Annotated in this window: 35 protein-coding genes, 1 tRNA gene and 1 rRNA gene (1 of these 37 cut by a window edge); 22 read left to right on the top strand and 15 right to left on the bottom strand. The window is 54.9% G+C overall.

Annotated features, from left to right (window positions below):
* The 4 genes from D5066_RS16060 to aaeX all read right to left on the bottom strand — a co-directional run.
* Positions 1 to 867 carry the 5' portion of an NAD-dependent succinate-semialdehyde dehydrogenase gene (locus tag D5066_RS16060; protein ID WP_119916498.1) on the bottom strand. 588 nt of this gene lie to the left of the window's left edge, so 867 of the gene's 1,455 nt are visible here — the first part of the coding sequence; its start codon is at positions 865 to 867; the stop codon falls past the left edge of the window.
* An 89-nt stretch (positions 868 to 956) separates the two neighbouring features.
* The gene (gene aaeB / locus D5066_RS16065) at positions 957 to 2,924 is read right to left on the bottom strand and encodes a p-hydroxybenzoic acid efflux pump subunit AaeB (protein WP_119916499.1); all 1,968 of its coding nucleotides are present in this window, start codon (positions 2,922 to 2,924) and stop codon (positions 957 to 959) included.
* A 5-nt stretch (positions 2,925 to 2,929) separates the two neighbouring features.
* The gene (gene aaeA, locus D5066_RS16070; RefSeq protein ID WP_119916521.1) at positions 2,930 to 3,862 is read right to left on the bottom strand and encodes a p-hydroxybenzoic acid efflux pump subunit AaeA; all 933 of its coding nucleotides are present in this window, start codon (positions 3,860 to 3,862) and stop codon (positions 2,930 to 2,932) included.
* A gap of 7 nt (positions 3,863 to 3,869) precedes the next feature.
* Positions 3,870 to 4,073 carry a p-hydroxybenzoic acid efflux pump operon protein AaeX gene (gene aaeX / locus D5066_RS16075; protein ID WP_003860416.1) on the bottom strand — a complete coding sequence of 68 codons (204 nt, stop codon included), beginning with the start codon at positions 4,071 to 4,073 and terminating at the stop codon, positions 3,870 to 3,872.
* A gap of 179 nt (positions 4,074 to 4,252) precedes the next feature.
* Between aaeX and aaeR the strand changes: the two genes are divergently transcribed.
* Positions 4,253 to 5,179 (top strand): HTH-type transcriptional activator AaeR, encoded by a 927-nt coding sequence (aaeR, locus tag D5066_RS16080; RefSeq protein ID WP_080328349.1) that lies wholly within the window; start codon positions 4,253 to 4,255, stop codon positions 5,177 to 5,179.
* Positions 5,180 to 5,239: 60 nt separating this feature from the next.
* Here aaeR and tldD read toward each other — a convergent pair whose 3' ends face one another.
* The 8 genes from tldD to csrD all read right to left on the bottom strand — a co-directional run bounded on the left by tldD (position 5,240) and on the right by csrD (position 17,504).
* Positions 5,240 to 6,685: a metalloprotease TldD gene (tldD, locus tag D5066_RS16085; protein WP_080328350.1), complete on the bottom strand. Its 1,446-nt coding sequence runs from the start codon at positions 6,683 to 6,685 to the stop codon at positions 5,240 to 5,242.
* 84 nt (positions 6,686 to 6,769) lie between these two features.
* On the bottom strand, positions 6,770 to 10,567 hold the full coding sequence (yhdP, locus tag D5066_RS16090; protein ID WP_119916500.1) for an AsmA2 domain-containing protein YhdP: 3,798 nt from the start codon (positions 10,565 to 10,567) through the stop codon (positions 6,770 to 6,772).
* A gap of 42 nt (positions 10,568 to 10,609) precedes the next feature.
* Complete coding sequence (rng, locus tag D5066_RS16095) at positions 10,610 to 12,079, bottom strand: ribonuclease G (RefSeq protein WP_008502847.1); 1,470 nt, start codon at positions 12,077 to 12,079, stop codon at positions 10,610 to 10,612.
* The gene (locus D5066_RS16100; RefSeq protein ID WP_119916501.1) at positions 12,069 to 12,662 is read right to left on the bottom strand and encodes a Maf family protein; all 594 of its coding nucleotides are present in this window, start codon (positions 12,660 to 12,662) and stop codon (positions 12,069 to 12,071) included. The genes rng and D5066_RS16100 overlap by 11 nt, the downstream gene beginning before the upstream one ends.
* 9 nt (positions 12,663 to 12,671) lie before the next feature.
* Entirely contained in the window at positions 12,672 to 13,160 is a 489-nt protein-coding gene (gene mreD / locus D5066_RS16105; RefSeq protein ID WP_014071997.1) for a rod shape-determining protein MreD, read from the bottom strand.
* Positions 13,160 to 14,176 carry a rod shape-determining protein MreC gene (gene mreC / locus D5066_RS16110; RefSeq protein ID WP_032650442.1) on the bottom strand — a complete coding sequence of 339 codons (1,017 nt, stop codon included), beginning with the start codon at positions 14,174 to 14,176 and terminating at the stop codon, positions 13,160 to 13,162. The genes mreD and mreC overlap by 1 nt, the downstream gene beginning before the upstream one ends.
* A gap of 61 nt (positions 14,177 to 14,237) precedes the next feature.
* Positions 14,238 to 15,281 (bottom strand): rod shape-determining protein MreB, encoded by a 1,044-nt coding sequence (gene mreB / locus D5066_RS16115; protein WP_000913396.1) that lies wholly within the window; start codon positions 15,279 to 15,281, stop codon positions 14,238 to 14,240.
* A gap of 282 nt (positions 15,282 to 15,563) precedes the next feature.
* Complete coding sequence (gene csrD / locus D5066_RS16120) at positions 15,564 to 17,504, bottom strand: RNase E specificity factor CsrD (protein ID WP_119916502.1); 1,941 nt, start codon at positions 17,502 to 17,504, stop codon at positions 15,564 to 15,566.
* A gap of 183 nt (positions 17,505 to 17,687) precedes the next feature.
* Between csrD and acuI the strand changes: the two genes are divergently transcribed.
* The 14 genes from acuI to D5066_RS16190 all read left to right on the top strand — a co-directional run bounded on the left by acuI (position 17,688) and on the right by D5066_RS16190 (position 30,618).
* Complete coding sequence (gene acuI, locus D5066_RS16125) at positions 17,688 to 18,662, top strand: acrylyl-CoA reductase (NADPH) (protein ID WP_119916503.1); 975 nt, start codon at positions 17,688 to 17,690, stop codon at positions 18,660 to 18,662.
* A 77-nt stretch (positions 18,663 to 18,739) separates the two neighbouring features.
* Complete coding sequence (msrP, locus tag D5066_RS16130) at positions 18,740 to 19,741, top strand: protein-methionine-sulfoxide reductase catalytic subunit MsrP (RefSeq protein WP_119916504.1); 1,002 nt, start codon at positions 18,740 to 18,742, stop codon at positions 19,739 to 19,741.
* Positions 19,742 to 20,341, top strand: a complete 600-nt coding sequence (msrQ, locus tag D5066_RS16135; RefSeq protein WP_119916505.1) for a protein-methionine-sulfoxide reductase heme-binding subunit MsrQ — start codon at positions 19,742 to 19,744, stop codon at positions 20,339 to 20,341.
* A gap of 234 nt (positions 20,342 to 20,575) precedes the next feature.
* Positions 20,576 to 21,028 carry a type II 3-dehydroquinate dehydratase gene (gene aroQ, locus D5066_RS16140; RefSeq protein ID WP_119916506.1) on the top strand — a complete coding sequence of 151 codons (453 nt, stop codon included), beginning with the start codon at positions 20,576 to 20,578 and terminating at the stop codon, positions 21,026 to 21,028.
* A 21-nt stretch (positions 21,029 to 21,049) separates the two neighbouring features.
* Positions 21,050 to 21,514, top strand: a complete 465-nt coding sequence (gene accB, locus D5066_RS16145) for an acetyl-CoA carboxylase biotin carboxyl carrier protein (RefSeq protein ID WP_008502856.1) — start codon at positions 21,050 to 21,052, stop codon at positions 21,512 to 21,514.
* Between the two features lie 10 nt (positions 21,515 to 21,524).
* Positions 21,525 to 22,874, top strand: coding sequence for an acetyl-CoA carboxylase biotin carboxylase subunit (gene accC / locus D5066_RS16150; RefSeq protein WP_003860388.1), 1,350 nt, complete (start codon positions 21,525 to 21,527; stop codon positions 22,872 to 22,874).
* A 108-nt stretch (positions 22,875 to 22,982) separates the two neighbouring features.
* Positions 22,983 to 23,225, top strand: coding sequence for a YhdT family protein (locus D5066_RS16155; protein ID WP_006178860.1), 243 nt, complete (start codon positions 22,983 to 22,985; stop codon positions 23,223 to 23,225).
* Complete coding sequence (gene panF, locus D5066_RS16160; RefSeq protein WP_119916507.1) at positions 23,215 to 24,666, top strand: sodium/pantothenate symporter; 1,452 nt, start codon at positions 23,215 to 23,217, stop codon at positions 24,664 to 24,666. Before D5066_RS16155 ends, panF begins: the two co-directional genes overlap by 11 nt.
* 11 nt (positions 24,667 to 24,677) lie before the next feature.
* Entirely contained in the window at positions 24,678 to 25,559 is an 882-nt protein-coding gene (gene prmA, locus D5066_RS16165) for a 50S ribosomal protein L11 methyltransferase (protein ID WP_080328361.1), read from the top strand.
* A 138-nt stretch (positions 25,560 to 25,697) separates the two neighbouring features.
* Positions 25,698 to 26,438 (top strand): carbonic anhydrase, encoded by a 741-nt coding sequence (locus D5066_RS16170; RefSeq protein WP_080328362.1) that lies wholly within the window; start codon positions 25,698 to 25,700, stop codon positions 26,436 to 26,438.
* Positions 26,439 to 26,768: 330 nt separating this feature from the next.
* Positions 26,769 to 27,734, top strand: a complete 966-nt coding sequence (dusB, locus tag D5066_RS16175; RefSeq protein WP_008502861.1) for a tRNA dihydrouridine synthase DusB — start codon at positions 26,769 to 26,771, stop codon at positions 27,732 to 27,734.
* 23 nt (positions 27,735 to 27,757) lie between these two features.
* Positions 27,758 to 28,054: a DNA-binding transcriptional regulator Fis gene (gene fis, locus D5066_RS16180; RefSeq protein ID WP_000462905.1), complete on the top strand. Its 297-nt coding sequence runs from the start codon at positions 27,758 to 27,760 to the stop codon at positions 28,052 to 28,054.
* 179 nt (positions 28,055 to 28,233) lie between these two features.
* Complete coding sequence (locus D5066_RS16185) at positions 28,234 to 28,398, top strand: DUF2556 family protein (RefSeq protein WP_014885446.1); 165 nt, start codon at positions 28,234 to 28,236, stop codon at positions 28,396 to 28,398.
* Positions 28,399 to 28,536: 138 nt separating this feature from the next.
* On the top strand, positions 28,537 to 30,618 hold the full coding sequence (locus D5066_RS16190; protein ID WP_119916508.1) for a putative bifunctional diguanylate cyclase/phosphodiesterase: 2,082 nt from the start codon (positions 28,537 to 28,539) through the stop codon (positions 30,616 to 30,618).
* Here D5066_RS16190 and envR read toward each other — a convergent pair.
* Entirely contained in the window at positions 30,534 to 31,250 is a 717-nt protein-coding gene (gene envR, locus D5066_RS16195; RefSeq protein ID WP_119916509.1) for an acrEF/envCD operon transcriptional regulator, read from the bottom strand. The two genes, D5066_RS16190 and envR, sit on opposite strands and share 85 nt — an antisense overlap.
* A gap of 383 nt (positions 31,251 to 31,633) precedes the next feature.
* Between envR and D5066_RS16200 the strand changes: the two genes are divergently transcribed.
* The 7 genes from D5066_RS16200 to D5066_RS16230 all read left to right on the top strand — a co-directional run bounded on the left by D5066_RS16200 (position 31,634) and on the right by D5066_RS16230 (position 41,029).
* Positions 31,634 to 32,773, top strand: coding sequence for an efflux RND transporter periplasmic adaptor subunit (locus D5066_RS16200; protein WP_119916510.1), 1,140 nt, complete (start codon positions 31,634 to 31,636; stop codon positions 32,771 to 32,773).
* A gap of 11 nt (positions 32,774 to 32,784) precedes the next feature.
* Positions 32,785 to 35,898: an efflux RND transporter permease subunit gene (locus D5066_RS16205; RefSeq protein ID WP_080328366.1), complete on the top strand. Its 3,114-nt coding sequence runs from the start codon at positions 32,785 to 32,787 to the stop codon at positions 35,896 to 35,898.
* A 303-nt stretch (positions 35,899 to 36,201) separates the two neighbouring features.
* Positions 36,202 to 36,423, top strand: coding sequence for a lipoprotein (locus D5066_RS16210; RefSeq protein ID WP_008502867.1), 222 nt, complete (start codon positions 36,202 to 36,204; stop codon positions 36,421 to 36,423).
* Positions 36,424 to 36,876: 453 nt separating this feature from the next.
* Entirely contained in the window at positions 36,877 to 37,902 is a 1,026-nt protein-coding gene (locus tag D5066_RS16215) for an amino acid ABC transporter substrate-binding protein (protein WP_119916511.1), read from the top strand.
* 66 nt (positions 37,903 to 37,968) lie between these two features.
* Positions 37,969 to 39,150, top strand: coding sequence for an amino acid ABC transporter permease (locus D5066_RS16220; RefSeq protein WP_119916512.1), 1,182 nt, complete (start codon positions 37,969 to 37,971; stop codon positions 39,148 to 39,150).
* A 9-nt stretch (positions 39,151 to 39,159) separates the two neighbouring features.
* On the top strand, positions 39,160 to 40,263 hold the full coding sequence (locus D5066_RS16225) for an amino acid ABC transporter permease (RefSeq protein ID WP_119916513.1): 1,104 nt from the start codon (positions 39,160 to 39,162) through the stop codon (positions 40,261 to 40,263).
* Between the two features lie 7 nt (positions 40,264 to 40,270).
* A complete protein-coding gene (locus D5066_RS16230) occupies positions 40,271 to 41,029 on the top strand; it encodes an amino acid ABC transporter ATP-binding protein (RefSeq protein ID WP_119916514.1) in 759 nt (252 codons plus the stop codon).
* Between the two features lie 106 nt (positions 41,030 to 41,135).
* Here D5066_RS16230 and rrf read toward each other — a convergent pair.
* Together rrf and D5066_RS16240 are read right to left on the bottom strand one after the other, a co-directional pair.
* Positions 41,136 to 41,251, bottom strand: a 5S ribosomal RNA gene (rrf, locus tag D5066_RS16235).
* A gap of 43 nt (positions 41,252 to 41,294) precedes the next feature.
* Positions 41,295 to 41,370: transfer RNA gene (locus D5066_RS16240), tRNA-Thr, on the bottom strand.
* Between the last annotated feature and the right edge of the window lie 9 nt (positions 41,371 to 41,379).

The raw sequence follows: 41,379 nt of genomic DNA on the forward strand, positions 1-41,379 counted from the left end.
GACCTGCCCCGCATTGCGGAATTTATTGGCGATCGCGCCTTTTACCGCAGCCTCGATGTCCGCATCCTCAAAGACGATATACGGGGCATTTCCCCCCAGCTCCATCGAGACTTTTTTCATGGTTTCTGCGGCGTTGCGCACCAGCGTTTTGCCGACGGAGGTCGAGCCGGTAAAGGAGATTTTACGCACGTCGTGGCTGGCCATGATCGCATCGCTGATTTCATGGGTATTTCCGGCCACCGCGTTGAGCACGCCATCCGGCACGCCCGCCTGTTTTGCCAGCGTCAGCAGCGCAAAGGCGCTGAGCGGCGTGTTGTTGGCCGGTTTGATCACCCCGGTGCACCCGGCTGCCAGCGCCGGACCTAATTTACGGGTGAGCATCGCCATCGGGAAGTTCCACGGCGTGATGGCCGCGACGACGCCGATGGGTTCACGGGTCGCCAGAATGCGCGAGCCAGGCTTGATCGGCGGAATAATTTCACCGTTCGCGCGCTTGGCCTCTTCGGCAAACCACTGGATAAAGCTGGCAGCGTACTCCACTTCCCCTTCCGCTTCTTTCAGGGGCTTACCCTGCTCGGTGGTCATTAACCGCCCGAGCCAGCTTTTATTCTCAATAATCAGTTCGTACCAGCGGTACAGAATGGCCGAACGCTCTTTTGCGGTTTTGGCACGCCATGCCGGGAAGGCTTTGGTGGCCGCTGCGATAGCTTCTTCGGTTTGCGCTTTACCCGCTTTCGCAACTTTAGCGATGACCTCACCGGTCGCGGGGTTCAGCACATCAAACGTTGTGTCCAGCGTTTTCCAGATGCCATTGACCAGATAACCGGTCTGAAAAAGGGTGTTGTCCTGAAGCGCCTGAGTCGTCATGTGTCCTCCCTTCCTGAATGTAAGTACGTGCTGGAATAAGTATAGCCACAAAAAAACCGGCGCTTTTGGCGTCGGTTTTTTTACGTCGGTCAGTTATCCGTGAGGGCATTCTGATAGCGATGCAGCATAAACACCAGCCGCCCTACCGGCTCGGTCACCTGAGGCGGAGCCTCCCAGTGCTTGAGTTTTTCCTGATAGATATCGAGCTCTTCAAGCAGTTGAGTAAAGTAACGACGGCGTTTGTCATCACTGCTGGCGGAAAGCACATGGTCGGCGGTGCGACGCAGCTGGCGGTGGAAAGCCGACAAATCGTCGTTAATCGGTACCGGCGCGTTACGCAGACGCTGGTGCGCAATAATCATGGTTAACGCCAGGCGGAACTTCGCAATGTCGCCCGGGAACTTGTTCAGCAGTAAAAACAGCTGCTGGTAGAGCGCGGGCAGGTGGTTCTCTTTACGGCGCGCGGTATTGGTGGTCATCGACGATACGGCCGCCGACACGAACTGGTTCAACAATACGCGGCCCGTTCTTGCCTGCGAGTTATCCCGTACCAGCAGAATCACCATCATTGCCAGGAAGCAGCCCACCAGCTGACCCAGCGCGCTGTCGAGGAACTGGCTGAAATGGAAGGTCATCGGGTTATCCAGCACGATGATGTTGATCGTACTCGCCAGCGCCCCCAGCGATCCCAGGCGGCGCTTTTGCACTTCAATGCCGATAAAGAACGCCATCACCGCCAGGCTGATACAGAGCAGCAGCATGCTCTGTTGCGTCGAGGGGATGATGACCAGGAAATAGAGCGCACCTATCGGCAGAGCGGCAATGGTGCCGTAGAGGAAATCAATGGCGACCATGCGCGGGTTAGGCAGACGCATCGCCAGTGCGGTCACGACGGCAATCATCACCATCGCGCCGCTGCCGGACGTCCAGCCCGTCCACAGCCAGAACAGCGTGCCGAGCATGCAGGCAAGCGTCGTACGCCAGAAGTTGACCATCGCGTGATGACGCTCGGCAGATTCCGCCTTGATCACCACTTCCCCCTGTAGCACCTCTTCTTCCGCCGCGCTGATTTTGGTGTTGCCGATCACGCCGCGCTTAAGCAGCAGATAACGCGTTGCGGCCCCGACCCAGGTGTAGATCGTCACCGGGGTATCGCGTTCCCCGGTCCAGGCAATCACCCTACGCATTCGCTTAAGCTGCTTATGCACGTCCTGCACCGTCTCTACCGGCTCGGCAAACAGCTCGCGGAATGTATCAGTGACCGCTTCCGGGCGGGTGTTCTGGATAAGATAGGTTTCACACGCCTGGGTAATCAGCGTTAAGGAGACAGTATTCAGCGCCTTAAGACGACGATTCGCCCGGGCCCAGCGCGATGACTCCATATTAAGGTTGCTGCGCATCCCTTCCAGCGCCTGCGTACGGCGAACCAGCCCGCTCCAGGCTTTGTCCACCTCTTCGCTGTCGCCGTGTTTAATGCAGAGCTGCATCAGCTGGTACTGGGCAACCATCAGCGCATCAAGCTCAAGGTCGACTTCCTGCTTGATGGAGCGCGGGGAGAAAAGCAGGTCAGCAACAATCGCGCAGACAATACCAATCACAATCTCGCTGCAGCGCTCCACGGCAAACTGCGGCGCGAGAAGCGGTTCGCTTTGGATGGTGATAACAATAATCAGCGCGGTATAGCCCGCCAGCCCCCAGGCGTAGGAGTTCTCCACTTTCACCAGAGACGAAATCCAGGTGCAGAAGCCCGCCCAGATACAGCACACCATCAGCATCAGCAGCGGCGTGCGGATCATCAGAATAATAATGGTCAGCGCCGCAAAACAGCCGATAAAGGTCCCGATGATACGCAGCATCCCGCGATAGCGGATCGCGCCAGAATAGGGTTCTCCACCCGCGGCGAAGGCAGGGCCCGCCGCGACAATCGCGGCGGTGAGCACCGCCCAGCGAGGCGTTTCCAGCTGGAAGTGAAAGCCGACGAACAGCGCCAGCACAATGGCACACGCCAGCTTAACGGCGAAGCGAATGTGCTGGCTGGCGATGGTAAAGATACCCATGGCGATTAACCAAACTCGCGCAGGCGATGGGCAATCTTACGGAAGAGGGAGTCCTGGCTGGCATCCCGATCTTTTTCACCGGTAATCACCACCGTCGCAGTGGTCCCCGCTGGCCACTGGTTGCCCTGCTGTTCATCCAGATGAATACGCACCGGCACGCGCTGGGCCAGACGCACCCACTCGAGGTTGGAATCCACCGTCGCCATCCCTTTGGCATCGTTAGAGCTGCTGGAGTTGGTCACCCCTGCGGCGACGCTGTCGACGGTGCCTTTAAAGACACGGTTACTGCCGAGCGGCGTGATTTCTGCGCGATACCCAGGACGCACGCCCTCCAGCTTGGTCTCTTCCATATAGGCGAGCACATAGAATGAATTCTGTTTAACCAGCGCCACGGCGGTTGAGCCACGGGTGATAAACTCCCCGGCGTAGACGTTGAGGTTGGTCACCCAGCCATCGGATGGCGCGCGGATCACGGTACGCTCCAGGTCGAGCTTTGCCAGATCGCGCGTCGCCTGGGCTTTCGCCAGCTGGTGAAGTACGGTTTGCAGCACGTTGTTGGACTGGTCAATCTCTTCGCGGGACATCGCCTGAATGCCCAGCTGGTTACGACGGCCCGCCTCACGGCGTTTCTCCGCGGCCAGCGCCTGGTAATAGGCCACGTCCGCTTCCGCCTCCTCCAGCGCCTTCTGGTAACGAGGCTGATCGATGGTGAACAGCACCTGATCTTTCTTCACCAGTTGGTTATCGTGAACGTTAACCGCCGTGATAAGACCGGCCACGTCGGGTGCGATAGCAACCACGTCGGCGCTAAAACGCGCGTCACGCGTCCACGGTGATTCGGTGTAATAGACCCAGGCGCGGAAAATAGCGATGAAGGCGAGGATAACCAGCGCCATCGTAATGGCAGTGCGGGAGATTTTTCTTGTTAGCGTTTTCACATCAACCTCAGACAAACATGCGCGATATCAGGTAAAACAGGCAGCAATACAGCGCGGTATTGAACAATGCAGGGTGCCAGACGAAATCGTAGATCCCGGTCGGGACCAGCACCTTGCGCACCAGCCAGAAGATCGCCAGTGATAAAAGAAGCTCGAAAAATATCGGTGGGAACGACAGACCGAACACCACGATAACGGGAAACAGACTCATGTTGACCTTGATAAGAGAGAGTGCAGGCTTCAGAATTTTTAAGCGCACGCCATCGCGGGAGAGCAAGAAACGCCGGGCGAGAATGGCGCAGCCGTTATGTAATTAATAATATATTAACGTAACTGTTATGCTGTTATCTATCATATGTGATCTAAATCACTTTTAAGCCAGAGTGAACAATGGAACGTTTAAAACGCATGTCCGTCTTTGCCAAAGTGGTTGAACTCGGCTCATTTACCGCCGCGGCGCGCCAGCTTCAGATGAGCGTCTCTTCCATCAGCCAGACGGTATCCAAACTGGAAGATGAACTGCAGGTTAAGCTGCTCAACCGCAGCACCCGCAGCATTGGGCTGACGGAAGCCGGTAAAATTTACTATCAGGGCTGTCGCCGCATGCTGCATGAAGTGCAGGATGTCCACGAACAGCTTTATGCGTTCAACAACACGCCTATCGGCACGCTGCGCATAGGGTGTTCTTCAACTATGGCACAAAATGTTCTCGCTGCCATGACGGCGGAAATGCTGAAGGAGTATCCGGGCTTGACGGTGAATCTGGTGACGGGGATACCTGCGCCGGATCTGATCGCAGACGGGCTGGACGTGGTGATCCGCGTCGGCGCGTTGCAGGACTCCAGCCTGTTCTCGCGTCGGCTGGGCAGCATGCCGATGGTGGTCTGCGCCTCGAAGAGCTATCTGGCGCAGTACGGTGTGCCGGAGAAACCTGCCGATCTCGCTAACCACTCGTGGCTGGAGTACAGCGTCCGCCCCGATAATGAATTTGAGCTGATTGCCCCGGAAGGGATCTCTACCAAACTGCTGCCAGAAGGCCGCTTCGTCACCAACGATCCGATGACCATTTCGCGCTGGCTGGTGGCCGGCGCCGGGATCGCCTACGTGCCGCTGATGTGGGTGATCAATGAGATCAACAGCGGCGTGCTGGAGATCCTCTTCCCGCGCTACCAGTCCGATCCGCGTCCAGTCTATGCCCTGTATACCGAAAAGGACAAGCTGCCGCTGAAGGTGCAGGTCTGTATTAACTATCTGACGGACTATTTTGTGGAAGTGGCGGAGCTGTTTCAGGGGATGCGGGGGAGAAGGAAAGAGTAGGCTTTCACCTCACCCTAACCCTCTCCCCAACGGGGAGAGGGCCGGGATGAGGGGGGAAAATTACGCCGTGCCGCCCACCGTCAGGTTATCAACCTTCAGCGTTGGCTGACCCACGCCAACCGGCAGACTCTGGCCTTCTTTACCGCAAACACCCACGCCGTTATCCAGCTTCAGATCGTTACCGACCATGGAAATCTGCTGCATGGCCTCAATGCCGGAGCCAATCAGGGTTGCGCCCTTCACCGCTTTGGTCACCTTGCCCTTCTCAATCAAGTACGCTTCTGAGGTGGAGAAGACAAATTTACCGGAGGTGATGTCCACCTGGCCGCCGCCAAAGTTTGGCGCAAAGATACCGTAATCCACGGATTCGATAATCTCCTGCGGCGTGGATTTGCCCGGCAGCATATAGGTGTTGGTCATGCGCGGCATCGGCAGGTGCGCGTAGGATTCACGACGGCCATTGCCCGTTGGCGCAACGCCCATCAGACGCGCGTTGAGTTTGTCCTGCATGTAGCCTTTCAGCACGCCGTTTTCGATCAGCACGTTGTACTGGCCTGGCGTACCTTCATCGTCGATAGAAATCGAGCCGCGGCGGTCAGGCATGGTGCCATCATCCACTACGGTGCACAGCTCAGAGGAGACGAGCTGCCCGATCTGACCGCTGAATACGGACGTTCCGCGACGGTTGAAATCACCCTCCAGACCGTGGCCCACCGCCTCGTGCAGCAGCACGCCAGGCCAGCCTGCGCCCAGCACCACCGGGAATGTCCCGGCCGGGGCCGCGACGGCATTCAAATTCACCAGCGCCATGCGCACGGCTTCTTTAGCCCACGCGTCAGCGCGCGCTTCGCCGTCAACGTCGCCCAGGAACCAGTCATAGCCGAAACGACCGCCGCCGCCGCTTGAGCCGCGCTCGCGTTTGCCGTTGTCGTCAACCTGCACGCTGATGGAAAGTCGTACCAGCGGTCGGACGTCGGCAGCAAGAGTGCCGTCCGTTGCCGCCACCAGAATCAGTTCATACACGCCGCTCAGGCTGGCGGAAACTTCCTGCACGCGTTTGTCGGCGGCGCGCGCCACTTTGTCCACGCGACGCAGAATGTCCAGCTTCTCTTCGCGGCTCATGCTCTGCAGCGGGTCGATGCTGGTATAAAGCGCGGAGTGCTGCACTTCGCCCAGTGTTTTTACGCGGCCGTCGCCGGCATCGCGCACAATGGTACGCGCGGCCTGCGCGCTCTGCTCAAGCGCGGCAAGGCTAATCTGGTCTGCATAGGCAAAACCGGTTTTTTCGCCGCTGATGGCGCGCACGCCAACGCCCTGGTCGATGTTATATGAGCCATCTTTGATGATGCTGTCTTCTAAAACCCAGGATTCGTGATAGCTCGACTGGAAATAGAGATCGCCGTAGTCGAGACGGCGTTCGGTCAGTTGACCAAGAATGGAGAACAGGTCCTGATGGCTCAGGCCGTTCGCTGCGAGCAAATGTTCACTTACCAGGTTCAGACTCATCGTATTGCTACTCGTTCGTTGCCGCCCGTGGCGGTATAAAGATCGTATTTATTGAGAGTGAGGCAATTACCTGCCCACGTCAAATCATTGCTGAGCATCTTTGCGCGGCTGGCGCAGCACCTCGTTAATCTGCGGTTTATCCACCGGACCGGTAATGCGGTAGCGCAGAATGGAGACCTTACTCCACAGCGGCCCCAGCACTTTACTGGCGGCAAATACCGCCGCACCGACAATCGGGTTCACCACAAAGGCCGCCGCCACACCCACGCTCGCGGAAATTTCCGGCGCCACCACGGCTTCCATATCCAGCTCACGACGCACGAGGTTGACCGAGCCTTTCATGGCGATGTCCGCTTCCAGGCCGTCCACCAGCGTGTCGTCCGTATGCATAACCCCATCCTTGATCCACGCCGTACTGCGGATGGAATCATAGTAGAAACCTTCGCTGAAGGTGTCGCTGAAATCGAAGCGCAGCTTGCGAAGCAGCGCATCAAAACTCAACAGGCGCAGGATCTGCCCGGCACGCCCCGTGCTGACGTCGGCGATTTCACCTTTGCCAAAGTGGGTTTTCAGAATGCCGTTCAGGGATGCTTCGTCCGGCGTCCACGGCGCGGCACGCCAGTGAAGATCGTAATTAATGTTAAACGAGGAGCCGCGCAGCGGCGTGCTGATGCCAAAGAAGTTGGCCGCCGCATCCAGCTTGTTGCCTTTAATGTCGCCCTTCAGGGATGTGCGCTGCTCGCCCGGGTTATTTACCCATTCCCCGCCCGCCGTCATGCGGCCAAATCCGGTATCGATCAATCCGCCGGAGAGCTTGAGCGTATTCCCCTGGATGGCAAAATCACCGTCGATGCGGCCATACTTTTGCCCCCACAGCCAGCACTCCGCGCAGCGCAGCTGGAGATCGGGCCAGCCGCTAAAATCGACGCGGGAAGTGTTACTCAGCGGCGAGGCATTCGCCGGTTTATCTTTACTCGCGGCGGCCGGGTTGTAGTAGAGATAGCGGATCGCTGCCTGCCACGGCGCGTGATTGCGCATGGTCAGCGAGCCGTTGATCTCCCTGCCCTGGGCCTCCACTTTTGAGCCGTTAGCGGTTGGCTGGGAGACAATGCTCAGGTTATTCCACTGTTGCCCGCCCAGCATCAGCGACGGCGTGCGTACGGTAATGGTCTGCGGGAACTGGGCGGCCTCATCAACGTTTTGCCCAACGCCTTTCTGGAACAACGCCAGCCACTCCGCACCGTCCATCGGCGGGAGATTCAGCTCAACGCCCGCATGCTCAGGCAACGGCGGCGTGGTTTTACTGTCCGTCGTCCAGATAGCTTTGTCGAGGGTAAGCTTGCGGTTAAGCAGCCAGCGGCTGTTGAAGTGGTTCGTCCCGCCCGCGCTTCCGGTCAGCGCGAAGCTGTTGAGGTTGCCATCGACGTTCAGCTTCACCGGCAGTGCCTGGCCGGCCTGTTTATCCAGCGGTGCGGGCAGCTGGCTTTGAAGATTTTTCAGGTCGCCCGTGATGTCGACCTTATACTGCGCACCCGCGTGGTACGGCAGGTCTATTGCCACTTTCCCCTGCCAGGCGACCGCGCCGTCCACTGAGGACGCGACAGGCTTCGGCAGGACGTCCATGCGCGCTGGCTGCCAGTTGCCGTCCAGATTAACGGCCACCTGATAAGCCTTTTGCCCCTCGGTTGTCGAGAAGTCGATGTTCACGGGCTGATTAAACCAGCTGGCCGTCAGCGGCTCACTTTTCAAATTCCCATTCACAAAGCTGAACTGTCCGCTGAGGTTTTTCAGGGTGCTATCAAGCGGTTTAACGTACAGGCTGTTGTTCTTCAGACGGACATCACCTTTGGCGGTGGTCATTTCACCGTCCAGCGGGATATCTAGATGTAAGCGAGCATTCACATCGCCATCAAGCTGGAGTTGCTGAAGCGTTGCTGCCAGCGACTCTTTCAGCGGCGTATCCTCAAAGTACGGCCCCACCGCGTTGCCCGGGCCGTTGATATCAGCATCAATCAGCAGCTTCTCTTTGGAGTAGTCCGGGATGTTGGCCGTCAGGTTGCTGGCCGTCACGCCGCCCAGCGCAACGTTGTCTGCCTTCATCCACAACCCGTCGTTGAGGAAGTTAAGCTCGATATCCAGGTTTTTCAGCGCGGGCCAGCCCGGCTGGAACGCGAAGGTGGCGTCGTGCAGCGGCACCAGCACCTGGAACTGGCCTTCATTATGTTTGTACGGGAAAAGATGCGGGTTACCGCCGTAGACCAGCGTGGCGTTATCCGCCTGACCGCCCTGAATCGCGCCGCTCAGATAGTCGACCAGCGCTTTCCCCATCAGGTTTTCCGGGAAATAGCGCCAGGCCTGCGAGCCGTCATCGGTACTGATCCCGGCCAGAATACCCAACCACGGCTCGTCACCCTGCGGTTGCAGATAGCGGAAGTCTCCCCGCGCGCGTACCGCTTTGGCTTTGACGTCGATATGGCGACCATCAAGCTGGAAGCCCTTATCGTTACGGAGCCAGTTAAGCACTGCGCTGCCCTGTTCAATTTCCAGCGGCGCGCGGAAGACCGTCTCGTAAGGCATTTTAGCATCGTGCATATCGACCGTCAGCCTGCCGTTCTCCACGCTGCCTTCCAGCTTGCCGCTAAAATGCTCCGCGCCCGGCAGCATCTTCCACTGCCTCCAGGCAAGATCTTTCCATGTTGCCAGGAAACGCGTTTTTTCCGTCGCCTGCAGCGGGATATCCAGCGCAAGAGAATCAATCTTTCCGCTCGGCTGTGTCGCCAGCCAGATCTCGCCCAGGTCCGGAGAGAGCTTTGCCGCCATGGAGCGCAGGCCTTCAATGGCCGCCAGATCCAGGTTGCTGGCGCGAATGCGCAGCTCGTCGCTGCGTTTACTGGCTGCGCCACCCACGTCCTGCTCCGGCATCCAGGCCAGCGTCAGCGCACCGCGCGGCCACGGCTTGCCGTCCATCGTGATGCGCGTATCCGGGATGGCGAACTGCCAGCCCTCTTTCTCCTGCGTCACGTGCGCGGTGAGGTTATCGACGGAAAGCTGATGCTGCTGTTTTTCGCCCTTCCAGCTTGCGCCCCCCTGCTTCAGCCAGATATCGCCGCTGGCAAATTTCCCTTTCGTCAGGGTCATCCAGCCCTCGAGGCTGAAACGAGCGGTTTCCAGCTGCATGTTTTGCTGCAGCCAGTCGCCGAGCCAGGGTTTCACATCCACATCGTCGGCCTGCAGCCAGACTTTTCCGTTGTTTAACAGGCCGTCATCATCCCGCAGATCCATGCGCACCTGCATGACGCCGTGCTGGCCGTTCAGGCTGGAAAGATTGACCTGCCCCTCGGCGCGGTGTCGATCCTTGCCGTTAAGCCAGGTCAGCTGTGGGATGGCCAGTTCAGCGCGCTGGCCGGAAAGGGTAATAAAGCTCACTTCGCTGTCGCGCAGATCGAAATGATCGAACTGGCGGAGGAAGAGATCGCTAAAGCGGTTGGCTTCCAGGCCCTGATTGTTATCACCGCCCGTCAGCGGCGTATTGGTCAGAAACTGAAGTTGATAAAAGGTGAGATCGCGAAACTGCCAGCGCAGATGCAGCAGGCTTTGCCAGACGTCCAGCGCCAGGGTTACGCGTTTGATTTTGAGATGACCGCCATCTTTCAGGCTGGCGTTGATGTCACGGACATCGAGCGTCGGGCCAAAGTTCTGCCAGCTGGCGCTAACCTGGCTTACGTCCACCGGCACGCCGGTGGTGGATTCGATTTTCGCCAACAGCTGCGGACGCCAGCTGTCCAGATGCGGCAAAACGAGGCGTAGCCCGCTCACGAGCAACGCGACAATCACGACCAGCGTTGCCCCTGCAAGCAATAAAATCCCCGGCAATCGCCTCACGCATCTCTCCTTGTCAGCTTTCGTCACGCAGCGTACTGCGTCTTACATCATCACAACGTCGAACTGCTCCTGGTTATAGAGCGGTTCAATTTGTACTTTTACCTGTTTGCCGACAAAGATTTCCACTTCCGCCAGCGCGTGCGATTCTTCGCCTTTCAGCGCTTCAGCCACCGCAGGGGAAGCATAGACCAGAAAACGATCGGAGTCGTAGGCATGATGAACACGCACGATTTCACGCATAATTTCGTAGCAGACGGTCTCAACCGTCTTTACCGTTCCGCGTCCATGGCAGGTTGGGCATTCATTACACAGCACATGCTCAACGCTTTCACGGGTACGCTTGCGCGTCATTTCCACCAGGCCCAGCTGTGAGAAACCGTTGATGCTGGTTTTCACGCGATCTTTACTTAGCGCCTGCTCCAGCGAGTGCAGCACGCGGCGGCGATGGTCTTCATTGCTCATATCGATGAAGTCGATGATGATAATGCCGCCGAGGTTGCGCAGACGAAGCTGGCGCGCAATCGCCTGCGTGGCTTCGATGTTGGTATTGAAGATGGTGTCATCCAGATTGCGATGGCCGACAAACGCGCCGGTGTTGATATCGACGGTGGTCATCGCTTCGGTCTGATCGATGATCAGATACCCGCCAGACTTCAGCTCAACCTTACGCTCCAGGGCTCGCTGGATCTCGTTTTCGACATCATAGAGATCGAAGATCGGCTGACGCCCGGTGTAATGCTCCAGCAGGCCAGGCATTTCCGGGATGTACTCGGCGGTAAACTCCAGCAGCGCTTCATACGTCAGACGAGAGTCCACGCGAATACGGTCGAGCTGCGCATCGGCAAAATCACGCAACACGCGCTGCGCCAGCGCCAGCTCCCCATACAACTGGTAGCGGGTCTGGTTGCGTTTTTTACGCTCCATCACTTTGGTCCAGACGCGCTTCAGGTATGCCGCATCTGACGCCAGGTCTTCTTCGCTGATCCCTTCCGCGGCGGTACGGATAATAAATCCGCCCTGTTCATCGCAGTAAGCGCTGACCACTTTCTTCAGACGCTCGCGCTCGCTTTCGCTTTCAATACGTTGGGAAACGCCCACGTGCGACGCGCCGGGCATAAAGACCAGATAGCGGGAAGGTAAGGTGATGTCGGTGGTCAGACGGGCACCTTTGGTGCCAAGGGGATCTTTCACCACCTGCACCATTAAGTCCTGGCCCTGACGCACCAGCTCGGAAATGTCGCGCACGGCAAACTGTTTTTGCTCTTCGCCTGCGACGCACTCGGTGTGCGGCATGATATCGGAGGCATGTAAAAATGCCGCCTTATCCAGTCCAATATCTACAAAAGCCGCCTGCATACCCGGCAGTACACGACTGACACGACCTTTGTAGATATTGCCTACTATTCCGCGCCGCGCTTCACGCTCAATATGAATTTCCTGAAGAATGCCACCATCAATATAGGCCACACGGGTTTCCGATGGCGTTACGTTTACCAACAATTCAGCCGTCATAATTATCCCTTCCCTCACGCAGTGAGTTAAAATTGCTCAGCAACTCATACGTTTCCACCAGCGGTAAGCCGACTACGGCGTGATAGCTGCCATTAATCTTCCTGACAAAACAGCCACCCAACCCTTGAATACCGTATGCACCTGCTTTATCCATCGGTTCACCGCTGGCAATGTAAGCGGCGATCTCATCGTCGGTAAGTACTCTGAACGTCACGTCCGTCACCACCAGGCAATCCAGCACGTTTTGGCTGTCAGCCAGCGCGACGGCGGTCATCACCTGATGCGTTTGCCCGGACATTTTGCGCAGCATGCGCGCCGCATGTTCGCCGTCGCGCGGTTTCTCAAGCACTTCACCGTTAAGAATAACGATGGTATCTGCCCCCAGCACGGGGAGATCGCGTGGCACGCTGGCGACGCCAGCCTGCGCTTTCTCGCGCGCCAGACGAGAGACGTACTGCTGAGCACTTTCGCCCTCAGCACGTTTTTCTTCAATGCCGGTCACGATGCGTTCAAAAGAGACCCCTAACTGCGTCAGGAGCTCCTGACGGCGCGGGGAGCCGGAAGCGAGATACAAAGACGTCATAGAAACCTTTTATTGCACAGCAAACTGCTGGCGAACCTTACGCATCAGCAGGAATAACCATGGCCAGAGCACACCGTTTACTACACTACTCCAGAACACTTCCGGTCGGAAAGAGACGTTGATCACTAAAAACTCTGCCCAGAAAACAACGATATCCGCGGCAAGCGACAACAGCATCACCACCAGCGCCTGTTGCCAGAGCGCAAGGTTCCGGAAGAGCTGGAATTTAAGTGCGACAAGATACGCGATAATGCTCATGGATAACGCGCGTACGCCAAGCGTAGAACCGCTAATGAGATCCAGTATGGCACCCATCACAAATCCCGTGCCGACATTTACGCGGTGCGGCAGAGCAAGGATCCAGTAAAGTAAAATGAGCAGAACCCAGTTTGGCCGGAAAACGAGAATGTCATCCGGCCAGGGCATAATCTGCAGCAACAGTGCAATGAGGAATGAGAGCCAGATGACCCAGCGTCCCTGGCTACGATAGCTTGCCACTACTGCCCTCCCGAAGAGAGTTTAGGCGGTGGCGGCGCATCAGGCAGCGGCTGCGTTAATCCTGTTGCCGGCGCGGGCACTGGCGCTGGCGGCCCCATGGAGTCCGCTGGCGGAAGAACCTGCGGCATCATCTGCATCAGACGTTCATTCGCCACGCGATGCACCTCTTCAGGCGTCATCGGGTTTGCACCGTTACGATCGGCTCCCCAGAGCAGCAGCAGATAGCGCAGACGCTGTAAACCAGCGGTTGGACGCGCCTGAATTACGGTATAGGCACGCTGAGTATCCAGCTTCACCGACGAGACCACGGCAACCGGGTAGCCTTCCGGGAAGCGTCCACCCAGACCGGACGTCACCAGCACGTCACCGACGCGGATGTCCGTATTAGCAGGCAGATGTTCCAGCTGCAGATCGTCCGTGCAGCCGTTACCGGCCGCAATCACGCGGATGTCGTTACGCAGAACCTGGATCGGCAGCGCGTGAGTGGCATCGCAAATCAGCAGCACGCGGCTGGTCAGTTTGGCTACTGCGACAACCTGGCCTACTACGCCTTTATCGCTGATGACGGGCTGACCTTCATACACCCCGTTCACGCTGCCTTTGTCGATCACAACCTGATCGCTGTAAGGGTCGTTCACGGTGGAGATCACCTGCGTGACCATCTTCTGCTCGTCCTGACGCAGCGGCGAGCCGAGCAGTTCACGCAGACGCGCGTTTTCCTGCTTATATTGCCCCAGCATCAGCAGTTCGCTGTTTTTCAGCAGCAGTTCCTGGCGTAATGCCCGGTTTTCGAGTTCGAGCTGGTCTCGCGAAGACAGCGTTTGAGAAACGGAGTCGAGCAGTTCACGGGGACCATTTGATATAAAGTAGAAAGGACTGACGGCGGTATCCATGTACGTTCGGATCTGGCTGAACGTACCGAGGCGGCTATCGGCAATAATGACGCCAAGCGCAACCAGAACCGCCAGAATGAGGCGAAACTGTAGCGATGGGCCACGGCTAAAAATTGGCTTCATAGGCTATGCGTATTCTCGTGTCAGAGAGAAAGGGTAGCGATACGCTACCCTTTCACAATGACTACTCTTCGCTGAACAAGTCGCCGCCGTGCATGTCGATCATTTCCAGCGCCTTGCCACCACCGCGGGCGACGCAAGTCAGTGGATCTTCTGCAACTACGACAGGAATACCTGTCTCTTCCATTAACAGGCGGTCGAGGTTACGCAGCAGCGCACCACCACCGGTCAGAACCATACCGCGTTCGGAGATATCGGATGCCAGTTCTGGCGGGCACTGTTCCAGCGCAACCATCACCGCGCTCACGATGCCGGTCAGCGGTTCCTGCAGCGCTTCCAGAATTTCGTTGGAGTTCAGGGTAAAGCCGCGTGGAACACCTTCAGCCAGGTTACGGCCACGCACTTCGATCTCGCGCACTTCATCGCCCGGATACGCAGAGCCGATTTCGTGCTTGATGCGCTCTGCAGTCGCTTCACCGATCAGAGAGCCGTAGTTACGGCGCACGTAGTTAATGATCGCTTCGTCGAAGCGGTCACCACCGATACGCACGGAAGAGGAGTACACCACGCCGTTCAGAGAGATAACGGCCACTTCAGTGGTACCACCACCGATATCCACCACCATAGAGCCGGTAGCTTCAGAAACTGGCAGGCCTGCACCGATAGCCGCAGCCATTGGCTCTTCAATCAGGAATACTTCACGCGCACCTGCGCCCTGAGCGGATTCACGAATCGCGCGACGTTCTACCTGGGTTGCGCCAACCGGCACACACACCAACACACGCGGGCTTGGGCGCATGAAGCTGTTGCTGTGGACCTGCTTGATGAAGTGCTGAAGCATTTTTTCAGTCACGAAGAAGTCAGCGATAACGCCGTCTTTCATTGGGCGAATGGCGGCAATGTTGCCAGGGGTACGACCCAGCATCTGCTTCGCGTCATGACCCACTGCGGCCACGCTTTTTGGCGAGCCTGCGCGATCCTGACGAATGGCCACAACAGAAGGCTCATTCAATACGATGCCTTGTCCTTTTACATAAATAAGGGTATTCGCGGTACCCAGGTCAATGGACAGGTCATTGGAAAACATGCCACGAAATTTTTTCAACATACTAAGGGATAATCCTGAAAGCTGGGGCGGAAAACAAAATCCGCTTACTTTACCAACCACACGCAGCAGCGACAAGGCGCAAAAATCATCTGCAACGGTGAAAATTTGTGCAGTACGTTTCCTGATGTTACAAAATCATCCCCTGACTCCCTCAGGGCTGAGTTAACAGTCGTGTCCCTCACTAACATTTGTAACCCGTTAAAGGTCGTTCACTGGCTTTTTGCTCGACATACTCAAAGCTACAGGCGCGATATTCTACGTGAAAACAAAGTAAACGGCAGGTCAAACAGAGTATCTTTGCAAATATTTTTTCACGTTGGTGTCAAGCGGCTGAGAGGCGGCAAAAAAATCACCCTGACCGCCCATAACGCCGCGCTCTGTTAACATCTGCCATTCGCCTCTGGAGCGCACGCCCGTGGCAAATACTTGCGTTCGCGTTCCCTTGCACGCTTCAACCAGACTCTGTACCAGCAGCTGATTTTCCGTGCGCTTTTCAATATTCCTTACCAGCCCCGGATGTAATTTTAATAACTCGACATCCAGCTCCTTGATCCAGTTGGTACTGACCAGCGTTAAACCTGCCTGCGTCACTGCTACGCGCGCGCCGAGCGCGTTGATCAAACGTACCACCGGACGCAACCGGCTGATGTGTTGACCCACATCCGCCTCAGCAAGTTCAAAAATAATGCGTTTGCGTTGCGATTTTTCGCATTGCATTAAGGTATCACGCAGCCAGCGCTGAAAACGCGGGCGAATTAACGACTCCACGGTAACCTGTAATGCCAGATTTTCGTCAGGCCAGAAGGATAAAAACGGAATCAACCGCGTAATTTGCTGGCGGTCATACTCTTCGGACAGCCCAAATTGCAGCACCATCGGCAGATATTCCGCAGAAATAACTTCTTCCGTACCGTCAAAAATACGGCACAGCAGCTCGCGGTGGTGGACGTTACCCTTTTTCAGGACCGCCGGCTTTTGATAAATACGTGGCCCACCGCGACTCAGCATTTGCTCAATCAAAGTACGCCAGCGCACGTTTCCGCGCCCTTTTTCCGGCAGCGAATCGTCATAGACCGCCCAACCGTTCGCCCCCTGCAGCACGGCATTACGGGTGGCCGCTTCCGCATGCTCCATCACCTGCTCTGTCGACTGCCCGCCGCGCCAGGCGCAGATACCCATATGAACCATATCGTCTCTGTCGAGCATTTTGCTCTGCGGCAGCGCATCGACGGCCTTCAGCAGCTGGCTGGCGATGCTCTCTGACTCCTTCAACGTGCGATGCGGCAGCAACACGGCAAAGTCACTGCGGTGATAGCGGGCCAGCAGCGCGCCCGGGTAGCGCATAATAAAGGTGGAGAGCAGGTTGATCAGCGTAAAGAGATTTTCTTCCGCGGCGCGCTGTCCCCAGGTATCGCGCAGCAGATCGAAATCAGGCAGGCGGACCATCATTACCACCCCGTGGGTGCCCACTTTTTCCGGGTCGTCGAGCAGTGTGGCAAGCTGATTATCAAAGAAAAGGCGGTTGTTCAGGCCTGTTTTATTATCCTGCGCGGCATAAGAGCGGATCAGCGTATCCATACGGCTGCGCTGGTCGCTGGCAAACTGGATTTCGGAGAGCAGCGTATCCAGCGCGCTGCTGGCGCGGGACGGCCATTCGTGAACCGAGCCGCGCACCTGCGGGCCGCGTTCACCGTTCAGGATACGTACGGAGCGGATCTCCAGCAGTTCCTGACCAGAAAGCTGGCGGCGCAGCCAGCGGACCGCGAGAAAAATCAGCAGAATAATGAATGCGACAGCGACGGTGAGCGGCGCGGTGGTCATCATGGAACGGAAATAGCTGGCCATCGGATCGAGGTAGACCATGTGGATGGTCATGCCCGGATTTTTGAGGGAGTGTACCGTTACTTCACGATACTGGCTCACCACGCCCGCAGGTCGATAACTTCCCTGCCGTTCATGGCTTAACACCTGATGCTTTCCCTGCTGAATGTCGATCTGAATAATATCAACCGGCACCATCAGCTCATCCAGTTCCCGGGACAGCTCAGGGAGCGGCGTAGTCAGCAGACGCGTATCAATGACCGACGCAACAGATTCCACCCGGTTGACCAGTTTGTCCTGAATGGCGTTATAAAAGCTCAGAGAGCAACCAAGAAGCGTGACAAAGATGGTAAGCCCCGTCAGCAAAGTGATAAAAGCCGAGAACTTCGTCGTTAATCGCATCCTTGAGATTACTCCGTGGGTTGATGGGGTAGCGAGTAAGCGCTAACTTGCATTTCAAATGCGGCATACTACCAAACCTGGCGTATCTGGCAATTTATTGCGTTAAATCGGCATTGCTTTACCCTGAGCGAGTATAGTCTTCAGAAAGTATTTTCCCATCATATGAGTTGTGAGGACCCCCGTATGCAGGCTTTGATCTTAGAACAGCAGGACGGTAAAACGCTTGCCTCAATACAGGCCGTAGAAGAGAGCCGACTGCCGGAAGGCGAAGTAACCGTCGACATCGACTGGTCCAGTTTAAATTATAAAGATGCGCTGGCTATTACCGGTAAGGGTAAAATCATCCGAAATTTCCCTATGGTGCCGGGTATTGATTTTGCTGGCCGGGTTCATAGCAGCGAAGATCCGCGTTTCCATGCGGGCCAGCAGGTGCTGCTCACCGGCTGGGGCGTGGGTGAAAATCACTGGGGCGGGCTGGCAACACAGGCGCGCGTGAAGGGTGACTGGCTGGTGCCGATGCCAAAAGGCATGGATGGCCGCAAAGCGATGATCGTTGGTACCGCAGGCTTTACCGCCATGCTGTGCGTGATGGCCCTTGAAGATGCTGGCATTCGTCCTGAGTCAGGTGAAATTGTCGTGACCGGGGCCAGCGGTGGCGTGGGCAGCACGGCAGTCACGCTGCTGCATAAGCTGGGTTATCAGGTTGCGGCGGTTTCTGGCCGTGAAAGTACGCATGACTACCTGCGCCAGCTCGGTGCCAGCCGCATTATTGGCCGCGATGAGTTTGCTGAAACCCGCCCGCTGGAAAAACAGGTCTGGGCAGGCGCGGTGGATACCGTCGGAGACAAAGTGCTGGCAAAGATCCTGGCACAAATGAACTACGGCGGCTGCGTGGCAGCCTGCGGCCTGGCGGGTGGATTTGCCCTGCCAACGACAGTGATGCCATTTATTCTGCGTAACGTCCGCCTGCAGGGTGTGGATTCCGTGATGACGCCTGCGGCTCGCCGTGCAGAAGCGTGGGAGCGTCTGGTGCGCGATCTGCCGGAATCATTCTATACTCAGAGCGCCACCGAGATTACGCTCGGCCAGGCACCGGAATATGCCAGTAAGATTATGGATAACCAGTTCCACGGCCGTGCGCTGGTGAAAATCGCCTAATCTTCAAATTTTCGTGACATATTCGCGCGAATCCTTCTCCTCCGTCATGCTTAGAAAAACGCATGACGGAGGATGCCATGAAAAACCGAAAACTGACGGAAGCCGACGTAACGTCTGAGTCTGTCTTTATGTTACAGCGCCGCCAGATCCTGAAAATGCTTGGCATCAGCGCCACCGCACTGACGCTCTCTCCAGCAGCACACGCTGACCTGCTCGACTGGTTTAAAGGCAACGATCGTCCTAAGGCGCCTTCCGGTGCCCCACTTAACTTTACCAAACCCGCCGAATGGCAAAACACGCTGGCGCTCACGCCGGAAGATAAGGTCACCGGCTACAACAACTTCTACGAATTTGGTCTGGATAAAGCCGATCCCGCCGCCAATGCCGGCAGCATGAAAACCGATCCGTGGACGCTGAAAATCGACGGCGAAGTGGCGAAACCGTTGACGCTGGACCACCACGATCTGACCACCCGCTTCCCGCTCGAAGAGCGTATCTATCGCATGCGCTGTGTAGAGGCCTGGTCGATGGTGGTACCCTGGGTAGGCTTCCCGCTGCATAAGCTACTGGCGATGGTTGAGCCCACCAGCAATGCAAAATACGTCGCCTTCCAGACGCGCTACGCCCCGGACGAGATGCCGGGTCAGAAGGACCGGTTTATCGGCGGCGGGCTTGATTATCCGTACGTCGAAGGGTTGCGTCTTGATGAAGCCATGCATCCCCTTACCCTGCTGACCGTCGGCGTTTACGGTAAGGCGCTCCCGCCGCAGAACGGTGCCCCCATCCGTTTAACCGTGCCGTGGAAATATGGCTTCAAAGGGATTAAATCTATCGTCAGCATTAAGCTGACCCGCGAGCGTCCGCCAACGACCTGGAACCTGGCGGCCCCGAACGAATATGGTTTCTTCGCCAATGTGAACCCGCATGTGGATCATCCCCGCTGGTCGCAGGCGACGGAACGCTTTATTGGCTCCGGCGGCGCGCTGGACGTGAAGCGTCAGCCCACGCTGCTGTTTAACGGCTATGCAGATGAAGTGGCGTCACTGTATCGTGGTCTCAATTTACGGGAGAACTTCTGAGTGCGTTTAACGGCAAAGCAGATCGTCTGGCTGAAAGTGCTGCTGCATTTAGCCGGGATACTTCCTTTTCTCTGGCTGTTCTGGGCGGCCAGTCAGGGGCTCTTTAGCGCCGATCCGGCAAAGGATATCCAGCATTTTACGGGTCGGATGGCTCTGAAATTTTTGCTGGCAACCTTGCTCGTCTCGCCGCTGGCGCGCTACGCTAAACAGCCATTATTGATACGCACCCGTCGGCTTTTGGGGCTATGGTGTTTTGCCTGGGCGACGCTGCACCTTACCAGCTACGCCCTGCTGGAACTGGGAATTAACAATCTGGCGCTGCTTGGCCGCGAACTGGTGACCAGACCTTATCTGACGCTGGGTATCGTGAGCTGGGTAGTTTTACTGGCGTTAGCGCTGACATCCACGCAATATGCGCAGCGCAAGCTGGGTCGTCGCTGGCAGTTGCTGCACAACTTCGTCTATCTTGTCGCGATCCTCACCCCCATTCATTATCTGTGGTCGGTGAAGATCCTCTCTCCGCAGCCGGTCCTCTATGCGCTGGCAGCCGTGGCGCTTTTAGCATGGCGTTATAAGAAGTTCCGCCAGTGGTTGCGATAGTTCGCGAAACTGTGCGTTTTCCCGCAGATTACCTCTCAACCGCAAATCTTTTTTGGATTGCGGTTGATAATCTTCCCTGATAAGACCAGTATTTAGCTGCCAAATGCTACGAAATCGTTATAATGTGCGACCTTGGTTCGCACGACAGCGGTTTTAGGCCTCTGAAAAGGTGACATTTGCGCTTCGACGGTATATTTTGTTTTTTATCCGAAGATCGCAGGAGATAGCGGCATAATGACTGATAAGTTCCATATCTTAGTTTTAAATGGACCGAACCTGAACATGCTCGGAACCCGTGAGCCAGAGAAGTACGGCACGCTGACATTGAGCGAAATTGTTAACCGTCTGGGCACGGAAGCAGCCTCGCTGAATGTGGATTTGGACCATTTTCAGTCAAACGCGGAGTACGCAATCATCGACCGTATTCATCAGGCTAAAGACACTGTGGACTATATCCTGATCAATCCGGCCGCGTTTACGCACACCAGTGTTGCTATTCGCGACGCACTGCTCGCGGTGAGTATCCCGTTTATCGAGATCCACCTGAGTAATGTGCACGCCCGAGAGCCGTTCCGCCACCATTCGTATCTGTCGGATATCGCTGCTGGCGTTATCTGCGGACTGGGCGCAGACGGCTATTCATACGCTTTACAGACAGCGGTAAAACGCTTGTCACAATCACACTAAACAAGAGTACGGAACCCACTCATGGATATTCGTAAGATTAAAAAACTGATCGAGCTGGTTGAAGAATCAGGCATCTCCGAACTGGAAATTTCTGAAGGCGAAGAGTCTGTACGCATCAGCCGTGCAGCCCCAGCCGCTAGCTTCCCGGTAATGCAGCAAGCTTACGCTGCGCCAGTGCAGCAGCCTGCGCTTTCCGCAGCCGTTGCGCCAGCAGCAGCTGAAGCCGCACCTGCCGCTGCAGCAGAAATCAGTGGTCACATCGTACGTTCCCCAATGGTTGGTACTTTCTACCGCACCCCGAGCCCGGACGCGAAGGCGTTCATCGAAGTGGGTCAGAAAGTCAACGTAGGCGATACCCTGTGCATCGTTGAAGCGATGAAAATGATGAACCAGATCGAAGCTGACAAGTCAGGTACTGTGAAAGCGATTCTGGTCGAAAGTGGTCAGCCGGTTGAATTTGACGAGCCGCTGGTCGTCATCGAGTAACGAGGCGAACATGCTGGATAAAATTGTTATCGCCAACCGTGGCGAGATTGCACTGCGTATTCTTCGTGCCTGTAAAGAACTGGGCATCAAGACCGTGGCCGTGCACTCAAGCGCGGATCGCGATTTAAAACACGTATTGCTGGCGGATGAGACGGTCTGTATTGGCCCGGCTCCGTCCGTAAAAAGCTATCTGAACATCCCGGCTATCATCAGCGCCGCTGAAATCACCGGCGCGGTGGCAATTCATCCGGGTTATGGTTTCCTCTCTGAGAACGCCAACTTTGCTGAGCAGGTTGAACGCTCAGGCTTTATCTTCATCGGTCCGAAAGCTGACACCATCCGCCTGATGGGCGACAAAGTGTCTGCGATCACAGCGATGAAAAAAGCCGGTGTACCAACCGTACCAGGCTCTGACGGCCCTCTGACCGACGACATGGATGCTAACCGTGCTCATGCTAAACGCATTGGCTACCCGGTTATCATCAAGGCGTCCGGCGGCGGCGGCGGTCGCGGTATGCGCGTTGTGCGCAGCGATGCTGAACTGGCGCAGTCCATCTCCATGACCAAAGCAGAAGCGAAAGCCGCTTTCAGCAATGACATGGTGTACATGGAAAAATACCTGGAAAACCCACGTCACATCGAAATTCAGGTGCTGGCTGACGGTCAGGGTAACGCGATCTATCTGGCAGAACGTGACTGCTCCATGCAGCGTCGTCACCAGAAAGTGGTCGAAGAAGCGCCAGCGCCGGGCATTACCCCGGAACTGCGTCGCTACATCGGCGAGCGTTGCGCCAAAGCGTGCGTCGACATCGGCTATCGCGGGGCGGGTACCTTTGAGTTCCTGTTCGAAAACGGCGAGTTCTACTTCATTGAAATGAACACCCGTATTCAGGTTGAACACCCGGTTACCGAAATGATCACCGGCGTTGACCTGATCAAAGAGCAGCTGCGTATCGCAGCCGGTCAGCCGCTGTCCATCAAGCAGGAAGAAGTTGTGGTGAAAGGCCATGCGGTAGAGTGCCGTATCAACGCCGAAGACCCGAACACCTTCCTGCCAAGCCCGGGTAAAATCACGCGTTTCCACGCGCCGGGTGGCTTTGGTGTACGTTGGGAGTCTCATATCTACGCCGGATACACCGTACCGCCGTACTATGACTCAATGATCGGTAAGCTTATCTGCTACGGCGAAAACCGTGATGTGGCGATTGCCCGCATGAAGAACGCCCTGCAGGAGCTGATCATCGACGGTATCAAAACCAACGTTGATCTGCAGATGCGCATTATGAGCGACGAGCACTTCCAGAATGGTGGAACTAACATCCACTACCTGGAGAAAAAACTCGGTCTTAACGAGAAGTAAGACTGCTCTCACGCGAAAAGGCCGGATAATCCGGCCTTTTTTATTTCTGGGGATCGCCACGCCCCATCATGTACAATCCCCGCTTTCTGCATCCACAAGGGACAAAAAATGGACAAACGTTTTGTTCAGGCCCATAAAGAAGCGCGCTGGGCGCTGTGGCTGACCCTTCTCTATCTTGCCGCATGGTTAGTAACTGCTTACTTACCTGACTCCGCTATTGGCATCACCGGCCTGCCGCACTGGTTCGAAATGGCCTGCCTGCTGGTACCGCTGGTGTTTATTCTGCTGTGCTGGGCAATGGTGAAATTCATCTATCGCGATATTCCGCTGGAGGACGATGATGCAGCTTGAAGTCATTCTGCCGCTTGTCGCATACCTGCTGATCGTGTTTGGTTTGTCCATTTATGCCATGCGTAAAAGGGCGACCGGCGCTTTTCTGAATGAGTATTTCCTCGGCAGCCGGTCGATGGGCGGCGTTGTACTGGCGATGACGCTGACCGCCACCTATATCAGCGCCAGCTCGTTTATTGGCGGTCCCGGTGCGGCCTACAAATACGGGTTAGGCTGGGTATTGCTGGCCATGATCCAGCTGCCCGCCGTCTGGCTCTCGCTCGGTATTCTTGGTAAGAAATTTGCCATCCTGGCGCGCCGCTATAACGCCGTCACGCTCAACGATATGCTGTTTGCCCGCTACCGCAGTCGCTTGCTGGTGTGGCTGGCGAGCTTAAGCCTGCTGGTGGCCTTTATTGGCGCGATGACGGTACAGTTTATCGGTGGGGCTCGCCTGCTGGAAACGGCGGCCGGGATCCCCTACGAGACAGGCTTGCTCATCTTCGGGGTAAGCATTGCGCTATACACCGCGTTTGGCGGGTTCCGCGCCAGCGTACTGAACGATACGCTGCAGGGAATGGTCATGCTCATCGGCACGATCGTTCTGCTGGTGGGGATTGTTCATGCGGCTGGCGGCCTCAGTCATGCCGTGGAAACTCTGGAAGCGATTGACCCGAAACTGGTTTCACCGCAGGGCGCGGATGACATCCTTTCTCCGACGTTTATGACGTCGTTCTGGGTGCTGGTCTGCTTCGGGGTGATTGGCCTGCCGCATACCGCCGTGCGCTGCATCTCCTATAAAGACAGCAAAGCCGTTCACAAAGGGATCATTATCGGGACGATAGTGGTCGCGGTTCTGATGTTTGGTATGCACCTGGCGGGTGCGCTGGGGCGTGCGGTGATCCCTGACCTTACCGTACCGGATCTGGTGATCCCGACGCTGATGGTCAAAGTGCTGCCGCCCTTCGCCGCAGGGATTTTCCTCGCGGCGCCAATGGCGGCGATTATGTCGACCATTAACGCCCAGTTACTGCAAAGTTCCGCTACGATCATTAAAGATCTCTACCTGAATCTGCGCCCTGAGCAGGTTGAAAATGAACGACGCCTGAAGCGGATGTCAGCCGTCATTACCCTGGTGTTAGGGGCACTGCTGCTGCTGGCCGCATGGCGTCCGCCGGAGATGATCATCTGGCTGAACCTGCTTGCGTTTGGCGGCCTTGAAGCCGTTTTCCTGTGGCCGCTGGTATTGGGTCTCTATTGGGAACGCGCCAATGCTGCTGGCGCGCTGAGCGCGATGATTGTTGGCGGCGTGCTTTACGCTGTGCTCGCAACGTTTAAAATCCAGTACCTGGGCTTCCATCCGATTGTGCCTTCGTTGCTGCTAAGTTTACTGGCATTTGTGGTGGGGAACCGTTTCGGCCAGCCCGCCCCACAAACCGCTATGATTTCTACTGATAAATAAAGAGTTTTGCCATGCCGTGGATCCAACTAAAACTGAACACAACCGGCGCGAACGCCGAAGAGCTGAGCGATGCGCTGATGGAGGCCGGCTCTGTCTCCATTACCTTCCAGGACACGCATGACACGCCGGTGTTTGAGCCGCTGCCGGGCGAAACGCGCCTGTGGGGTGACACTGACGTTATCGGTCTGTTTGATGCCGAAACCGACATGAAAGAGGTCGTCGCTATTCTGGAAAACCATCCCCTGCTGGGCGCAGGTTTTGTGCACAAAATCGAGCAGCTGGAAGACAAGGACTGGGAACGCGAGTGGATGGATAATTTCCACCCGATGCAGTTCGGCAAACGTCTGTGGATTTGTCCTAGCTGGCGCGATGTACCGGATGAAAATGCCGTCAACGTAATGCTTGACCCAGGCCTGGCGTTTGGCACCGGCACCCACCCAACCACCTCTCTGTGCCTGCAGTGGCTGGACGGTCTGGATCTGGAAGGTAAGACGGTGATCGACTTCGGATGCGGCTCCGGGATCCTCGCAATTGCCGCCCTGAAACTGGGCGCGGCGAAAGCCATCGGGATCGATATCGATCCGCAGGCCATTCAGGCCAGCCGCGATAATGCCGAGCGAAACGGCGTTTCCGATCGCCTGGAGCTATATCTGCCGGATGCGCAGCCAGAAGCCATGAAAGCCGATGTGGTGGTCGCAAACATTCTCGCGGGCCCGCTGCGTGAACTTGCGCCATTAATCAGCGTGCTGCCCGTTGAGGGCGGTCTGCTGGGGCTTTCCGGCATCCTGGCAAGCCAGGCGGAGAGCGTTTGCGAAGCCTACGCCGACCTTTTCGCTCTCGACCCGGTTGTAGAGAAAGAAGAGTGGTGCCGTATTACCGGTCGTAAAAAATAAGTATTTGGCGTGGTCCTCTGACCACGCCTCCTCCCCTCTAATATTCCTCCCGCCCTTTGCCTGCCTCCGGTAAAATAACCACACAAATCATATTGATAAATTTTGGTTTGGATAATAAAAATTCACAGGAAGAATATTATGAAACACGTTTATAGCAAGGCAGCGCTGCTGGCGCTCGGCATCATCTCGGCATCAGCATACGCATCACACTGGAGCTACAAAGGAGAAGGTTCACCGGAGCACTGGGGAGAACTGGATGAGACATACAAAACCTGTCAAAGCGGAATGTACCAGTCTCCGATTGATATTGATTCGACCGCTAACGCCCACCTTTCCCCGCTGCAAACGCACTACATTGATGGCCCTGTGACGCTGACAAACAATGGCCATACCATTCAGGCAAGCGAACAGACTGACACCCGCGACACCATCACGCTGGATAAGCAAACCTGGACGTTACAGCAGTTCCACTTCCACGCACCGAGCGAAAATACCGTGCATGGCAAGCATTACGCGATGGAAATGCACCTTGTGCATAAAAATACGAAGGGAGAGCTGGTTGTTGTTGCGGTCATGTTCGACAAAGGGGCAGAGAACCGTGAGCTTGATAAACTGTGGAGCGTTATGCCTCAGCAGGCTGATCTGAACGTCTCCATCAAACAGGATCTCAATCTGAACACGTTGCTGCCGAAAGATAAAACGTACTGGCGCTTTAGCGGCTCGCTGACCACGCCACCCTGTTCGGAAGGCGTGACCTGGATTGTGCTTAAGCATCCTCTGACCGTGTCTGCCGAGCAACTCGAGAAATTCACCCACACAATGCATCACGATAATAACCGTCCGGTACAGTCCCTTCATGGTCGTGTTGTCGTCGAATAACGACTATTTTTTGTCCTGACATCATGTTCTAAAATGCGACGCAGATCGCAAAGAAGTGGGGAAATCTGCTGCTAAAAACAGCAGATTATCCCGCTCATGTGTCGCATTTATTCAGAATTGATGAGAAGTTACGGGAAATTGTAAGCGCACATAAAATAACCATCACCGCATAACCCAATGATTTAAATAATGAATAATTTTAAACAGAAAGACTGTGCGGCGATTCCTTGATCTACAACAGTGGATTGTTCAAAGTTTGGCCTTTCATCTCGTGCAAAAAATGCGTAATATACGCCGCCTTGCAGTCACAGTATGGTCATTTCTTAACTCATGCGCATCGGACACCACCAGCTTAGAAATCGCCTGATCGCAGCCCCAATGGCAGGTATTACCGACCGGCCGTTCAGGACGCTGTGCTATGAGATGGGAGCCGGTTTAACCGTATCCGAGATGATGTCGTCTAACCCGCAGGTCTGGGAAAGCGACAAATCCCGCCTTCGGATGGTGCACATTGATGAACCAGGTATTCGCACCGTGCAAATTGCCGGAAGCGTCCCTGAAGAGATGGCAGATGCCGCGCGTATTAACGTGGAAAGTGGCGCCCAGATTATTGATATCAATATGGGTTGCCCGGCCAAAAAGGTGAATCGCAAGCTTGCAGGTTCAGCCCTTCTGCAATACCCCGACCAGGTGAAAGCTATCCTGACGGCGGTTGTCAGCGCAGTGGACGTTCCTGTTACGTTAAAGATTCGCACGGGTTGGTCGCCGGAACACCGTAACTGTGTAGAGATTGCCCAACTGGCCGAAGACTGTGGCATTCAGGCCCTGACCATCCATGGACGCACTCGCGCCTGTTTGTTCAATGGTGAAGCTGAATACGACAGCATTCGGGCAGTTAAGCAGAAGGTTTCCATTCCGATTATCGCGAATGGCGACATAACTGACCCGCTTAAAGCCAGGGCTGTACTCGACTATACGGGAGCTGATGCTCTGATGATAGGACGTGCAGCTCAGGGAAGACCCTGGATCTTCCGGGAAATCCAGCATTATCTGGACACTGGGGAGCTGCTTGCCCCGCTGCCACTGGCAGAGGTAAAGCGCTTGCTTTGTTCGCATGTTCGGGAACTGCATGACCATTACGGTCAGGCAAAAGGGTACCGAATTGCGCGTAAACACGTCTCCTGGTATCTCCAGGAGCACGCTCCAGATGACCAGTTTCGGCGCACATTCAACGCCATTGAGGATGCCAGCGAACAGCTGGAGGCGTTGGAGGCATACTTCGAAAATCTTGCGTAATGAAATAAAGAGCTGACAGAACTATGTTCGAACAACGCGTAAATTCTGACGTACTGACCGTTTCTACCGTTAACTCTCAGGATCAGGTAACTCAAAAGCCCCTGCGTGACTCGGTTAAACAGGCACTGAAGAACTATTTTGCTCAACTGAACGGTCAGGATGTTAATGACCTGTATGAGCTGGTACTGGCTGAAGTTGAACAGCCACTGTTGGACATGGTGATGCAATACACCCGCGGTAACCAGACCCGCGCTGCGCTGATGATGGGTATCAACCGTGGTACTCTGCGTAAGAAACTGAAAAAATACGGCATGAACTGATTTCGATTAGCGAAATGCTTGTTTAAAAAGGCGCTACCTGGCATGGGGATGCGCCTTTTTTATTATCCGCTCCCGTCACCGTCAACGCTTTGTAAACCTTCCCTTATCCCGCTTTTAAACCGCGGCTTTTCGTGTATATTTCCACCACTTCAGTGGCTCTCTTCTCGCGGAATGACACAATGATTCGTAAATACTGGTGGCTGGTTGTCTTTGCAATCTCCGTTTTCCTTTTCGATGCCCTCCTGATGCAGTGGATTGAACTGATGAGCACCGAAACCGACAAGTGCCGCAATATGAACTCCGTCAATCCGCTGAAATTAGTGAACTGTTCAGAACTCGATTGACTCCCCCACGTCGCTGCCACCCCGTTATTACCCACTAAAAACGGGGATTTAAATCCCTTTGAGCCGTTCCCTGACGGTGATAATGTCTCGCCCTTCTCAACCGCTCTTGCGTAACATCACACTCGAGTAGAACTGTCCATGCTGGTTAGCCAATACAACCCTGTCCTTGTCGTCCTCTCCTTTGTTGTTGCCATTCTTGCGGCTTATACCGCGCTGAATATGGCTGCACGCGTCGCCGGGAGTCAGGGTGTAGCAGCGCGCATCTGGCTGGCGGGTGGCGGTATTGCCATGGGTATTGGCGTGTGGGCCATGCACTTTATCGGCATGCTGGCGATGGACCTCTCCATGAGCATGAGCTACAACGCGACCCTGACGATTTTATCCATGGTCATCGCCGTCGGTTCGTCGCTGTTTGCGTTATGGCTCGTCAGCTGCGAGCAGTTGCGCTTGCGCCGCCTGCTGCCCGGCGCTCTGGTGATGGGAAGCGGCATTGTCGCGATGCATTACACGGGTATGGCCGCGCTGGAAGTGATGCCCGGGATTATCTGGGACAAGGGCTGGGTGGCCATGTCTGTCGTGATTGCGCTCGCTGCTTCGCTTGCTGCATTGTGGCTGACGTTTCGCCTGCGTCACGAAGCCGCGCAGGTGGTACTGATGCGCATGGGGGCCGCCATCACGATGGGGATTGCCATTGCCGGCATGCACTACGCCGGGATGAAAGCCGCACAGTTTCCGATGTCCACGATGGTTCATCATCAGGGTATCAACGGAAGCTGGCTGGCGGTGCTGGTCAGCGTCGTCGCGCTCTCTATCCTGGGGATCACCCTGCTGGTGTCGATGCTGGATGCCCGCCTGCAGGCACGTACCGCCCTTCTGGCCTCATCGCTTGCGGAAGCTAACCGGGAACTCGCTCAACTGGCATTGCAGGATACCCTGACGCGCTTGCCCAACCGTATCCTGCTGGAAGACAGACTCGATCAGGCCATCAGCAAAGCCGATCGTGAAGGCACCCATTTTGCCCTGATGTTCATGGATCTCGACGGTTTTAAAGCCATCAATGATGCCTACGGTCATGATGTCGGTGACAGGCTACTGGTCGCCGTTACGCAGCGTCTGCTGCATCTCCTGAAGGGCCAGTTCACCCTTGCACGCATTGGCGGCGATGAGTTTGTTCTGCTGGCAGAGGGAGAAGGACCGGACGATGCGGCCTCGCTGGCAAATTCACTGGTGCGGGCGATAGATAACCCGTTCACTCTCGACCCCTATGAACTGGTAGTGACCCTCAGCATTGGCATCGCGCTGTATCCTCACGACGGCAAAAGCGAACGTGAGCTGATGTTTAACGCCGATGCGGCGATGTACCACACCAAGCATATGGGTCGAAACGGCTATCACTTCTTCCAGCCCTCCATGAATACTCTGGCGCAGACCCATCTTCAGTTAATGAACGATCTGTGGATGGCCATCGATCGCAATGAACTGCGCCTGCTTTATCAGCCAAAGTTTCATGCGCCTGCGGGACCTCTGCTCGGCTTTGAGGCACTGCTGCGCTGGCAACACCCTAAACAGGGCTTACTGACGCCAGACCTTTTCCTGCCGCTGGCGGAAAAAACCGGGCTCATCATCCCCATTGGTAACTGGGTGATCAACGAAGCCTGTCGTCAGCTGAGGGAATGGCACCTTCAGGGACATCATAACTGGTCTATGGCAGTTAACCTGTCGACATTGCAGTTTGAACAACCCTCACTGGTGAAAACGGTTCTCGACTGCCTTGCCCTTCATCACGTCCCGCCGGAAATGCTCATTCTGGAAGTGACGGAAACCACGGCAATGAGCAACCCGGATGAAAGCGTGCGGGTGCTGACAGAGCTGACGGATGCAGGAGTGAAAGCCTCCATTGATGACTTTGGTACCGGCTATTCCAGCCTGCTCTATCTCAAGCGTTTACCGGCGTGTGAACTGAAGATCGACAGGGCATTTGTGAAAGAATTAAGCGGTGAAAGCGAGGATGCGACCATTGTCTCAGCGATTGTGGCCCTCGCAAAAACGCTGAACCTGAAAGTTGTGGCTGAAGGTGTGGAAACCGAAGCGCAGCAAACCTTTTTGACGGAGCTGGGCTGTAACACCCTTCAGGGCTATCTGTTAGGTAAACCTGTCAGCGCGCAGACCATCGACACGCTTTGCGCCCGGGGCGAAATGTTGCCTGGCGCTGAGCTGTAATCATCATGTGGCGATACTCGCATGACCGGGAGTGTCGCCAGAATACTATCGACCAGGGCGGGAGCCTGCTGATAAAGATTAAAACTGTCGCTATTCATTAACCAGTTTTTAATGATTCCGCTAAAAAAACCGTGGAACACAATCATCGTCAGTTCAACATTCACCTGCGGCGCAACGATTTTCCGGGAAATACATTTCTCCAGCGTGACGCGCAAAAAGTCATAATTGAATCCAATCCGTTTTCTGATTTCAGCCTCGGAAATCATATCGCTATTAAATTCACATTTATGATACAGAATTTGCAGAAGCGCACATTGACGGGGCTCGCGTGCAATATACTGCAATGCAGTAATAAATTGCTCACGAAGCATTAACAACGGATCATCGTTTTCAGAAAGAGAAAGCCTGTCGCGAATAACATCCCGAAGCGGTAACTGCTGTTCCCAGATAGCGTTAAATATTTCGGCCTTACTGGCAAAGTGCCAGTAGATTGCGCCGCGCGTCACCTTCGCAGCATCCGCGATATCCGTCAGGGTCGTGTTGGCTACGCCTCGCGTCGCAAACTGCCCGATAGCCGCCTCAATCAACTGCTGTCGGGTTTGTTGAGCCTCTTCTTTCTTTTTACGTGCCATAGACAGCTACTCGTTACTCACAAGGTTGATACGGGACACCGGGTTAAGATGTGCGAAAGTATTCACTAAAACACGTTTTAATTTTGCACAAAAAAAGTCAATCTTCTTAATTTATAATCAAGGCAAATACATAGTGATATTTATATTCACAGAATTAATATATGGACGCATTAAACCTTATTTACCTGATTAGTCTGACAGAAGTATACCCGCATTTTATCCGGGTCTGATTCTGATTTTCCCGTCAGGCCTCGTCATTCGCACTTATAAATTAAAAAACATTAAATACCCTCATTATTATACGCAGCTACATTTTATTTTTTCCCTGCCCCAGCTACCGATCTACGGCAAACATCGGTTAATGGGTATTTAAAGGAACAGTAATGACGAATCATTTCAGACGCTTGCCCTTATCCGTTTTCATTGTCTGCGCTGTACTGCTCACTGGATGCGATGGCCAGGAAAACCAACAACAACATGCGCAGGCACCTCAGGTCAGCGTTCATATTGTGAAAAGCGCGCCTCTGGCTGTCACAACTGAACTCCCGGGTAGAACAGATGCGTTCCGCGTTGCGGAGGTTCGTCCACAGGTTAGCGGTATCATCTTGCGCCGCAACTTCACGGAAGGTAGCGATGTAAAAGCAGGAGATTCACTGTACCAGATCGATCCTGCGACCTATCAGGCGGCCTATGACAACGCGAAAGGCGAGCTGGCAAAGGCACAGGCGGCCGCCAATATTGCGCACCTGACGGTGAAACGCTACCTCCCGCTGATGGGAACGCAGTACGTCAGCAAGCAGGAGTATGACCAGGCCGTGGCCACGGCTCAGCAGGCAGATGCCAGCGTCGTCGCCGCAAAAGCGGGCGTTGAAAGTGCACGCATCAATCTTGCGTACACCAAAGTGACGTCCCCTGTCGATGGCCGCATCGGTAAATCCAGCGTGACGGAAGGGGCGCTCGTCACGAACGGGCAAGCCGCAGCGCTGGCAACGGTCCAGCAGCTTGATCCGATTTATGTCGATGTCACCCAGTCGAGCAATGAATTTATGCGTCTGAAGCAGACGAGCCTGCAAAAAGGTGATAAGGCCAGCAGCGTTGAGCTGCTGATGGAGAATGGTCAGCCCTATCCGCTGAAAGGCACGTTGCAGTTCTCTGACGTTACGGTGGACGAAAGTACCGGATCAATTACCCTGCGTGCCATTTTCCCTAACCCTCAACATCTGCTGTTACCGGGGATGTTTGTTCGCGCCCGCATTGATGAAGGCACACAGCCAGATGCCATCCTGGTTCCGCAGCAGGGCGTTACCCGCACACCGCGCGGCGACGCAACCGTACTGGTAGTTAATGATAAAAATCAGGTTGAATCACGTACCGTTGTTGCGCCTCAGGCAATCGGCGATCGCTGGCTGGTGACGGAAGGGTTGAAAAACGGTGACAAAGTGATCGTCAGCGGCCTGCAAAAAGTCAGGCCTGGAGCTACCGTCGTTGCCACGCCTGATACCACCACGACTCCCGCCAGTTAAGGAACGACGACATGGCTAATTTCTTCATTCAGCGGCCGGTTTTCGCCTGGGTACTTGCCATCATTTTGATGATTGCAGGCGGTCTGGCGATTCTCAAATTGCCCGTTGCCCAGTATCCGACAATTGCCCCTCCTGCCGTGGCGATTTCCGCAACCTACCCCGGCGCTGACGCCCAGACGGTGCAGGATACCGTGACCCAGGTTATCGAACAGAACATGAACGGTATCGATAACCTGATGTATATGTCTTCCACCAGCGATTCAGCAGGTAACGTCACTATCACCCTGACCTTCGAGTCAGGAACAGACCCCGATATCGCCCAGGTCCAGGTGCAGAACAAGCTGCAGCTTGCCATGCCGCTACTGCCGCAAGAGGTACAGCAGCAAGGGATTGGCGTTGAGAAATCCAGCAGCAGCTTCCTGCTGGTCGCCGGTTTTGTTTCGGACAACAAAAGCCTGACGCAGGATGATATCTCCGACTATGTCGCCTCGAACGTCAAAGATGCTATCAGCCGAACGACGGGTGTCGGCGACGTCCAGCTGTTTGGCGCCCAGTATGCGATGCGCATCTGGCTCGACAGCAACGCGATGAACAAATACCAGCTGACGCCGCTGGATATTATCAACCAGCTGAAAACGCAGAACGACCAGATAGCGGCAGGTCAACTGGGCGGTACGCCATCGGTTCCTGGACAACAATTGAATGCCTCCATCATCGCGCAAACTCGCCTGAAATCACCGGAAGAGTTTGGCCGCGTGACGCTCAAGGTGAACCAGGACGGCTCGATGGTTCACCTGAAGGATGTCGCTCGCATTGAGCTCGGCGGCGAAAACTACAATATGGTGACCAAAATCAACGGGCAGGCAGCAACCGGCCTGGGGATTAAGCTGGCAACCGGTGCAAACGCGCTGGACACCGCGGCAGCCATCAAGAGCAAGCTGGCGCAACTGCAGCAGTTCTTCCCGCAGGGGCTTAAGGTCGTCTACCCCTATGACACCACACCATTCGTGAAAATCTCCATTCACGAAGTGGTGAAAACCCTGTTTGAAGCGATCGTTCTGGTCTTCCTGGTCATGTACCTGTTCCTGCAAAACCTGCGGGCGACGCTCATCCCGACAATCGCAGTGCCGGTGGTTCTGCTGGGCACCTTCGCGGTTCTGGCGGCGTTCGGTTTCTCCATCAACACCCTGACGATGTTCGGGATGGTACTGGCGATAGGGCTACTGGTTGATGACGCCATCGTGGTGGTCGAAAACGTTGAGCGCGTGATGGTAGAGGACAAGCTGCCGCCGAAAGAGGCCACGCAGAAGTCGATGGAGCAGATCCAGGGTGCGCTTGTGGGGATCGCAATGGTTCTCTCGGCGGTATTTGTTCCCATGGCTTTCTTTGGTGGCTCGACAGGTGCCATTTATCGCCAGTTCTCGCTGACCATCGTTTCAGCCATGGCGCTCTCCGTCCTGGTTGCGCTGATCCTGACGCCAGCACTCTGCGCCACGTTGCTTAAGCCCGTCTCCGGCGATCATCACGAGAAGAAAGGTGGCTTCTTCGGCTGGTTTAACGCGCGCTTTGATAAGAGCGTGGAACACTACAGCAACAGCGTGAGCGGTATTTTGCGTAAGACAGGCCGTTACCTGGTGGTGTACGTCATTATTGTCGGTGGGATGGCGGTACTGTTCCTGCGCTTACCAACCTCCTTCCTGCCTGAAGAGGATCAGGGGGTGTTTATGACGATGGTTCAACTCCCGGCGGGTGCGACCCAGACGCGGACTCAGCAGGTTCTCGACCAGGTTCAGAATTACTATCTGACCAAAGAGAAGGCGAACGTTGAATCCGTATTTACCGTTAACGGCTTTAGCTTTAGCGGTCAGGGCCAGAACTCAGGTATCGCCTTCATCAGCCTGAAGCCCTGGGAAGAGCGTTCGGGTGAAGAAAATAGCGTTGAGGCGATCGTAGGCCGTGCAACGAAAGCGTTCAGTCAGATTAAAGACGGCCTTGTGTTCCCGTTTAACCTGCCTGCCATTATCGAGCTGGGAACCGCAACGGGCTTCGACTTCGAGCTGATCGATCAGGCTAACCTGGGGCATACCCAGCTGACGCAGGCTCGCAACCAACTGCTTGGCATGGTGAAAGAGCACCCTGACCTGCTGGTTCGCGTACGTCCTAACGGTCTGGAGGATACACCGCAGTTCAAGCTGGATGTCGATCAGGAGAAAGCGCAGGCGCTGGGTATTAGCCTCTCTGACGTCAACCAGACGATCTCGACGGCATTGGGCGGCACCTATGTGAATGACTTTATCGATCATGGCCGCGTGAAAAAGGTCTATGTACAGGCCGACGCAAAATTCCGTATGTTGCCAGGGGACATCAACAACCTCTACGTGCGCAGCGCAAATGGGGAAATGGTGCCGTTCTCATCCTTTAGCAGCGCGCACTGGGTTTACGGTTCTCCTCGTCTGGAGCGCTACAACGGCATGCCATCCATGGAGATCCTCGGTGAGTCAGCACCAGGTAAAAGTACCGGTGAGGCCATGGTGATGATGGAAAGCCTGGCGGCAAAACTGCCTTCCGGCATCGGCTATGACTGGACGGGAATGTCTTATCAGGAACGGCTTTCAGGAAACCAGGCGCCTGCCCTGTACGCCATTTCACTGATAGTGGTGTTCCTGTGTCTGGCTGCCCTGTACGAAAGCTGGTCCATTCCCTTCTCCGTTATGCTGGTTGTGCCGCTGGGTGTCATCGGGGCTCTTCTCGCAGCATCGCTGCGCGGGTTAAACAATGACGTCTATTTCCAGGTCGGCCTGCTGACGACGATTGGCTTATCGGCGAAAAACGCCATTCTGATCGTCGAATTTGCTAAAGACCTGATGGAAAAAGAAGGTAAAGGGATCATTGAGGCCACACTCGAAGCGTCAAGAATGCGCCTTCGCCCGATCCTGATGACCTCCCTGGCCTTCATACTTGGCGTCATGCCGCTGGTGATCAGCACCGGGGCCGGGAGCGGCGCGCAAAACGCAGTCGGTACGGGCGTTATGGGAGGCATGCTTTCCGCAACGCTTCTGGCTATTTTCTTTGTGCCCGTTTTCTTTGTGGTTGTCCGGAGACGATTTACCAACCATAAGGATTAACGTATCCCTCAAGGCACCGTTTGGTGCCTTTTTTATTTTTAATATAAACAATGAATTAGACATTACCGAATTGTAGCGTTAAAAATGCAGCTGTTTGCATTAAGTAAACATTCCCTTTTACCGCTCCATAATTTCTCCATGAATTTATCCTGAAAACGATTTTTCTCCATGATTTTTACAAAGTACATAATTTGAGATTATTCCTCGTGTAACGGCAACTTACCCTGGTGGTAAAATAACCTCCAGTTCGTTAATAGCCCTCCTGGCTTTGTAGCGAATGAGAAATAATACTGAGGTAACATCATGAAAAGATTCATTTCCGTCGCACTTCTCGCTGCGCTGCTTGCTGGTTGCGCGCACGACTCTCCATGTGTACCGGTTTACGACGACCAGGGTCGACTGGTTCATACCAATACCTGTATGAAAGGCACCACTCAGGATAACTGGGAAACAGCAGGTGCTATCGCCGGCGGAGCTGCCGCTGTGGCGGGTTTGACGTTGGGTATCGTTGCCCTGACGAAGTAACATTTGTTCAGAAAGCGCGGCTCCGGCCGCGCTTTTGCTTTTAATGAGTGCACTATTTTCCAGTAAGTAAAAAAATAGCCCCGTATTTATTCTTTCATGTAATTTCAACCGACCACAGTTAATATCTTTTTATTATACCCGATGTTTTTCACACGTTAATACTATTGAATACTCTGCCAATATTCACTTCAGAAACTATCTCTTCTTTTTATCTCATACCCGTTGAAACTTTTGCTCTGATTTGTGGCGCAGGTTGTAATTTCGCACCGTTTCGGGGCGCTCGTTTTATTTAAGCCTGTCTACACTCAGCATTAAGCGTTCACTCATCACGCATTTTGTTGAACGTAAAACTGGCATTACGTTTGCTTTATAAACGTTGGCCAACGCCACAGACAGGTAAAGCGTTTTAAGAAACGCCTCTATAACGATAAATTTCGCCACACAGGATGCATTATGAAAAAGACGATGATAGCCAGCCTGGCTGCTGCAGGCATGATGTTTGCCGTAGCCGGTCAAGCCCATGCGGGAACGACACTGGATGCCGTTAAAAAGAAAGGTTTTGTTCAATGTGGTATCAGTGATGGTTTGCCTGGCTTCTCCTATGCCGATGCGAACGGCAAATTTACCGGTATTGATGTTGATGTCTGCCGTGGCGTTGCAGCCGCCGTTTTTGGTGATGACAGCAAAGTAAAATATACCCCGCTGACGGCGAAAGAACGCTTTACGGCGCTGCAGTCCGGCGAGGTCGACATGCTCTCCCGTAATACCACCTGGACCTCCTCCCGCGACGCAGGCATGGGAATGTCATTTACGGGCGTGACCTATTATGACGGCATCGGCTTCCTGACCCACAATAAAGCGGGCCTGAAAAGCGCTAAAGAACTGGATGGTGCCACCGTGTGTATCCAGGCGGGTACCGATACCGAGCTGAACGTCGCGGATTATTTCAAAGCAAATAAGATGAAATACACCCCTGTGACATTCGACCGCTCGGATGAATCAGCCAAAGCGCTGGAATCCGGTCGCTGCGACACGCTGGCCTCTGACCAGTCACAGCTGTATGCCTTACGCATCAAGCTAAGCAACCCGGCTGAGTGGATTGTCCTGCCTGAAGTGATCTCCAAAGAACCTCTCGGACCGGTTGTCCGTCGTGGCGATGAAGACTGGTTCTCTATCGTTCGCTGGACGCTATTTGCCATGCTGAATGCAGAAGAGATGGGCATCAATTCGAAAAACGTCGATGAAAAAGCAGCGAATCCTTCCACCCCGGACATGGCGCACCTGCTCGGTAAAGAAGGCGATTTCGGCAAGGATCTGAAGCTGGATAACAAGTGGGCTTACAACATCATCAAACAGGTGGGCAATTACTCTGAGCTCTTCGAGCGCAACGTGGGATCGGAAAGCCCGCTGAAGATCAAACGCGGCCAGAACAATCTCTGGAATAACGGCGGCATTCAGTACGCGCCACCGGTACGTTAAGTCATTGTGGTAATGGGCACTGCTCTGGCAGTGCCCAATTCAGAGTCATGGTTACTGAGGTTTTTTATGTCCCATCGCCGCTCAGCCGTAAAAGGATCGCTATCCTTTTCTCATCCCGCGGTCCGCGCCTGGCTATTCCAGATTATTGCTATTGTTGCGGTTGTTCTCATCGCCGTGTATCTCATCCATAACACCATAACCAACCTGAATAATCGCGGTATTACGTCCGGATTTGCGTTTCTGGATCGCAGCGCGGGGTTTGGTATCGTTCAGCACCTGATTGATTACCAGGAAGGTGATACTTATGGACGCGTATTTGTAGTCGGCTTGCTGAATACGCTGTTGGTCTCAGCACTTTGTATCATCTTCGCGTCGATACTGGGCTTCTTTATTGGCCTTGCGCGCCTTTCTGAAAACTGGCTCCTGCGGAAACTGTCGACTGTGTATATTGAGACGTTTCGCAATATCCCGCCGCTGCTGCAGATCTTCTTCTGGTATTTCGCTGTGCTGCGTAACCTTCCCGGTCCCCGCCAGGCCGTCGATGCGTTTGAGCTGTTTTTCCTGAGTAACCGTGGGCTGTATATTCCTTCTCCTGAATCTGGCGAAGGGCTGTATCCCTTCATTGCTGCGATTGTGATAGCACTTGCTCTCTCTGCCGGGATATTCCGCTTTAACCGTAAACACCAGATTAAAACCGGTCAGCTTCGTAAAACCTGGCCCACGGCGGCAGTACTGATCGTTGGCCTGCCGCTATTGGCGCACTGGTTGTCTGGAGCCGCGCTGCACTGGGATGTTCCGCATCTGCGGGGCTTTAACTTCCAGGGTGGAATGGTGTTGATTCCTGAACTGGCAGCCCTGACGCTGGCACTTTCGATTTATACGTCCGCCTTTATCGCTGAGATTATTCGTGCCGGGATCCAGGCCGTCCCGCACGGGCAACACGAAGCAGCGCGCTCATTGGGGCTACCTCATACGGTGACGCTTCGCCAGGTCATTATTCCGCAGGCGCTGCGGGTCATCATTCCGCCCCTGACCAGCCAGTACCTCAACATCGTCAAAAACTCGTCGCTGGCCGCCGCTATTGGTTATCCGGATATGGTATCTCTGTTCGCCGGAACCGTGCTTAACCAGACCGGGCAAGCCATTGAAACTATCGCCATCACCATGTCTGTCTATCTGATCATCAGCCTGATGATTTCGTTGCTGATGAACCTGTATAACCGTCGCATTGCACTGGTCGAGCGCTAAGGATCTATGATGACAAAAGCGATACTGTCGCACTCCCCGCGCCCAACCAGCGTCACAGGGGGGCGTTTTATTCTCTGGGCGCGTAAGAATCTTTTCTCCAGCTGGAGCAACAGCCTGCTGACGCTTGTTTGCCTGTGGCTCATGTGGGAATTGATCCCACCTCTCCTGAACTGGGCATTTCTGCAGGCTAACTGGGTCGGTTCCACTCGTGCTGACTGCACGAAGGCGGGCGCATGCTGGGTGTTTATTCATGAGCGCTTCGGCCAATTCATGTATGGATTGTATCCCCATGAACAGCGCTGGCGGATTAATCTGGCGCTGGTTATCGGCCTGCTTTCTATCGCGGCCATGTTCTGGAAAAAGCTGCCGCATCGTGGACGCTATATTGCCTGCTGGGCAGTGGTATATCCCATTATCGTTTGGGTGCTGTTATATGGGGGCTTCCTGGGACTGGAGCGCGTTGAAACCCGCCAGTGGGGCGGTTTGACGCTGACGTTGATCATTGCTTCAGTGGGGATAGCTGGTGCGCTACCGTGGGGAATTCTACTTGCGCTGGGGCGGCGTTCAAAAATGCCGGTTGTACGCATGCTCTCCGTTATCTTCATCGAGTTCTGGCGCGGCGTACCGCTTATCACCGTTCTGTTTATGTCTTCAGTCATGCTGCCGCTGTTTATGGCGGAAGGCACAACGATCGACAAGCTGATCCGTGCCCTGGTCGGTGTGATTCTTTTCCAGTCTGCCTATGTTGCAGAGGTTGTGCGAGGTGGTTTGCAGGCATTGCCTAAGGGGCAATATGAAGCCGCAGAATCACTGGCGCTCGGTTACTGGAAAACGCAGGGACTGGTCATTCTTCCACAAGCACTCAAGCTGGTCATTCCGGGGCTGGTTAACACTATTATTGCCCTCTTCAAAGATACCAGCCTGGTGATCATTATCGGATTGTTCGATCTCTTTAGTAGCGTGCAGCAGGCTACCGTTGACCCTGTCTGGCTGGGTATGTCCACCGAGGGATATGTCTTTGCCGCACTGATCTACTGGATCTTCTGTTTTAGCATGTCGCGCTATAGCCAGCATCTGGAAAAGCGCTTTAACACCGGGCGTACACCGCACTGAGGAAATTATGAGCCAAATAACTATGACACCCGCCGACGCGATGATTACGCTGGAAAACGTCAATAAATGGTATGGACAGTTTCATGTCCTGAAGGACATCAATCTTAAGGTGAAGCAGGGCGAACGTATCGTTCTTTGTGGGCCTTCCGGTTCAGGAAAATCAACAACCATTCGCTGTATTAACCATCTTGAAGAACATCAGCAGGGGCGCATTGTGGTTGATGGTATCGAGCTGAATGAAGATGTCCGCAATATCGATCGTGTACGGCAGGAAGTAGGTATGGTGTTCCAGCACTTCAATTTGTTTCCCCATCTGACCGTTTTACAAAACTGCACGCTGGCCCCCATTTGGGTTCAAAAGATGCCGAAAAAGGAGGCCGATGCGCTGGCTATGCACTACCTGGAACGAGTGCGTATCGCTGAACATGCCAATAAATTCCCAGGGCAGATATCCGGCGGTCAACAACAGCGCGTGGCTATCGCCCGTTCGCTGTGTATGAAGCCTAAAATCATGCTGTTTGACGAACCGACATCTGCGCTGGATCCGGAAATGGTGAAAGAGGTGCTGGACACGATGATTGGGCTGGCACAATCCGGAATGACGATGCTGTGCGTGACGCATGAGATGGGTTTTGCCAGAACGGTAGCAGATCGGGTGATCTTTATGGATCGTGGTGAAATTGTTGAACAGGCACCGCCGGATGAATTCTTTGCGCATCCTAAGTCTGAACGTACGCGGGCATTCCTGTCGCAGGTGATTCATTAGTCGTTTATTCTGCCGGGTGGCGGCTTCGCCTTACCCGGCCTGCCGTTTTTTCGACGCATAAACGCAAAAAGGCCATCCTTTCGGATGGCCTTCTCACTTATTTGATGTCTGGCAGTTCCCTACTCTCACATGGGGAGACCCCACACTACCATCGGCGCTACGGCGTTTCACTTCTGAGTTCGGCATGGGGTCAGGTGGGACCACCGCGCTAAAGCCGCCAGACAAATTCTTTTACTTCTTGCCGAACTTTAACCTAAGTATAAAGTGGTGCTGATACCCAGAGTCGAACTGGGGACCTCACCCTTACCAAGGGTGCGCTCTACCAACTGAGCCATATCAGCACGCTAAAT

Source organism: Enterobacter chuandaensis, from assembly GCF_003594915.1.
Lineage (GTDB): Bacteria > Pseudomonadota > Gammaproteobacteria > Enterobacterales > Enterobacteriaceae > Enterobacter > Enterobacter chuandaensis.

What these genes read in the sequence shown, in the direction of transcription:
- D5066_RS16220 (WP_119916512.1), top strand. Translation starts at nt 37,969, where the DNA reads ATGTCCCATCGCCGCTCAGCCGTAAAAGGATCGCTATCCTTTTCTCAT.
- aaeR (WP_080328349.1), top strand. Translation starts at nt 4,253, where the DNA reads ATGGAACGTTTAAAACGCATGTCCGTCTTTGCCAAAGTGGTTGAACTC.
- dusB (WP_008502861.1), top strand. Translation starts at nt 26,769, where the DNA reads ATGCGCATCGGACACCACCAGCTTAGAAATCGCCTGATCGCAGCCCCA.
- csrD (WP_119916502.1), bottom strand. Translation starts at nt 17,504, where the DNA reads ATGCGATTAACGACGAAGTTCTCGGCTTTTATCACTTTGCTGACGGGG.
- tldD (WP_080328350.1), bottom strand. Translation starts at nt 6,685, where the DNA reads ATGAGTCTGAACCTGGTAAGTGAACATTTGCTCGCAGCGAACGGCCTG.
- D5066_RS16100 (WP_119916501.1), bottom strand. Translation starts at nt 12,662, where the DNA reads ATGACGTCTTTGTATCTCGCTTCCGGCTCCCCGCGCCGTCAGGAGCTC.
- D5066_RS16205 (WP_080328366.1), top strand. Translation starts at nt 32,785, where the DNA reads ATGGCTAATTTCTTCATTCAGCGGCCGGTTTTCGCCTGGGTACTTGCC.
- accB (WP_008502856.1), top strand. Translation starts at nt 21,050, where the DNA reads ATGGATATTCGTAAGATTAAAAAACTGATCGAGCTGGTTGAAGAATCA.
- D5066_RS16225 (WP_119916513.1), top strand. Translation starts at nt 39,160, where the DNA reads ATGACAAAAGCGATACTGTCGCACTCCCCGCGCCCAACCAGCGTCACA.
- D5066_RS16210 (WP_008502867.1), top strand. Translation starts at nt 36,202, where the DNA reads ATGAAAAGATTCATTTCCGTCGCACTTCTCGCTGCGCTGCTTGCTGGT.
- D5066_RS16170 (WP_080328362.1), top strand. Translation starts at nt 25,698, where the DNA reads ATGAAACACGTTTATAGCAAGGCAGCGCTGCTGGCGCTCGGCATCATC.
- rng (WP_008502847.1), bottom strand. Translation starts at nt 12,079, where the DNA reads ATGACGGCTGAATTGTTGGTAAACGTAACGCCATCGGAAACCCGTGTG.
- mreB (WP_000913396.1), bottom strand. Translation starts at nt 15,281, where the DNA reads ATGTTGAAAAAATTTCGTGGCATGTTTTCCAATGACCTGTCCATTGAC.
- D5066_RS16185 (WP_014885446.1), top strand. Translation starts at nt 28,234, where the DNA reads ATGATTCGTAAATACTGGTGGCTGGTTGTCTTTGCAATCTCCGTTTTC.
- aaeB (WP_119916499.1), bottom strand. Translation starts at nt 2,924, where the DNA reads ATGGGTATCTTTACCATCGCCAGCCAGCACATTCGCTTCGCCGTTAAG.
- msrP (WP_119916504.1), top strand. Translation starts at nt 18,740, where the DNA reads ATGAAAAACCGAAAACTGACGGAAGCCGACGTAACGTCTGAGTCTGTC.
- D5066_RS16155 (WP_006178860.1), top strand. Translation starts at nt 22,983, where the DNA reads ATGGACAAACGTTTTGTTCAGGCCCATAAAGAAGCGCGCTGGGCGCTG.
- acuI (WP_119916503.1), top strand. Translation starts at nt 17,688, where the DNA reads ATGCAGGCTTTGATCTTAGAACAGCAGGACGGTAAAACGCTTGCCTCA.
- D5066_RS16215 (WP_119916511.1), top strand. Translation starts at nt 36,877, where the DNA reads ATGAAAAAGACGATGATAGCCAGCCTGGCTGCTGCAGGCATGATGTTT.
- fis (WP_000462905.1), top strand. Translation starts at nt 27,758, where the DNA reads ATGTTCGAACAACGCGTAAATTCTGACGTACTGACCGTTTCTACCGTT.
- aroQ (WP_119916506.1), top strand. Translation starts at nt 20,576, where the DNA reads ATGACTGATAAGTTCCATATCTTAGTTTTAAATGGACCGAACCTGAAC.
- accC (WP_003860388.1), top strand. Translation starts at nt 21,525, where the DNA reads ATGCTGGATAAAATTGTTATCGCCAACCGTGGCGAGATTGCACTGCGT.
- aaeX (WP_003860416.1), bottom strand. Translation starts at nt 4,073, where the DNA reads ATGAGTCTGTTTCCCGTTATCGTGGTGTTCGGTCTGTCGTTCCCACCG.
- prmA (WP_080328361.1), top strand. Translation starts at nt 24,678, where the DNA reads ATGCCGTGGATCCAACTAAAACTGAACACAACCGGCGCGAACGCCGAA.
- mreC (WP_032650442.1), bottom strand. Translation starts at nt 14,176, where the DNA reads ATGAAGCCAATTTTTAGCCGTGGCCCATCGCTACAGTTTCGCCTCATT.
- D5066_RS16200 (WP_119916510.1), top strand. Translation starts at nt 31,634, where the DNA reads ATGACGAATCATTTCAGACGCTTGCCCTTATCCGTTTTCATTGTCTGC.
- panF (WP_119916507.1), top strand. Translation starts at nt 23,215, where the DNA reads ATGCAGCTTGAAGTCATTCTGCCGCTTGTCGCATACCTGCTGATCGTG.
- envR (WP_119916509.1), bottom strand. Translation starts at nt 31,250, where the DNA reads ATGGCACGTAAAAAGAAAGAAGAGGCTCAACAAACCCGACAGCAGTTG.
- D5066_RS16230 (WP_119916514.1), top strand. Translation starts at nt 40,271, where the DNA reads ATGAGCCAAATAACTATGACACCCGCCGACGCGATGATTACGCTGGAA.
- D5066_RS16190 (WP_119916508.1), top strand. Translation starts at nt 28,537, where the DNA reads ATGCTGGTTAGCCAATACAACCCTGTCCTTGTCGTCCTCTCCTTTGTT.